This is a genomic window from Ehrlichia ruminantium, assembly GCF_009728835.1.
Classification (GTDB): Bacteria; Pseudomonadota; Alphaproteobacteria; order Rickettsiales; family Anaplasmataceae; genus Ehrlichia; species Ehrlichia ruminantium_B.
Genome location: NZ_CP033455.1, coordinates 696,826 through 742,618, shown reverse-complemented (window position 1 = coordinate 742,618; position 45,793 = coordinate 696,826). Strand labels below are relative to the sequence as shown.

Below are 45,793 nucleotides of genomic sequence, written 5' to 3'. Positions count from 1 at the left end.
AATCATCACTAATGACACACTGAACAACATTTTGTGCATTTATTTTTGAAGAAAATGAGAAAAAAGAGGATTATGTCTTATGCAAAATATATTACATGGTAAATGAAGAAAACCTCCATGTATACCTCTTCACCTAACTCCTTTAATACCAATGATTCGTGAAAACGATGGTCCTTCACACACGAAATTTGACAAGTCATATCGACATTAATAAATAATAAAATTGTAAGTGGTATAGGCAATATATATGCTATAGAAGGTCTCTTTACAGCAAAAATTTTACCAACTAGACTACAACAAATATATCATTTATAGAATGTAAGGCAATTATACAAAGTGTAAAAAATATTCTACTGTTATCAGTAACACATGGTGGATCAAGTATTAAAGATTATAGATCTCCCACAGAAATAAAGGGAAATTTTCAAAATTATTTTTCACTTTATAATAGAGCAGGGCAATTATGTTATATATGTAATAATCAGATTGCAATTATAAAACAGTACGGTAGAAGTACATTTTTATGCTATAAGTGTCAATTTAGTTGCAAAAAAACAACTATTTATTTAGAATAAAACTACTACCGTAATGTGCAATTTTAACATGCTATAATCTATAAGATAAGCAAATTAAACAATGTATTACAGTACTACAAGAAATTATTTATATGGTTACTTCTGTGCCACTAGCTGTTCAAGTATATCAGTACACTATCAACTCTATAGTAATATTAGTAGTATAAAAATATTAATTCACCTATGTTTCATAATGATGCAGTCCCCATGATCTAGCTTTAAATACATATGGTTTTAAGGTTAATACTCCAACTGGACAAAGATCTATTATATTACTTGATAATTCTGAACTAATATGATTAGAAATGTAAGTATCTATTGTTGCTGGAAGTTATGAAAATAAGTATGAGGTTTCATAAAACATTATAATAAAAAAATGAGTTATAGCAGGTTAAATAACAATTAATACAAATATTATCTATATTTTAACTCTATGTTTCTAATATTTATCTACAAACATTTTTATGGTAATGAAGTAGATTTAATAGTGTTACTGTCTTTTGCAGTAGCATTACTTATATTATTTATTATATATAAATTGAATTAGAAGCTTTTATGTCTCGTAGCAATAACCAAAATAATAATAATGCATATATTGGAAGTAGTAGATATTTTGAAGATGCATTGGACTGGTACTGTGGTCGATATTTATTCTGTATTACCGAACGTGCTTGGTTATCAGCCGTAACATTCTTCTTATTTTACTTAATCTTAGTATTATTGTTCAATATATACTCATATTTTCCATTAAAAACAGACTTCTCATTTGTAAAATATACAGATCGCTATACTGATGAGTTTTCTGTAATAAAAAAATTAAGCACTAATAATGAAGATAGTGAAGAGACATTGTTATCAAGATATCTTGTTGCACAATATGTAAAAAGATATGAATCATATATGTATGATGATTTAGAAAGCCAATTCAATTTTATAGAAAATAATTCTTCAAGGAAAATATATTTAACCTTTAAAGAAATGAGAGATCCTAGTAACCCGAGTAATTCAAAGTATAATTCAAAAGCTCTATCAATTAATGCTACAGTTGATAAAGTTGATTTAATGTCACAAAATTTTACTTCGCTTAATAAAGCTGTTGTAACTTTTAAAACAAAAATTGCTGTCAATGGAGTAACGTCTCATACTGAATCTCATAAAGTACTACTAAGCTTTTCTTTATCTAGTATTAAAATGGCTAGCTCAGGAATTATGCCATTAGAGTTTGTAGTACATGATTATAAAAAGTTAGACTAATTATTAAGTTAAATGCCTTGTTTGTTATGACATAAAGTTCTATAATTCATTTGTGCTATTCTATCTCCATAATTAATGGTATATGACTCATTTCCTAAGTTAATCAAAATTACCATTATTTCTCCACGATAATCTACATCTATACTGCCTGGAGTATTAAGTACAGTGATGCCAAACTTTAAAGCTAATCCAGATCTTGGTCTAAATTGAAAATTTTTGATTTTATATTAAAAATGGATTACGTTGCTAAGGAGATAATTTTTTATATTAGTGTCCGTCATATTTTTTATTAACTGTTTCATAATCTACATATATTTCTATTCCATTGTTTGATGGAATATCGAATCCTATTTGTCCATTGAAATAGTTAATGGAAAATCCATCATTTTTAATAGAATCATCATAATAGATTTTTACTGTGTTGAATACTGGTTTTCTTATTGTACGTATATATAAAATTGCCCGACTTAATATGTTTTAACTAGTTGAAAAGTTGTTTAATAATTATTTCCTATTCCTATTTTTTGTTTTGTTGCTTTATAATCTGCCTAGTCTTTTAAACTAGAACCAGTAAACTGTTTATAACATAGGTAACATTTATATTCATTACTATTATTTTGGTTATTGCTACGAGACATAAAAGCTTCTAATTCAATTTATATATAATAAATAATGCAAGTAATGCTACTGCAAAAGACAGTAATACTATTAAATCTACTTCATTGATGTTATAATCAATTTTTAGTAAGAATTGAACACACTACATAATCCACAAGGCGTTATGTTTTTAAATAATTCACTATAACTAATTATATACTTTATGTAGTAAGAGTAACATATTGGATTCCTATATTATTATGGTTAATCCATCTCTTTAAATATACCAGAATATTTTCCTGCAATAAAAGCTCACAGTGTACCAAAAATCATTCAATATTTAACAAAAAAAGTTAGTATTGCAGAAGTCATAGCAATAACACAAAAAAACACAAGACACTGTGCTAAACTCAATATACATGGTGCAAAAATCAATTTCTTTAAGCATTATTTTATGAATCCTACAATCAAGTAGTTCACTGGAAATACTAAATAAAAGACTATACTTTTTTAAGGTATTAAATAGTAATACCTTAAAAAATGCAAATTACATTATCTCACAAGAAAGCTAAACATAGTAAAAATAGTAGAGTTATCACATAAGTTTGAAACATTAGTACATACAGATGTTGTTGTTTTCTGTGGTTGAAGTTTTGGTGTAATTTCTTATTCCAAATGATAATTCTCTGATACGATTTTTTATTATTAAGCTGTAGCATTAATTGAAATAGCTTTTGAATTATACTTTGAATTACTCAGGTTAGTGGGATCTCTCATTTCTTTAAAGGTTAAATATATTTTCCTTGAAGAATTATTTTCTATAAAATTGAACTGGCTTTCTAAATCATCATACATATATGATTCATATCTTTTTACATATTGTGCAACAAGATATATAGTTAAAATTTATGAATGAAAATATATACTTTGATTGTAAGAAAGTTATTTTAGTTCCTTACAAGCATGCTGATTTAAGAACATTACCCTGACATACTTAATTTTACACTCGACAGTTATGCATTTTTGTTTCATGATAAAATATCAACTTACTATAATTTAATTATATACTCTCCCATTTTCTTTTTCCCAAACTACTTGTAAATGTACATAAAAAACTGACAAATTTTTTGTTCAGGCAGAATTATAGTTGATCTGTAATTATTGGAATTTCTTTGTATATTTGTTTTGAATCACAGTTTACAATTACTCCATTATTATCTTGCGCGATTTTTACAGATATCTTAGACTTACCGGATGTTGTAGGTCCGGTAATGATTAATATATTATTCGTTTTGTAGGTTTAATATATCGTAATTCAATCGTTTAAGATTACTATATTAAATTACTAATATATTAGAGAAAGTTGTTAGGTTTATAAAAGCTTAGAAAGCAAATGAATATTTTATATAGTGTATAAAATAATATGATGAAAAAGTTATTGAGCTGATAGAAAGCTACTTTCTTCATGAAGATTGTAGCTTTCTTCAAGCTTAAAAATTGTATTTATTATATTATCTAATTTTTATAGTATACAGAGTTCTTCCTCTGATGAACTCTGTGAAATCTGTTGATCAGATAATATTGTTGTTAGTGCTGCTATCCCTTCTCCTCCTTCTTCCTCATCTTGTTCTTGTTCTTTTATTATCTTTTCTATTTCTGCTCCTCCTTCTCCTTCTCCATCTTCATTTTGTTTTTTTGTTATCTTTTCTATTTCTTCCTTTTCTTCTTGTTCTCTTTCTTTTTTTAATTCTTCTAATTTTAACAGTAGTTGATGTCTTTTTTGAGTAACTTCTTCTTTTGTACTTAGATCATCTTCACTTGAAACTGATGCTGATGATGAAGATTCTCTAAATTGTTTCCTTATTTGCAGTAGTCGTGACTTTATTGGTCTATGTTTTTTTGAAGTACTTGAACATGGACTTGAATCATCATCTTGTGATATTGCTGGGGATGATTCACTTACTGTACTACTATGACTTCCACTATCAGTTGGTGACTGTAGCTCTTCTCCAGTTAAGATATTTCCTACTATTTTCCCAAAATGTTGTAACATACGTGCTTCATCAAATGGAAATTTCGAGCTTCCTTTTGTATGTACTCTAACGCATTTTATGTCACATATATGTATAATATCTACAAGAGGAATATGTTTAGTTTTCTCACAAAGATTTTTGAAAGTTATAATATCTTTTTCATATACTAAACAATATATATCGCATAGTAGATATTTAGATAATGTTTCTTTTTCATCTAAATAATGTACCCTACATAATTCAGGGGTATTTAATACAACATTAGTTAAAAGTCTGCTTCTTATTAAAAATAAAGATGTACCTTGAGGATGTGGTAGAAGATTCTTTGGATAAATACTAGCAGGATAAATTACTAATCCTTTGCTAGGATCTATAGTATTACCTATACAACGTGCTTTTTTAACTACCATATCTTTTTTATATAAAGCGCAAAGTGTAGGTAATATTTTACATAGAGTGTTATTTGCAGTTACTTCAAATTCTTCCAATTTATCAATTAGTCGTCGAGGATCGTTGGTAAAGTATTCAAATTCTGCGTTATATGATCCTATAGAGTTTATTATTTCTTCTTCGGTAATCTGTAAAGTATGCATTTCTTGTGTATGCAATTTTACACATTTTACAGAACAATGTTGTATTATGTCTTCAAAATATGGTTTTTCTTGTGCATCATGACATTCATCGACAAATTTTCCAAGTGCACGTTTTTCTACAATGCAATATATATCACATTTTATATAAGGGGATAGTTTTTCACTCTCTGTTAATCTGGCAGCAGATGCTAATAACTCACTAGCTAGTATAGCGTGACTTGATATCTTCATCCTTATAATGAATAGAGAATTATTTTTTGGAATAGGCAACAAATCTATTGGACATTGAAGCTGAACTCTTAATACTCCATCGTTTCCAGTATTTCCTATGCATCTTATAAAAGATACCTGTCTTCCACTGGATTGAGTACATATTTCATTACATAAACCATTATTTATCGCCATGAGTTGCTGCATTTTTTCTTTGTGCAAATCACTGTTGCGTTTAAAAATTGCATTCAATCCTGCTACATCAACTAAGTAATATTCTATAGGATGGGATGTATCTTTTGTTGTTAAGTGTATGTATTTAATAGTTGAATGTTTAATGACGTCTTGATATGGTATTGCTGGGATGTCAACACCCCACGGCTTGGTAAATCTGAAGAAGTTTTCTTCATTTACCATACAATATATTTTACATATGACATAACCATCTTTTTTTTCACTTTCTTCAAAAATAAATGCATCAGATAATTGTTTAGAATCAGAGTTTACTATAATATCAACTGGTATAGTAGCACTTATTCGAAATAAAGATGTATTTTTAGGAGCAGGCAGTAGATTTTTTGAACATAGGAATATTGTTAGTTGACCTTGATCGGTATATCCTACACAATCAATATCTAGTATTTTTACTTGCTCAGGTACAAGATTGATAGCGCTACATAAAAGATCAGATACTTCTCTTTTATCTGCAAATGGATTTTCAGAATTAAATGGCATAACAGGTAACTATTAAATATATAAACACATACATTATAATATATTCAAAATATATTAATATTGCAAGGATATTATTATATTCTTTATATATAATTTAGTGATGTCATTGTAATAATACTGTCTAACTTTTGATATTTCAGAATAAAATACTTAAGTTGTTTTATGGTTTATTAAGGGTACACATATGTATGTTTTCTTTTTTAGATAACAGCAATGTAGGAAAATGTTATTCCTTTTACATTATTATTTAATATCTGTATTACTAAATTATATGTAATTTTTTTGTAAAAATATACAGTTGAACTAATATAGTACTTAATTTATTTATTATATATTATATTATTATAATGTTTTATCTATATTTATACACTTACTTGTAATGTTTATGTTTTTTTTATATCAATAAATTAATATAACTAATTAAAATATAATAGTTAATAATATTAATTTTAATATATGCCACATAATAAAATCGTAAAGATTGTCAATAAAACACTATGTAGCAAGATAGATTTGCTTACTGACGTTAGAATCAGGAGATGTTATTGTATAGGAAATACAGTAAATAGTGATAAATCATTACGAGTATATATTGATAAAACTCATAAAAACAAACAGCCACCGATTTTACCAGATGGACAGTCTTTATTTTTATTAACATTAGCAGTACCTACTGATATCTTAAAAAATGATTACCATTTGAGAAGAGCGTTCTTATTATCTAATGAAGAATCGCAAAGAAAGTATATAAATGTTAAGGTATGCTTTTTAATAGATGGAAAAAATCTTGAGAGTTTTAGATGCAATGTACTTTCTTTGCAAAAACCAGCATGTAACTATTTAGTAAAATATGGTACTAGTTTATTTGCTAGACCATTAATAAATTGCTTTCATACATATAAGTGTGATGAATATTACTGTTTAGTACGTGTTATAGGATTACAAGCGGATTTTATAATAGACGAAAGCGAAAAAGAAAAGTTGTATTTATATGGTAAGAAGTATTGTTATAAAATTTTCTCACATATGCATAATAAATCGTTTGATGGAAACGTATTGTCTGCTATTCAAGAAGATAGCGGTACAGAAGAAGAGCAACCAGTAAAAGAATTAGTTGAAACTTGCGTTGAATCTTTATCATTAGGTAAGAATGTGTAAAAATGTTTTAAAAGAGATGTTAGTATCAGAAACTCTACCATTATCTTTACCTCTAACAAGAAATAGATAATTTAGTCTACTCTTCTTAGTGGATTCAGCAAAATTTTTATTACTTAGTTTACTTTTTCTTAGTATATCTTTTGATTCTGAAAAAGATGTATCTTTTTCAATTTTACTATTCAATGATTTTTTATAAGAAATTTTTATTAGTTGGTTATTTTGTGTAAGGTTTGAATTAAAAAATATGTGAAATTTTATTGAAATCTATATGATTTGTTCATGTGTTAAAATGGGATATCACATTAAAATATTAGATAAAATGAGTTTAGAAAATTTTATCACTACTACAAAGTCTATAGTTAGACTCTTACTAACTTGTGATCATTTAAATCAGAATAAAACGTACTTTAAATATCTCTGACGTATAAGTATTGAGATACTATAAAATATAAGTTGATACTTTGCTTTTATAGTAAATTTAATTTTATCTATCTATTGCTTACTCATATATCAATATAATATGTGATTATGATAAAACTTAATAGATCTTTAGAAGTATCAATTTAATTTTGTATATATGTTATTTGATGGTATAAATTTTTTATAGACAAATTCCAATAATTGATCGTGAGATTCATAAAATAGTGCATTAGGAAATTGATTTCTGAACCATGTATACTGACGTTTAGCATAATGTCTTATGTTTTTTTGTGTTATTTCTATCACTTCTTCAATACTAATTTTTTTCGTTAAGTATTGAATAATTTCTGGTACACCGTGAGCTTTCATTGCAGGAAAATGTTCTGGTATATTTAAAGACATTAAATTTTCTACTTCTTCTATTACAGATGAATTAATCATATTAGTAAAACGGTCATTAATTTTTTGATATATTTCCTGTTTTGGTGGCATTAGTACGCAAAGTGTAAAATTATCAAGAATTGGCTTACGTTTTAGTTGTTCTTGTAATTTAAATATCGAAATACCCATCTGTTCCATAACTTCATATGCTCTTAGTAATTGATACGAGTTATTATAATGTAAACGCTTTGCCATAGGGTCTTTTTCTATTAATAATGAATAAAATTCTTTATTTCCTATGGTATCTAATAGCTGTTTAGTTTTGTACCTAACGTTGTCATCTATTGCAGGAATCTGAGATAATCCATGTATTATGCTGCTAATATACATTCCACTACCTCCGGTGATAATTACTAGTTTATTATCTTTTGATATTTGCGATATTTCTCTTTTTAAATCCTTTATCCATTCTGCTACAGAATATTGTGTTACAACTGATACATATCCATACAATCTATGTTGTACAAAAGTTTCGTTTAATTTTGGTTGATCTGTAATTATTGGAATTTCTTTGTATATTTGTTTTGAATCACAGTTTACAATTACTCCATTATTATCTTGCGCGATTTTTACAGATATCTTAGACTTACCAGATGCTGTAGGTCCGGTAATGATTAATATATTATTCATGGTGTCTATACATAATTAATTATTATGGTATGTAGAATTATAATAAAAATATAGTATAAATGAACAATTAGTCATTTTGTTGTACAAAATTTTAGTTAAGTTAGGTGAATTATAATGAGTGATGACTCTAAAAAAACAAGTGATTCAAAGTTTGCTAAGCAATTTGCTAATAATAGAAAGAGTATAGGAAGTGGAAGCGGGGGATTTGCCCAGAGATATAACAATCCTAATGCGATTTCTAATAAAGCAGCAAAATTTTCTGATACATTAAGTAGTAAAACTGAAAAAGATGCATCTTTTTCAGAATCAAAAGATGTACTAAGAAAAAGTAAACTAAGTAATAAAAATTTTGCTGAATCCACTAAGAAGAGTAGGCTAGATTGTCTATTTCTTGTTAGAGGTAAAGATAATGGTAGAGCTGCTTGGCATTATGTGTTAGTAGATAAACCTAAAAGAGAAATGTTTCTTGCTAAAAGTAGGTCAGGATCCATAGATGTTGCTTTATATGGGCAAATACTATATTCTGGCTGGGGAGAAAATCCACCGCAAGATATAGTGAAAAAAATTGAAGATGAGTTTGGTGTTTAAAGTATAACATATTAAAATATATTGTTCGTTATTTGATGAATCACTATATAGCTAAAAAAGGAAAGACTTCGTGGAAATACATAAAATAGCACTTATAGATTTTACAAAAAATAATAATATAATAGAATATATAGTAAATAATTTTAATGTTCCAATCATTTTAATAAAGCTATGTAATGTAAAGGATAATAGTCTGCAAGAAAATAGCTCATTAAAAATTGTGAATATAAATGGTGACCTTTCTTGTCTTAAAGAAGTAAATTGGATAATAAATCTCTATGATGAAGAGCAGGATACATTATTTTTACATCATGTATATGATAAAATAACTCATTATCTTAGTGATCATATAATTATTTCATCTAATTCTATTTTCTTGTTGGATCTTATAGAAAGTAAAGTGCTAAATAATATATGCTATAATCTAATGATTATAGATTTTGTTAATTCTGATAACGTAATAAAACTGATACAGTGTGCTCTTTATAAAAAAAGAAGTGAGGGTAGGGCAGTTGACATGTTGTTACATAGCTTCAGCTATGCCAATTTAATTATATGCAATAATACTCCAGGTCTTGTATTAGATAGAATTATGTCATTCTTACTAGTAATTTCGTTGGTGGGAGCTTGTGATTTTCATATCAATGTAGAAGAAGTTGATTTTATTATTGCTAATAATCACATTGGGATACCGTCTGGTATATTTAAAATATTAGACAAAATGGGTTTGGACAATTTTGTTACTACTACAAAGTCTATAGTTAGACTCTTACCAATGCATGATCATTTAAATCAATTATATAATTTGATACCTCAAATAGTATTTCAAATGATTTCTGATGGTTATACTGGTTCTACAAGTGATATTGGTGGTTTTTACAGGTCTTATGAACTTTATAATGGATATAATGATCAGGTTATAGATTTATATACTGGCTTATATAGGTCTGTATCTTATGTCAATCATGAATTTGGAAATATTCAAAGTTTATTTAATGTTGGTAATAAGTATGGAAAATTCATGCGTTATATATGGTCAAACACTTTAGTGTATATTGCTTCTTTAGTGCCAGAATTATCTTCTAATATATCAGTGATAGATAAAGCACTAAAATTAGCATATGAGTGGAAATATGGCCCATTTGAAATTATCGATATGTTAAATAATTGTGATAACAATAATAAATCTTGGTTTTTTGAGTCTGCTATAAAATATGATAATTTGCCAAAAATTTTATCATTAAATAAGAAAATGTATAATAGTAAAGGTCAATATTTAAACGTAGAAGATGGAAATTATAGGTCATAAAAATGAGACCTGTTAGTAATTTTTTATTACATAATGTATATTATGGAAAATGTGCATTCAGAAAACAAAATCTATTATTTTCTGTAATTCAAGTTTATTATGACATATTGCAAGAACCAAAAAAATTGATGTTATAATCAATCTTAGTAAGGAATTGAACACACTACACAATTACACACATAATCTACAGAATAATTCACTGTACTGTAAATTATATACTTAATATAAAAGGAACGTTTATGGATCCTGACCTACTTTTAGCTTTATGTAATAAGAATAATGTTTTGTAGGTTTAGTGTATCGTAATTTAATCGTTTAAGATTACTATATAATAACTTGCTAATATATTATAGAAAGTTGTTAGATTGATAAAAGATTGGAAAGCAATGTATATCTTATATATCGTATACAATCTCTACTGAAACATTTAACTCATTTACAATAAAATACAAAAATCTTACTGAGCCAAGACACATGCCATGCCAATAGCCATATTACTAGGCAGCTGTGAGTATTTATACATAGCTTACCATCACATCAAGCAGATGAATTAGCTACAACAATAACAAACGCGTTGCTACATCTTTAATAATCACCTTTGCATAATCAAATTCGTGTTATTATCAATGTAATTAACTGTACTACTCATAATCAGAAAACTTCGTATTTAAAAACTCATGTACTATTAACTTAGCTTCTTCATAAGTAATATACCTAGCCCCAAAACATAATATATTAGCATTATTATGTTCCCTAGCAAATTTAGCAATTTCTGTACTATAACACAAAGCCGCTCTAATTTTTTTATAACGATTTGCTACTATGCTCATGCCTATGCCAGTACCGCATATTAAAATACCAACACCAGAATCATCACTAATGACACACTGAACAACATCTTGTGCATTTATTTTTGAAGAAAATGAGAAAAAAGAGGGTTATGTCTTATGCAAAATATATTACATGATAAATGCAGAAAACCTCCATGTATACCTCTTCACCTAACTCCTTTAATACCAATGATTCGTGAAAACGATGGTCCTTCACACACGAAATTTGACAAGTCAATATGACTTTACCATACTTCCCTTTTATTAAGTTAAATATTTTGTTTATTATGACATATTGCAAGAACCAAATTTATAAATTGTTTATAATACGGTTAACATTGATGTTATATAATCAATTCTGCAATCCTTGTTTTATCAGTACGCAGCACCACCTAACTCTTTTTGCTTACCTTTTCTCATATGAAGTATTACGTATCATACATTAAATAAAGTATATGGAGACTAATCTTATCATAGCATTAAATAAGTTATATAAAAATGAGTTAATATACTTTATACTTCTCTAGAATACCAAAGAATATCCTATTTTAATTTTAACATAATCAATAATATATAAAGATGATTCTCTGGTACGATTTTATGTATCTCGTGCTTGAGCATGAGTACTTGCTACTGGTGATGCAGAAGTATGACCAATTAATTCTTGCGGAATACTGCGATATATTTTTCTGACTCTGTTATTATCTGAATCATAACATGTGAAAAGTACATATCGTGGTACTGCTTCCATTTTAACCGGTGTAAATGAAAAATGTGATATCACAGCACATACTGTTTGAATAATATTTTTATCACCAGTTTTATCAAAAATGCTATTTTTTAATGGCAATACAGGAAGAACTCCAGGATCATTAGGTGAATGTTTTGCAAATTCTTTTAATATTCCTTGTTCTAACAGCGCAGCTAAAAAAAATTCTTCATCACCAGGACCTTTTCCAATTAAAATTACCAGATCTTCTTTATATATAGCGCTGCGAACATAATAAAAGTCACTAAATGAAGTAAAAAAAATTGTCCGGTCTAACATACAACTTGGGTATGGTCTTAGAATATTCATTATCCGTCCATCTTCTGTAACAAATGCATTATCATCAGGGTCACGTTCAAATAATAAAGCATTGCATAAACAGAGCCGTTCCTCACCATAAGGGTTAGCCCATATAGCTACCATACACTTCCCATAAGGATATTCTGTTTCAGTGCGAATTTTAGTAACATTAACTTTTATAATACCTTTTACTTGATTTTCTACATCTAATGTCTGAAAAGTAACTTTACCTTTCGGTGGTGTTCTACGCCAAGCTCTTGTAAATAATGTATTTTTTATACACTCTGATAATATATTATCAAATTCACGCCCATTAATTTCTCCTCCACAAACGTAATTTTTCAATACTAACATTTTATCTTCTGTAGAGTCCTCAGAGAAGTCGGAAAAATTATTTTCGACAAAGCATACATATACTTCCTTTCCATTATTAGAGAGACCACGTAAGACTACTAATGTTTCCTTAACTAATCTACTTTTAGCAATGGAACATCTGTTAAAAATAGATTTCTCCAAACTTGGATTATCAAAACTATATGAATTACTAAAATCGCATTTAGTAAGGGTACCTGCAATTGGTACAAAATTACCTCCATCGTATCTATATGAAAAAGCATTAGATAGACATGGCTTAACTTCTCCAGTATTTGTGTCAGTTAAAGATAAGAGAACTAATTGCATAATTTAATAAATATACTAATGGATATTTTATTTTAAACAAATAGTTACTTTTTTGCAACTAAAATTGACACTTATAGCATAAAAATGTACTTCTGCCGTGCTGTTTTATAATTGCAATCTGATTATTACATATATAACATAATTGCCCTGCTCTATTATAAACTGAAAAATAATTTTGAAAATTTCCCTTTATTCCTGTGGGAGATCTATAATCTTTAATACTTGATCCACCATGTGTTATTGATAATAGTAGAATATTTTTTACGCTTTGTATAATTGCCTTACATTCTACAAATGATATATTTGTTGTAAGTCTAGTTGGTAAAACTTTTGCTGTAAAAAGACCTTCTATAGCATATATATTGCCTATACCACTTACAATTTTATTATTCATTAATAAGGACTTTATGGTTGTTTTTCTATTGAAATAACTATAAAGGTATTCAGTATTAAAATTGTCAGATAATGGATCAACACCAAAGTCTTTGAAAAATTCTAAATACTGTTTGTGGTTTAATAATGTTATCAATCCAAATCTTCTAGGATCATTAAATATTAAAAGTTTATTGTCACTTAAAAAAAATAATACATGATTGTGTTTTGCAGTAGCATAATTGTGATCACAAAGTAGCGTTCCGCTCATGCCTAGATGTATTATTACATAATACTGATTACTTAAAATAAAAACTATGTATTTACCCTTTCTAATTATTTTAGATATATAATGACCTTGTATAACTTCATCTAAGTTTTTCGTAATTTGTGTCCTTAAATCATATCTATTAATTTGTACTTTTAGTATAGTTTTACCTAAAATTTCATTAGATAACATTCTACATACTATTTCAACTTCAGGTAGTTCTGGCATCTTTTAACTGCTTTTGTTTTTGTTTTCTACGTAATAAATTGGCTTTTAATGCGTTAGATAGAGCTTTTTTTTTATCTAAACTTTTTATTTTTTTTGACTTATCCATAATACAAAAATACAATAATAATGCTGCCGTTATGGTTTAATGGTAGAATATGTCATTGGTATTGACAAGGACTAAGTTCGATTCTTAGTAACGGCACGGATATCATACCTATATGGTAGAACAATTTTAATTGTTACACTTTAGACAAAAGAACATCAGATAAATCTATAGAACTTTTTAGATTATGTATTCATTAATCCTTATATAACTATAAAGGTAAGTCATCATGCTTACGTGAAATTTTTTGCACACTTTTTCCTTGTAAAAATGGTAGAACAATTTTAATTGCTACACTTTAGACAAAAGAACACCAGATAAATCTATAGAACTTTTTTAGATTATGTATTCATTAATCCTTATATCACTATAAAGGTAAGTCATCATGCTTACGTGAAATTTTTTGCACACTTTTTCCTTGTAAAAGTTGCAAAGCTTTAAATAATGGTACAACTATGTAAGTATGTGAAAAGTATATTCTAACAAACTTGATAATTTGACAAAAGTTCTTTATTCTCCTAATACATTAAACATATTTATAGCTGTAATATCCGTGACAAAAAATATTATGACGCATTATTTATTATTAAATTCTATTGTTAAAATAGAAAGCATCTCGTGGTCAAAGTTTTATATAGTAACTCATATAGACTGAAAATTGATGAGTCAGTATCTAATATATAACTAAAATTAATTAATTTCTTTATATTCATAAAGGGAAGGCTATTGGTTTTCGTTTAAAGACTAGGCAGATTATAAAGCAATAAAACAAAAGATAGGAATAGGAAATAATTATTAAACAACTTTTCAACTAGTTAAAACATATTAAGTCGGACAATTTTCATATGTACGTACAATAAGAAAACCAGTATTCAACACAGTAAAAATCTATTATGATGATTCTATTACAAATGATGGATTTTCCATTAACTATTTCAATGGACAAATAGGATTTGATATTCCATCAAACAATGGAATAGAAATATATGTAGATTATGAAACAGTTAATAAAAAATATTAGTAACGTGATATGAGATTATTCTTTATTTATAACTGAAAAGTAATACAGTATTATTAGCATTAAAATATTTTAAGATATAAAGCATTTAAAAAAAAATCTTAATTTTATTTGCAGTATTGTCATTCTTTATATTATAGTTGTTATTAGTTTAAAGTGTGTGGTTTAGTTCATATGTTGTGCGATAATTCTTCATGTATAAGCTTTGAAGAAATTAGAAGTGGAAAAGTAATAAGTATTGAATGTGTAGCTACTGGTAACAAGAAGAACTGGAAAGTAGTATTCAAATATATTGATAATAAAAATAGCACAAGATACGAAAAAATACCTAACTCAGAAATTTGTATAGTAGCATTGACAGTAAAGTTACCTGCTGATCAAGCAGTATATTATGTATATTTAAAATTAAATAGAAATGAAGTAGAAGGTTTTAATAGAGTATTTTTTTTTCCAATATTACAGAGAAATGCTGCTGGATTAGAGTTCAGAAGACCCATTGAAGAAGATTATGAAGTTATATCAATTCTACAAGCATCGAATCTAAAAAATCGACGTATTAATGAGTTATCAATACTAAACAAATTAGATAGAGAAGTATACATTAAAACAAAATCAGAACGTAAACTGTGTTGCATACCATGTAAAAAAGGAAATCTAATTTTATGCTCCGAATTGATTGAAAGATATATGTTGGAAGGAGTCGGTATAACCAATGTTTCTGGTTCTTTAGAATCTAATATTTCAATATTGAATGTTGAGTGTGTAGCTAGTGGTAACATCCGTAATGGAAGGATGATACTTAAGTATATTGATGTTGATGATAAAAAAAGTTGTGAAATACCTAGTGCAGAAGTTTATATATTTGCATTAGTTATAGAATTATGTGATTACACATCAGGCCATGAGAAAGTATTGTCATATTTACGTGTAGATAGAAATGAGATGTATAACTTCTGCAGTAGTATATACTACCCAGTATCGATTAGAGGTCGTCTGGAATTAAGAACTAGTTCACCTCTTAGTGAATATGGTAAAGTCATATCGACTTGTCAAATTTCGTGTGTGAAGGACTATCGTTTTCACGAATTATTGGTATTAAAGGAGTTAGGTGAGGAGGTATATGTTGAAACAACAAAGAATTACAAATTTTGTTGTATGCCATACATAAGAAAGAAACTCATTTCATGCAAGGATATAGTTCATAATTATATATTACAACAAAATGAAAATCCTATATATGAGAATCTAAAATTATCAAGTGAAATGTTATACTCTGAAATACAAGAACGTCAGAACGTAGATAATGTTTCTGTAGTTACTGAAAGTTCTATATTTGACTCAGAACACATATATGAAGAGATAGATAATAACCAAAGCGGTATAGGGGTAATAACACACCCGGTGGTTTGCTGTGTTCAAAATGAATCAGTTGATTGCTTTAGGACCTAATACTAATATACATGTTATAAGAATGCTAGTAATTTTCATGAGATTGTTTATATTGTACTAGACAATAGTATTTTTGAGAAAAAGCAGTTCTGGTATCTTTTTACTACTAATGTAGTAGTAGTACTGCTCAAACAATGCAGGATGTAATGCCACAGCATACATTCATTTATACCAACTAAAATAAAGCTATTACAAGAATAAGAGAAAAATATTAATCAAATAACACAACATGCAGTACTATCACCTACTTTGCACAAAGAAAAAAATAGAGCAACTCATGGCAATAAATAACAATTTATGTCGTGGAATATGTATTCAATCCAGTGGAATTTAGGTATCTTTTATAAAATGCACTTGATAGATGTTCCTGGATTTATGCCTGGAGTTAATCATGAGCATTCTGGAATTATAGCATATGGAACTAAATTGTTATATGCATATGCTGAAGCTACTGTACCTAAAGTTAGTGTATAGGAAATACTAGAAACTATGGAATATTAACAGCTCATCTTCAATGTCCAAGAGATTTGTTACCTACTCTAAAAAATAATTCTCTATTCATTAATCTCAAGAATAAGGTTGAAACATGTTTTAATATATACTTCTTCAATAGTAATAAGTTTAAAACATTAATATATACTCTTATATAAGACGCTCATGATATTATTCAATATAATACTCTACTATTATATCTCCCTCTAAGATCTCTTCTTTAGCTTCTATTCATCATAAATGTACTTTAAGATTACTGAAAACCAAGAAATTACATATCTTACAATAACTCACTAAATATCAATAGTTTATTTAAAATGCAAAAATATCTAATAAGAAAGTCAAACACAGTGTCAGAAATATGCAAAATATTTTATTATTATTAAATACAAGACCTGCATATCTGTTATGTGTTCTAGTACTATTTAGTCCTTTTTTGTGCTTATCTTTTATAAGTAATCTTGCTTAAATTATATTATATACCCAAATGACTACAAATAATATCCTTTTATTTATTATATATTATAATAGGATTATTATCTGTATTAGTAATAATATCAGCATTTACCTTATATTGTAAGTTTGTCGTAGCACCATTTGGAGTCTTAGATTCTTTAGTTTCTATAAAGAAAGAGTTTTTCCCATGGAAAATCAAAATAAGATTTATACTAACTAAAATAAATCCACTACCGTAATGTGCACTTTTATCATGTCAGAAAATAATTAAAGTTAAAACAATACATTACAGTACTGCAAAAACAGTTGCCAACTGTTCAAGTAATACACGATTAGATAAAATGATTAATCAAAGTTATGTATTTTTAAAACTAGATTACTATATTTATGGTATGATTATTTTCATGTTAATTTACCATTGTAGTATATAAATATTAATTAAGTGTCAAGAAAGCTTCAACAAAATATATAATAGTTGCAAATTGCAATTTTGCATTTTCCATAGGTAAATAAGTGATATAATGTGTTATTGGAAGTATATAATTTTATTACATATCGAATCTAAAAATCGACGTAACGCAATAAAAACTTACCATTGTTATGTTTAGCATATAACCAATTAAACAAAGCAGTTCTTGCACCACCTAGGTGTAGATAGCCAGTAGGTGATGGAGCAAATCTAGTAACTACATGATTAGACATAAAAAAAGCAATTATATAAATTAGGATTGTTTAGCATAAAAATAGTTTTGTAAAGCTAAATATCTTTTATATACTACTTCTTAATGAGTTATCAATACTAAATAAATTAGATAGAGAAGTATACATTAAAACAAAATCAGAACGTAAACTGTGTTGTATAACATATAAAAAAGGAAATCTAATTTTATGCTCCGAATGTCTGAAAATATTCCAATTCATAAAATTTTGCTCGTGTTATTAATAATATTACATTAGAAGATTAGATTTCGTATTGAAGAGCTAAATCTTTTTATACTTTTTTCTTATTTAATGATATTCTTTAATTTCTAGAATACCTATTCAATTTAATACTCAAAACTAGATTAATGATAATATAAAAGCAGATACGACTGTTTGTTTCTGTGAGTTTTATCAATACATAATTGTACCACATATATATGATATCCGTGCCGTTACTAGAAATTAAGCTTAGTCCTTATCAATATATACTTATAATGGTTTACTATTATCTACTGTATTTCCTATACAGTAACATCTCCTGATTTTAATATTAGTAAGTAAATCTATACCATCAATAACACTTGAATGTGAAGGCTATGAAGTAATATATACAAGATATTTAGCTTTACAAAACTATTTTTATGCTAAACAATCCTAATTTATATAATTGCTTTTTTTATGTCTAATCATGTAGTTACTAGATTTGCTCCATCACCTACCGGCTATCTACACCTAGGTGGTGCAAGAACTGCTTTGTTTAATTGGTTATATGCTAAACATAACAATGGTAAGTTTTTATTGCGTATTGAAGATACTGATATTAAAAGATCATCAAAAGAACTAATAGATTCTATTATTAGCTCAATTAATTGGTTGAATCTCCAATATGATGGAGAAATCGTATTACAATCAAGTAGAATATCTAGACATATTGAAGTTGCAAATCAACTAATATTGAATAATAAAGCGTATTATTGTTATTGTTCTGCAGAAGAAATTAATGCAGAAAAGGAAGAATATAAAAAAAAAGGTTTATATTATAAACATAATTGTATATGGAAAGATAAAAGCCCACCTACTAATAATTGTAGTAAAGTGGTAAGGTTGTATAGTGATAGGGAAGGTGTAACTGAGTTTAAAGATCAAGTATACGGTACTATTAAGGTAGAAAATATACAACTGGATGATATGGTTTTATTACGTTCTGATAATACTCCAACATATCTTTTATCTGTAGTTGTTGATGATTATGATATGGGTATTACTCATATCATTAGAGGAACAGATCACTTAACTAACACAGCACGTCAGTTATTAATATATAATGCACTCGGATGGAAGCCACCTGAATTTGCCCACATCCCATTAATACATGATGAAAATGGAAATAAATTATCTAAAAGGCATAATGCATTAGGTATACATGAGTATAAAAATGCAGGTATATTGCCGGAAGCTTTGTTTAACTACTTATTGAGGATGGGTTGGAGCCATAACAATGATGAAGTTATTACTATGGATCAAGCAATACTCTGGTTTTCTATAGATAAAGTAGGACAATCTCCAGCAAGATTAGACAATAAGAAACTAGAATTTTTAAATAATTATTATATTAATGCAGCTGATGATACAATGATTCTGAATATGATAATTCCTATGATTGAGAGGAAAATAGGATGTCAAATAACTGCAAAGAAAAAAAATTACTTATTAAGTGGAATTAGAGAATTGAAAAAAAGAACAAAGAATTTAGTTGATTTAACTAACGAGTCTTTATTTTATGTTGAGGATATCCCTATTTCTATTGATCAAGAAGCTATTGCAATTATAAAATCTAATAAGAATATATTGAACATTTTGTATGATAATTTATCAAGAATTTTGGAAAATGAATGGAATCATAATACATTAACTTCAGTAATTAAAAACATTGTAAAAAGTTCCGATATGAAAATTAATAGTATTTATCACTGCTTGCGTGCATCTATAATTGGAAGAATAAATGCTCCAAGTATCGTAGATATTATGGTTCATTTTCAACAAAAAGAATCCTTAAGTAGAATAAAATATGCAAAAGACATGGAATAAATATCCACAAGAGATAAGCCATTTATTGTGTTATTACAAATTATATGTAATATATAATACTTATGGGATCACTGATAATGCATTATGCCTTTTAGATAGTTTATTTCCATTTTCATCATGTATTAATGGGATGTGGGCAAATTCAGGTGGCTTCCATCCCAGTGCATTATATATTAATAACTGACGTGCTGTGTTAGTTAAGTGATCTGTTCCTCTAATGATATAGCGATAATATTTGACTTTGAGTTATCTGTATAGCAATACAGAAAGTTTAATTGAAAGTAGTATCACATACTGGTATGATTCTTAAATCACAAACTTGTATTAAAGTTGTGAAAGAAGATAATTATTTTAACTTCCTTATCTTATAGATCATAGCATGCTAAACGTGCACACCACAGTAGTGGATTTATTTTAGTTGGTATTAATAAGGTATGTGTTATTTCATACTAGAATGGAGGTTTTCTTCACTTATCATACAATATATTTTATACATAAGACATAGCTCTCTTTTCTTTCATTTTCTTCAAAAACAAATGCAAAGGATCTGTTTATACCACATTATTGATGGTAGAATACCTCATGAATATCATACCATATAAGTCTTTTTCATATATTTTTTTCGAAGTGAATTATTTAAAAGCATAATGCTCTGTAGATGATGTAATGTGTTAAATTCCTTATAAAGAATTGATTATATAACATCAATGTTACTCGTGTTATAAACAATTTATAAATTTGGTTCTTGCAATTAATTTAATAAAAGGAAAGTATGGTAAAGTCATATCGACTTGTCAAATTTCGTGTATGAAGGACCATCGTTTTCACGAATTATTGGTATTAAAGGAGTTAAGTGAAGAGATATATGTTGAAAACAACAAAGAATTACAAATTTTTTTATACCATACATAAGAAAGAAACTCATTTCATGCAAGGATATAGTTCATATACAAAATAGAATGCTTGATGTTATTATCAGCGATATTAAAAGCTTTGATTTAAATTTTGTTGTATATCCAATAATCAATGTTAGTAGCCAATATTATATATTACAACAACGTGAAAACGTTATATATGAGAATCTAAAATTATCAAGTGAAATGTTATACTCTGAAATACAAGAACGTCAGAACGTAGAGAATATTTCTGTAATTAAGTATTGCTGAAGTAAAATGTAATGTATCTATTTTAGTATTTGATATTGAAAATATTTCAGTTACGCATGTTATTATTAGAATTATTTACCATATATGGTACTGGCACAGTGGTAGTTATATATTTATTTATAAGCAAAAGCTAATCTGTAAAACAACTCAGGAATTTTACATACTTTCTAGAATGGCTGACCACTACTTACTGTATTCCCATCTAGTTATTATGATAAATTATCTACAAAACTAGGTATTTTATTATTCACATTGTTTTTAGGAAGTGAGTCAGTATATACTAGAATTCCTGAAACCAATATAACCCAAAATAAAGATATAGGTAAGAATACCTTCCACCCCAACCTCATTAATTGATCATATCTGTATCTAGGAATACTAGCACGAATCCATATGAAACAAAATAGCAATATGACTATTTTTAATATAAACCATATAATTCCAGGTATGATGTATAGAAAGCTGATATTTAAAGGAGGATACCAACCACCAAAAAAGAATATTACTGCCATCGCGTTAATAAGAATCATATTAGCGTATTCTCCCAGAAAAAACAGAGCAAATGGCATAGATGAGTACTCAACATTATATCCAGATACTAATTCAGATTCTGCTTCTGGTAAATCAAAAGGATGTCTATTGGTTTCTGCTAAAGCAGATATAAAAAATACACATGCCATTGGTAACAATAATAAATCTATCCAATAAGGCATATTATGTCGTGCTACAACTATCTCACCTAAATTAAGTGACCCAGTAGCTAATAATACTGTGACTACAGTAAGTCCAATAGATACTTCATATGATATCATTTGAGACGCAGACCTAATAGCACCTAAAAAAGCATAATTAGAATTACTTGACCACCCAGCTATTATAATTCCATAAACACCAAGTGAAGAAATTGCGAGAATATACAATACTCCTATATTGATATTTGCAATAACATTGGGTATAACAATTTCTTGAGCATTATCTATTACTGTACTGGATCCCAATGGAATGACTGCCCATCCTAAAAGAGCTAGTGTAAATGTAATAACTGGAGCTATAAAAAAGCATAACTTACTTGCTTTAAATGGTACAATATATTCTTTAATAATAAGTTTTATAGCATCTGCAAAAGGTTGTAATAAACCAAAAGGTCCAACAACGCTAGGTCCCTGCCTTAATTGTATTGCACCTATTACTTTTCTCTCCATATATACTAAATAAGCAACAGATACCATTACTGAAATTATTATTGCAATTATTTTAAAGAATAATAAAACCCCGCTGCTAATGTAATTATAAAAATCTAGAAAAATTTCATAATAGTGCATATTTACCTAATCTTTTCCTAAAAAAGCTTTTACACAATTTGCCATTATAACAGATGCACGACTTATTGGATCTGTCATATAAAAATTAAAATTCTTATTTATAAATGTTGCATTTTCTTCTAAATCAATATTCCCATCAATTGAAACCCATTCATTAGGTATCAAATAACCAATATTCTCTTCTAAAAATTGCTTGCCTAATGTTGACAGTTTATCTCTTACAGAATCTATAGTATTATATTGCATATCAACTTTTAGATATTTTGATAATTCTTGTATAATAGACCAATCTTCTTTTGCCATACCGGGTGGGGGAACAGCCATATTAGTTCTTTGTACTCTACCTTCAGTATTAACATACGTCGCATTTTTTTCTGTATATGCTGCACCAGGTAATATAACATCTGCAACTTGTGCTCCTTTATCTCCATGGTGTCCTTGATAAATAATAAAAGAAGAATCAGAACGACAGAAATTAACTTCATCTGCTCCAAGAAGATATAAAACCTCTATTTCTCCAGACTTAACACCACTAACTATATCTAATAATATATTTTTCTTTGAGCTTGGTACAAAACCAATATCTAAGGCACCTACTCTAGCTGCAGCTTTATGTAAAATATTAAACCCGTTCCAATCATTTCTTAACATGTCAAATTTTTCTGCAATTTTAACAGCTAACATGAATATATTACTACCATAATTATCTATTAAAGCATCCTGTCCTAAGATTAGCATAGGATTTTTTGCTGATTTCAATAATTCAGTAATATCTACCTTTTCATTTAATATATCGTGTAAAATTGAACAACTATTTCCTAAATTTTTTACACGATAGTTGAAATTATCATATGCCCCTACACTGATAATTTTAATATTACCTTGTAAATAACGTTTTCTTAATCTTGCGTTAATAATTGGTGCTTCAAGTCTAATGTTTGTGTTAATAAGTAAACATAAGTCAGCGTTATCAATATTAGATATACCAGTGTTAAATAAATATAATGACCTATTATTATTAGGTAATATTGACCCGTCTTGCCTACACTCTAAATTATCGCTTCCCAGTTTATGCATAAGTTCTTTTAATAGCATTATTGATTCACAATCTGCTAGATCTCCAGCAACTGCAGCAATTTTATTTCCAGAACTCTTGGAAATTTTTTCTGAAATCTTATGGAATGCTTCTTCCCATGTTACTGGTAATAGCTGTCCATTTTTTCTTATATATGGCCTATCTAATCTTTGTAATTTTAAACCGTCATAGGCAAAACGTGTTTTGTCAGATATCCATTCCTCATTTATATTCTCGTTAACTCTAGGTAATATTCTCATTACTTCTAAACCACGAGTATCAACTCTAATATTACTACATACAGCATCTAATACATCTATTGTTTCACAATGACGCAGTTCCCATGATCTAGCTTTAAATGCATATGGTTTTGAGGTTAATGCTCCAACTGGACAAAGATCTATTATATTACCTGATAGCTCTGAACTAATGTGATTAGAAATATAAGTATCTATCTCCATTTTTTCACCACGACCTAGAGCACCTAATTCATAACTCCCAGCAACATCTGACAGAAACCTAATACACCTAGTACAGTGTATACACCGTGTCATTGCGTTTTCTATTAATGGGCCAAAATTCTTTTTCTTTACAGCTCGTTTTTCTTCTTTGTACCTACTTATACCTCTACCATACATCATGGTCTGATCTTGTAGATCACATTCTCCACCCTGATCACAAATTGGACAATCCAAAGGATGATTAATTAGTAAAAACTCTAGAACTCCTTCCCTAGCTTTTTTTATCTTTTCAGTATTGGTTTTTACTACCATACCTTCTGCTACAGGTATTGCACAAGAAGCTGCAGGCTTAGGTGGTCCACCAGAAACCTCTACTAAACACATTCTACAATTACCTGCTATAGCAAGCCTTTCATGATAACAAAATCTGGGTATCTGTATACCAGCAAGCTCACAAGCTTGTAGTACAGTTATACCATCTTCAACTTCTATTTCTAAAGAATCTATAACTAGTTTAACCACACATTACCCTTATATGCTAGCCCATTCTATAGGATTACCTAAATTATCCTTTACTAAATCACCATTATCATACTGTCCAGCAATAAAAATTTTACCTAATTCCCTATTAATATATTTAACCGGCTTTATAGTTTTTCCAGCATACATCTTTTGAGTACTACCCTTTTTACGTTGTAATGGATTATTTTTACTTGCTGTTTTTGCAACTTTTGCTCCTTTTTTAGCCATAATATCCCCCTCCCCATAAGCTATGCAAGCGTAACATATTTTATCATTTTAGTATTTTACGTCAACAAATTACATATTAAATTTTTACTTCCATATTTTATAATTTTTATTTTCTCTTTACTAAAATGCAGAACTTAATTATACCATAAAGAAATAAAATATATGTTACAATTCTTCTTTATTATTAATATTTTTATGCATCAATATTTTGTACATTCAAAGCATTATTATTGATAAAATCACGTCTTGGTTCAACAAAATCACCCATCAATACTGAAAATATCGCATCAGCAGCTTCACAATCAGATATCTTAATTTTTAGTAAAGTTCTAGTATCAGGGTTCAAAGTAGTGTCCCACAACTGATCCGCATTCATTTCACCTAAACCTTTAAATCTTTGCAGTGTCATATCTTTTTTGCCAAATTCAATTATATTGTCTACTAAAGAAGTGGGTGAATCTATCTTGATGTTATTATCTTTTGTAGATAGAACTGGCACACTATTAAACGCTTCTTCGATATCACTGCACATACTTATAACACGTTTAATGTCTTCAGAGTTCATAGTTGAACTATCAAGATAGTATTTATCTACTAGCCCATGAGACAGTCTGAAGATAGTTATATTATCTTTATTAGGTATTTCAACATTCCATTCGTATTCACAGAAAATCTTATTTAAATGGTTAGATATTCTTTCTGCAGAATCACAACCATTTTTTCTAAAGAAAATAATAAGCGACTCTAACACATTTTGAGGAACTACCCTACTATAGCTTTTTGTAATTTTGTTGATTTCTATGCATTGATGTAATATTTTAGACAAACTGTTTCCTGAATAATCCTTATCAGCAATGAAAGTTACATTTTTTATCGCATTATTAATAATATAATTATGCAACATTTCATCATTCTTTATGTACAATTCCTTTTTATTTTGTGTAACTTTATAAAGAGGAGGTTGAGCAATATATAAGTACCCCTTTTCTATAATTTCACGCATATAGCGAAAGAAAAATGTTAATAATAAGGTTCTAATATGTGACCCATCAACATCCGCATCTGTCATAATAATAACTTTATGATAACGTACTTTTTCTATATCAAAACTTTCTACTCCAATATTACTACCTACTGCAGTAATTAATGATGCTATTTCTGAAGATGATAATATACGATCTAAACTTGCACGTTCTACATTTAATATTTTTCCTTTTAAAGATAGCACAGCTTGAGAACGTCTATCACGTCCTTGTTTTGCGGAACCACCTGCTGAATTACCTTCTACAATAAATAATTCAGATAACTCTGGAGATTTTTCCTGACAATCTGCTAATTTCCCAGGTAAGATAGTAAAATCAAAACCATTTTTACTTTTTATAAGATCTCTTGCCTTACGAGCAGCCTCTCTACCCTTAGCTGACCTGATTATACGCTCTATAATACTACTAGCTAATTTAGGATTAGTCTCAAAAATGTTTGTAAGTTGCTCATACACTATGTTTTCTACAGCTGTTCTAGCTTCAGAACTAACCAATTTGTCCTTAGTTTGAGATGAAAACTTAGGGTCTGGTAATTTTATTGATAATACACAAGTTAACCCTTCTCTTACATCTTCTCCCAAAATACTAACTTTAGCCTTTTTCAAAAAACCTTCATTAGTAGCATAATTATTAATACAACGCGTCATAGCAGATCTGAAACCTGCAAGATGAGTACCACCATCTCTTTGTCTTATGTTATTTGTAAAACATAACATATTTTCATAATATGAATCATTCCAATGCATTGATAATTCTACATTAATACCATTTTCAGGTATGCTGCCTTCTATATGAATAACTTTAGTTACAGGGTTCTTATTTCGGTCAAGATATTTAACAAAACCTGAAGTTCCTTTATCTTCTGTAGTTGAAGTTTTAGTGGAATTTCTTATCCCGAAAGATGAATCTGACACTTGATTGTCTCTCAAATCTTTCAAATTCATATTGATGTTAGAATTAAGAAACGATAGTTCTCTGATACGATTTTCTAGTGTTGAATAGTTAAAATTTACAAATGAAAATATATCCTTTGATGGTAAGAAAGTTATTTTAGTTCCTTTTTTTGTAATATTGTCAGCTACTATACTTAGAGGTGTTACCGTGACTCCATCTTCAAAACGCATAAAGTATTCCTTACCATTACGCCATATAGTCAACTCTAACCAACTTGAAAGCGCATTTACAACTGATATGCCAACACCATGGAGCCCACCAGAGACTTTATAGGAATTATGGTCAAACTTACCACCAGCATGTAATTGTGTCATAATTACTTCTGCTGCAGGTATCCCTTCATCTTCATGTATGTCTACAGGTATACCTCTTCCATTATCTATTACAGATACTGACCCATCATTTTGAATGATAATATCTATTTTATTACAAAAACCAGCAAGTGCTTCATCTATGGAGTTATCAATAACTTCGTATACCATGTGATGTAAACCTGATCCGTCGTCAGTATCACCTATATACATTCCTGGTCTTTTTCTTACTGCATCTAGCCCTTTTAAGACAGTAATTGAGCTTGCATTATAATCATTCATAGTAATATTTACTTAATTTAAGTAAACAACATTATACCTATAGAAAAATTTAGATAAAGTAAAAAAAACTCTTCTTGATTATCAATTTATAGTGCATATACCTAATATATGTAGTTTTGTTAAAAAATATTTTGTTAACTAATGGCCTTGGTATATTTCAAAAAATGTCTGTAGTTATTAAGTACAGTTGAATCGTAATGATTAATTGAAGTTATGTATTTTTAAAACTAGATTACTATATTTATGGTAAGATTATTTTCATGTTAATTTACCATTGTAATATATAAATATAATTGAAGTGTTATAGAAAGCTCTAACAAAATATGTGATAGTTATAAATTGTAATTTTGCATTTTCTATAGGTAAATGAGTTATATAATGAATGTGTTATTGGAAGTAAATGATCTAAGTTCTTATGATATAGAATCTATTTTTAAAATTGCAATACAACATTTCAATGATAACAATATTAACAATAATTCATTACATAAAAAAATCATTGTTAATTTATTTTTTGAAAGTTCAACACGTACTTTATCTTCTTTTGAAATTGCAGCAAAATCTTTAGGAGCACATACTATCACTATAAATACAAGCACATCATCTATTAACAAAGGAGAAAGCATTATAGACACTGTGTTAAACATACATGCAATGAATCCAGATTTAATTATTATAAGGTCACAATATAGCCAATTTATAAAAAAAATATCAGAATATTTACCTAGCTGTTGTATCATCAATGCAGGAGACGGACATCATGAACATCCAACACAAGCATTAATAGACTATTGTACTATACGCTATATAAAAGATAACATTCATAATTTAAATATATCTATATGTGGTGATATACTGCATAGCAGAGTTGCAAGATCTAACATAAGATTATTATCGAGATATGGAGCTAATATTTCAATAGTTGCTTCGCCAACATTAGCTTGTAACTTAAGAGGAATATCGCGTATACATCACAATTTTATTGAGGGGATTCGTGACGCTGATGTTATTATGTTATTAAGGCTACAAAAAGAGCGTATGACTAATTTTATCATTTCTTCAAAAGAGGAATATGCTCACACTTATATGCTAAATTCTAATAACCTTTCTTATACACGACCAGATGTAATAATTATGCATCCTGGACCTGCAAATAAAGGTACAGAAATATCTCATCATGTAGCAGAAAAACATTCTATAATTCTACTACAAGTAAAAATGGGTGTTGCAGTACGTAAGGCACTATTACAGTACTTATTATCTAATAAGTAGTAAATTTAATAGTAAGTTATATAATAAAATATTTGACACATTATTTCAACTTTAAGTAGCTTTGATATTTTTTATGTTGTTTTTGTTTTCTTAGATAATAAACTCACTTTTAACATGTTAAATAAGGACTTTTTATTTTTTGACTTATATATAATACAAAATACAATAAAATTAGTAGAAAGCCTTGTTGCCATAGCAGAACATGTTGATAATCTATCTTTATTTATAAAAAATATAAGTAGATTATTAAGTGATAACGGTATAATGTTCTTATCTATGATAACTAAGAATATTTATTGTTACAAACTTTAGGGTATTTTAGAAAAGGTTCATTACATATTTACTAAAACGTCAATAAATAAGAGCATCAAGATATCTTTTTACATGATATGAGAAAAATTGTTATGAATAAAAGTGGATATCATAGTATAAATAAGTAATATTTACAGTATCTAATATGTAATAGTTAATAAAGAACATTAATAATGCGATATAAAATTACTATAGAATATGACGGATCAAACTTTATCGGTTGGCAAAAACAACATCATGCCTCAAATTCTATTCAAGAAATTTTAGAAGAAGCAATATTTAAGTTTTCAAAACAGTATGTTACAGTACATGCAGCAGGTAGAACTGATGCTGGTGTACATGCATTAGGCCAGGTGGCACATTTTGATTTAGCAGCAGATTTTGATACATATATTGTCAGGAATGCAATAAACTATCACTTAATATCTAACCCTATTGTTGTAGTACATGTAGAAAAAACAAACACTGACTTTCATGCAAGATTTTCAGCAAAAATGAGACATTATGTATACAAAATAATAAATCGTTATTCACCTTTAACAATAGATTATAACCGAGCATGGTTAGTACGTACTCCTTTAAATGTTGAAAATATGATAAAGGCAATATGTTACATTAAAGGAAACCATAATTTTTCTAGTTTTAGAGCAAAATGTTGTCAGTCCAAAAGTCCTGTAAAAACTATAGATAATTTAACTATTACATATAGTCATCCATATATTGATATTAATATATCTGCAATATCATTTTTACACCATCAAGTTCGTATTATTGTTGGTACATTAGTTGAATGTGGTAAGGGTAATTTTTCTCCAGAACATATCAAAAACATAATTGACGCAAAAGATAGGTCTTATGCTGGTGTAACAGCTCCACCTTATGGATTATATTTTGTGAAAGTAGACTATTCATGATATCAAGAAATACAGTGTATTATACATATTACTTAAAATATAGGATTAATTATAGCAAATTATCTAAAAACATGATACCTTATATAACATGAATATAAGTATATAGGTTATATACTTTATCTAATTCTTTACTAGGAGTTGATTAGAACACAATTACTACTATTCAATGATTAGGCTATTAATAATTGCAAAATCAATCATATTTCGGTTTTTCATAAATAAATAATACAATTTTAATGAGACTAATTAAATGGATGATAATATGGTAAAATTATCTATACTGACAACATTTTGCTCTAAAACTAGAAAAATTATGGCTCCCTTTAATGCAACATGTGACTGTTACTGTATTTTTAATATTAAAAAAAGCACATACCCTAACTATATCAAAGCTTATTGTAAGATTATTTAATAAAAACTCACAACGCTATACATATTATTTAATCAATAATCCACCACCAAAATTGCGTAATGGACTATCATTAATTCCAGTAATTTGTGTATCTTTCTTAAGTAATTGCATTAGTTGAGTTTTATTTATTTTTATGTTTTTTACTTCTATTACCTTTTTACTTTGATCATCAAATGTCAATTTTAACGTAGAAGACTCATATTCCTTTGTCGAAAAAAAACGCTTTTTATATACACTGTAAGAAATATAATACCATACATTACCCTCAACAATGCATGGAACACCTAGTAATTGTGTTACTTGACTATCAGAATCACCTACTTTGATTTTATTCCATAAACCAATCTCTGAAACAGGATAACCATGATGCATATTTATAAGTGTACAGCCACTACCTAATAAAAGTAAAACCATGCAAAGAATTCTGACTATCATAATATCTCAAAAATAAACATTCCATAAATTATCATAATTTAAATGATAGGTCAATTCTAATCTAGACCTAACTTCAGTGACATTATTATTAATTGAACATTATTTATATCGTAAATATTTTATAAGAAAGTTACGTACTAACCATGCTCGGTTATAATCTATCTGTTAAAGGTTAATAACGATTTATTATTTCATATACATAACATCTCATTTTTGCTGAAAATCTTGCATGAAAGTCAGTGTTTGTTTTTTTACATGTACTACAACAATAGAGTTAGATATTAAGTTATAATTTATTGCATTTCTGACAATATATGTATAAGTAATAACCTATCATAAGATTATGAATTATATATACTTAAATTGCATTGCATAGATTGATGTATCACATATTTATATTATTAGAAATCTACGCTTCTTATGAACTTTATAATGGATATAATGATCAGGTTATAGATTTATATACTGGCTTATATAGGCCTGTATCTTATGTCAATCATGAATTTGGAAACATTCAAAGTTTATTTAATGTTGGTAATAAGTTATGGAAAATTCATGCGTTATATATGATCAAACACTTTAATGTATATTGCTTCTTTAGTGCCAGAATTATCTTCTAATATATCAGTAATAGATAAAGCACTAAAATTAGCGTATGAGTGGAAATATGGTCCATTTATGATTTTTAATACAATATTCACATACTAAGTAACATAGACTCAGATAACTCATCAGTAGAGAATGTTTCTAGATATATTTGAATAATATTTGAGTATTTTACTGGTGTCATGAAATTTACAGGTTTACAGGATTTAAAAGATAGAAAATTAAATCCTTATAATGGTGCAGGTTTATTTAGAATAGAGCAACAACTGCTGTAATCATATTTTTATTATATGTTCCTGAGAAAAATTGTCTTTACCATATTTAACTAATGCATACTACGTAATACTTCAAGAAGGTTATACATGAAAAGGCAAGCAAAACAAGCTAGGTGGTGCTAAGGTGTATACTGCACTTATGTGAGTATTTTGACTTTATATAACAAGATCTAATAATTCACACATCCGTAATAATGGAAAATTGTGTAAGAGCTTTTCTGAAAAAAGATTAAGCTAATATGACAATTGTAATAATAATTTTTATTTGAAGTTTTTCTATTTTACTACTTTGTTAAGCATATACTGTTTATTTCAGAACTTAAAACAGTTATTCTGGTTAAGATTAATACCTATTAGTAACGTCACATTGTATACACAATATAAAATACTTTTTTCATTGTAGACTATTGCATAAGATAAGGAAATACTAGGTGGGACTGTTATATCAGCATAAGACCTATTTTTGCGTCAATTATGCTTTTGATATGTTCTGGGGAAAAATTACCCTTACCACATTCAACTAATGTACCAACAATAATACGAACTTGATGGTGTAAAAATGATATTGCAGATATATTAATATCAATATTTTGCTAGAATATTATAAGGGTAATATAGCAATTGATTATTGCCTTCCTAAGGATTGATTAATTAATTCTACAGTGTTATCTATTCCATATAATTTGATAAAAGAACCAAGTCTAGGACCATGACTCTGCCCTAGTAGAATCTCATAAAGACGTTGAAACCAAGACCGTAAATCATTAAAGTAATATTTCTTGCCTAAAGAAAATATACTATTTTGTATCTCCTCAGCTGTGGTATTGTCTGGAAATTCACTAAGTATACTTTTAAGATCATCTAATATAATTTTTTCATCGTCATCTGGAATCTTATAAATTTTATGTGGTTTAACAAAGTCATGATAGTACTTCACAGAAAAGTCTACTAATTGAGATAGAATTCTATTATTTAATACAGAGTCATCAGGTTTATATTTTTTAATAAATCCCCATAATACTTCACTTTTCTCAGCATTACATACTGATGCTAAATTTAGTAATAAAGAAAAACTTAAACCAGCAATATTAATTACTGGCACATTTCCATTATGAATATGCCACACAGGATTATCACAATTAGGATTATTATGATAGTCATCTACCAAATCAAGATAATCATCCATAGAACGTGGAATTACGTCAAAATACAATTTTTTAGCTTTTCTTGGATTTTGTAATATGTATAATGCTAAACTTTCAGATGGAGCATAAGAAAGCCAATCTTCTATTGAAATTCCATTGCCTTTAGACTTAGATATCTTTTTACCATCCTTATCAAGAAATAATTCATAACAAAATAATACTGGGGGTTCACTACCTAAAATCTCGCAGATTTTACTAGAAAGTTCAGCAGATGGTTGTAGATCTTTGCCATAGGCCTCATATTTTATATTTAATGCAGACCACCTCATTCCCCAATCAGGTTTCCATTGCAATTTACATTTTCCACCTGTTACTGGTATCTCAATAGTTTTACCATCATTATCTCTATAAGAAATTGTACCTGCATTAGTATCAACATTAATTATAGGCACTTGTAGCACTCTTGATGTTTTAGGACATATTGGCAAAAAAGGACTATAAGTTTTTTGTCTTTCACTACCTAAAGTAGGAAGCATAACATTCATAACTTTATCATAATTTTTTAATAAAAGAAGAAGCTTATCATCATAAATACCACTGTTATAACACTGTGTCGCACTCTTGAACTCATACTGAAAACCAAATAAGTCAAGAAACTTACATAATAACATATTCATATGTTCTCCATAACTATTATGAGTAGAGAACGGATCAGGTATCATAGTCAAAGGTTTATCTAAGTGATGGCTTAACATATCTTGATTTGGAATGTTATCTGGAATCTTGCGTAACCCATCCATATCATCTGATATAACAATAATTTTTGTTGTTATATTAGGGCATATTTTTTTAAGAGCGTTCATTATTGCTGTAGTGCGCAATACTTCTCCAAAAGTGCCAATGTGAGGAAGACCTGATGGACCATAGCCTGTCTCAAAAATAATATCTTGATTTTCTCCAAATCTTTTTAATATTTTTTCTGCTTCGTGAAATGGCCAAAATTTATATTGTTCCATCATATATATAATATTTTCATAACTTATAGAGCCCATATCTATAACACAAAATGCTTAAAGTAGCAAAGTATATAAGCAATATTACATGGTAACTTATGATTTATTACTAGAAAAAACAAGTTTATAATGTACTGCTTTTTTAAGATTTTATCGAAACATACTCAACATACAATATGGCATAATTTTATGCATTCTTACCTTAAGTAATATATAATTATTAAAAAAAGAATTATTATCTAGCAAAACTAATATTTTAACAACAGCATAATATAATTTCACCCACAGACACTATATTGAAATTATTACAAATCAAACATATTGTACGACTCGTTACTGACACAAGGCATACATTAGTATAATTTTTTATAATCATGTACTACAAATTCTATAGCATATGATGGTACATATAGGTGGAAGTGCCAAATTGCAACTTTTAGGAATGACAATCCAAAAAAGTATACATAGTATTGATTCTCAATCAAAATGTAAGGCACTTATAATACCACTACATTCTATACCTATAATAAAACAGTAAGTACTCCCTTATTCACAGTTAGCTGATAATACATTAGCTACAGTAAAAACAATACCATCAAACCGTTTTTACACTACAGCCGACTTTTCTTTCTATTATGTACAAGATAAATACAAAATGCTAACTAATTATACTGGTTCATCTTGCATAACAATACGGCGATATTTCACTTTTTTATTAGCAACATCCTTTTTACGATTACCAGCAGATTCAGATAAGCAAAACTTTATATAATTATCAACAATCTCATTAAATTTATCCATGTGATCACGGAAAAAATGGTCTGCCTTTTCTATGACATAATATTGCATATATTCGCTTTTTATAGAATTACTTAATCTGGCAGCAAGTTGAGAAACTGCAGCTTCATCAGAAATACTATCCTGATCACCTTGAATTATTAAACCAGGTACAGGACAAGGCGATAAAAAAGAAAAATCATATTTATTTGCAGGAGGAGCTACTGCTATAAATCCTTCAACTTCGGGACGTCTCATCATTAATTGCATTGCAACCCATGCACCAAAAGAAAAGCCAGCAACCCAAAAAGGAGATGATGCCATATTATTATTTTGTAGCCAGTCTGCTGCTGCTGCACCGTCACTTAACTCACCAATGCCCTTTTCAAAATTACCAGACGACTTACCTACCCCACGAAAATTAATTCTTAAAACAGAAAATCCATTGTTTGCAAATATATTGTATAGGTTATAGACAATCTTATTATCCATATTTCCACCATATTGGGGGTGAGGATGAAAAATCAAAGCAATTGGGGCTCCTATTGTTTTATTATGATGATACTTCCCTTCAATTTTTCCTACTGCACCATTAAAAAATATTTCTCTCATGAATTAACTTCCTTAAAAATTGAGTAAACCTTCACCTAATTAATAATACAAAAAAATTTAACTTAATAAAGCCTTTTTAATAAACGTATCATTAGTAAAAACTTTAAAATCACTATAGTTTTGCTTGTATTTCTGTAAAAAAATAACATTACATAGATTGAAGATATATCAAATAATTAATATTTTAATCTATCCCATTTAAGAAAAAACCTACTTGACACAAGGTATATTAATGATACATTATCAGATTATTGATAATATCAAAATGATCTATTCAATTTAAAATACTAAAAAGACCCATAACTAAGTATGTGGATATTGATATGTTAATTACAACTAGGTTACGTTATGCTATAATGTTCATGGTGAAACTAGCACAGGGTCTTCATACACAACAAAATAAGCTGCAACCAGTAAGAATGTCATATATTGCAAATAACCAATCTCTATCTGAAGGATACCTTGAACGAATAATTGCCCAACTAAAGAAAAAAGGACTTGTTAATGCTACAAAAGGTCCAGGTGGTGGTTATTCATTAAGTGTTGCCCCCAACTTAATTACACTTAGCCTTATTCTTGAGTCAATAGGAGAAGATATCAAGATTACAAGATGCGAAAATAATCACACTAGTTGTCTATTAAATAATACCAGATGTGTAGCACATAATTTGTGGGATGATATAGGAAACCATATAAAAAACTATTTAAACAATACTTCATTAGAAGACATATTAAATAATAACTTTAAATCGAGTATAGCATCGCATAATGATACTAATCCATACATATATGCTGATTACAATTCAACATCTACGGTATTACCTGAAATAAAATATCATTTAAATAATTCATGTTACCTAAATATATATAATCCATCTTCAATACACAAATTAGGGCAAAAAACAAGAAGTATAGTAGAAGAAGCAAGAAACACAGCTATTAATCAGTTAAATGCTCAACATCATGATGCAATTTTTACTTCATCTGGAACAGAAGCAAATAATTTAGTTATTAACAGTACATTAGATTATAAGCATTTAATTTCTTCTATAGAACACCTATCTATTATAAATAGCGCTACTAATGCAGAATTAATACCTGTGGATTCTAACGGAATAATTTGTTTAGATGAATTAAGCAATCTTTTATATAAATTTAAAGATCAAAAGATATTAGTATCAGTAATGACAGCAAATAATGAGACTGGTGTTATCCAGCCAATAAAAAAAATAGTAGAGTTGTCACATAAGTTTGGAGCATTAGTACATACAGATGCTGTACAGGCATGTGGAAAGATTCATATAGATATTGAAGATTTAGGAGTTGATTTACTAACAATTTCATCACATAAACTCGGTAGTATTGCTGGAGCAGGAGTATTATTTTTCAATAGCAATAAAATAAAGATAAAACCTATGATACTAGGTGGTCATCAAGAGAAGGGATTAAGAGCTGGCACTGAAAATATTTTAGCAATATACTTACTATCTATATCACTTAATAACTTACAAACTTCTGTAAAAAAAATGCTTGCTATTGAAAAATTAAGAAATAAATTAGAAAATGAAATATTATGTTTGGTTCCAGATGCCCAAATATTTAGTAAGGATGTAAATAGACTACCAAATACTAGCTGTATTTCAATGCCTAATGTTAATCATGAAATTCAGGTGATAAGTTTTGATATTAACAATATTGCAGTAGGTAATGGATCTGCATGTTCTACAGGAGTAGCAGGACATTCACATGTATTATCTGCTATGGGAATAAGTGAAGATGTGGCAAACAACTCAATAAGGATTAGCTTAAGCCCCGATACTACAGACGACCACATAAGAGAGATAGTGAATTGTTGGTATAAAATATATACGCATAATCAAATGTATAAATAAAGTTAGGTGTAACATGGTGCAAAAGTTAGAATATTACTATATCATTAATGATATCCAAAACAGGTTATAACATGGAACAAATAAAAGAGATACAACAACATATTAAACTACCTATATTTCTTGACTATCAATCTACGACTAAAATAGATGGTAGAGTATTAGAAGCTATGATCCCATATTTTCAAGAATTTTCTAATCCTCATTCACGTAGTCATTGTTTTGGATGGAAAGCTGAAGCAGCTGTTGAATTAGCACGGGAAAAAGTTGCATCTTTAATAAATGCTGAAAGTAAAGAAGTAATATTTACTTCTGGCGCAACAGAATCAAATAATTTAGCAATTAAAGGTGTAGCAAATTTTTATAAGAATAAGGGACATCATATTATTACAGTACGTACAGAACATAAATGTGTCTTAGATTCATGCCGCCATCTAGAAACAGAAGGATTTTGTGTCACCTATTTAGATGTACAACAAAATGGAATTTTAGATCTTAATTTATTAGAATCAGCTATAACAGATAAGACAATATTAGTATCTGTTATGATGGTAAATAATGAAATTGGTGTCATTCAACCAATAGAAGAAATAGGAAAAATTTGTCGTGATCATGGAGTGTTTTTTCACACTGACGCAGCTCAAGCTTTTGGTAAAATACCAATAGATGTAAATAAAATGAATATAGACTTACTGAGTATATCAGGACATAAAATATATGCCCCAATGGGTATAGGAGCATTATATGTACGTAAGCGTCAACCAAGAATAAGACTTACTCCTATAATAAGCGGTGGTGGTCAAGAACGTGGTATGAGATCCGGAACAATACCTACTCCATTAGCAGTAGGATTAGGAGAAGCAGCATCTATAGCGCAAGAAGTAATGGAAGATGAAGCTATTAGAATAAAAGAATTACGAGATATTTTGTATAATGAAATAAAAAAACATCTACCATATGTAGTATTAAATGGCGATTACGAGCAACGTATAGCAGGAAATTTAAATTTAAGTTTTCCATATGTAGAAGGAGAATCCATTATTATGGCAATTAATAATTTAGCAGTAAGTTCAGGGTCTGCTTGCACATCTGCTTCCCTTGAACCATCTTATGTTTTACGTGCATTAAATATAGATAAAGATCTGGAACATTCATCCATTAGGTTCGGATTAGGTAGGTTTACTACAAAAGAAGAAATTTTATATGCATCAAACCTTATTGTAAGTAGCATAAAGAAACTACGCGATATGAGTCCTTTATGGGAAATGGTTCAGGAAGGTATAGATCTTAACGAGATTAAGTGGGATGTGCATTAATTTTTATTTATTTGGTAATTATGAGGTATTTATATGAGTTACAGTGAACTTCTTTTAGAACATTATAAAAATCCTAGAAACGTTGGTACTTTACCTAAAGAAGATTACAGCGTAGGCACAGGTTTAGTAGGAGCTCCAAGCTGTGGTGATGTAATGAAATTACAGATTAAAGTAGACGACAACGGAAGAATTATAGATGCAAAATTTAAAACTTTTGGATGTGGAGCAGCAATTGCAGCTAGTTCATTAGCTACTGAATTAATAAAAGGCAAAACAGTAGCTGAAGCGCATCAATTAAAAAATACAGTATTAGCAAAAGAACTGAGCCTACCTCCTGTAAAAATACATTGTTCATTACTTGCAGAGGATGCTGTAAAGGCAGCAATCAGTGATTATCATATGAAACAAGCACAAAAACAGAAAAAATGATAATATTACTGGAGGATAACACAGTAATTATGTAACATAAGGTTTATTTATGAATAAAGAAATTTCGGTATCACATAATAATCAAGAAAGTACATGTGATTCGCAGATAAAATATTCTATAAATAGTGGTTTTACAGATAAATCTCCTATTACTCTAACAAAAAATGCTATAAAAAAGATCAAAGAACTTATCGATAAGAAAGAAGGTGCTGCTATTGGCATTAGAATAATAGTAGCTCAAAAAGGATGTTTTGGTTTCAAATATAGTATAGAATATGCATACGATATCAAGGTGTTAGACGTACAAATTGAAATAAAATATCAAGATAAAAATTTGATAATCTTAATTGATCCTAAAGCTATGATGTTTATTAAAGGAACAGAAGTAGATCATATTGAAGATAAAATATCTTCGGGTTTTGTATTTAAAAATCCAAATGAAAAAGGAAGGTGTGGTTGTGGAGAAAGTTTCTATGTATAAAGATTACTTTTCATTATTCAACATGAGTCCACAGTTTTTTATTAATATGCAAACATTAGAAAAAAACTATATAACATTACAAAGTAAACATCACCCTGACTTATTTTTTCTGAAATCTGAAAAAAAGTTAGCATTGGATAATATAGCAGAAATAAACAAAGCATATCAAACTTTAAAATCTTCTATAAAAAGAGCAGAATACTTATTAGAAATAAAAGGAATTACTGCAAATAAGGAAGATATAAACGACATAATCGGAGAAGTATTCACACTTAGTGAATCGAATGATATTGATATTCAGCACCATGTTATATTATGTACCAAAGCTATGGAAAATGCTTTTCTTGTAGAGGACTTCAATGAAGCTGCTAAACAGCTCATAAAATTGAAATATGTAAAAAGAATTCAAGAAGATAGGAGGAATTAGTCAATGGAATTAGTTAACATAACAGATCCAGAAGAAGAAAATATATCTATAGCATTCGGGATAGATTTAGGTACTACTAACTCCTTAATATCTATGCTGGATAGTCACAATGGCAAAGTTATCATATTCAAAGACAAAGATGGCAATTCTCTTATTCCTTCAATTGTTAGCTATCTTGATAGTAATCAAGTACAAGTAGGTAAAAACTCTAATGACAATGGTTATACTATTTCTTCAATAAAGCGCTTAATGGGAAAATCAGTTAAAGATATTGATCAATTGTCTTCAGAGCTGTTATTTAATACAGTTGATATAGGAGATAATAATATATATATAAAAAAACAAGATAACACATATGCTACCCCAGTTGAAATATCAGCAGAAATTCTCAAAAAACTATGTCAAATTGTAAAAGATAGCAGTAACTTAGATGTTAAAAAAGTTGTTATAACTGTACCAGCATATTTTGATGAAGTAGCAAGAAAAGCTACAAAAGATGCTGCACAACTTGCTAACCTTGAAGTACTACGTCTATTAAATGAACCAACTGCAGCAGCATTAGCATACGGAATTGAAAAATCAGAACACGACAGTATATGTATGATATATGATTTAGGAGGTGGAACGTTTGACATATCAATACTAAAGTTACATGATGGAGTATTCCAAGTCCTAGCGACTGGCGGTAATACAAATTTAGGTGGAGATGACATAGACTACTTATTTGCAAAATTTATATATGAAAAATATCAGGCAGAGTCACATGTTAGTAATGCAGACTTTAATAAAGAAACACTAAAGGAGTTAATTTCTGATGTAAGATCTGCTAAAGAATATTTAAGTAATCATGATAGTGGAACTTTTATTTTTAGAATCAAAGACGAAAATTTTTCATGCAGCGTTACTAGAGATGAGCTCAATAATATAACACTAGAACTATTAAAAGAAACATTAGAGATTGTACTTTCAACAATCGATAGCATAAAGCTTCCTTACAAAGACATCAAAAAAGTAATATTAGTAGGTGGTGCCACTAAAATGCCTATAATTAAAGACATGTTAAACAATATATTTCATAATAGAGTATTTTGTGATGTAGATCCTGAAAAAATAGTAGCTATAGGGGCGGCTTTACAAGCATATTATTTATCAAATCCACATGTAAAAAATAAAAACTTACTTATAGATACTTTACCACTGTCACTAGGGATTGAAACAATAGGTGGTATTGTAGAGAAAATCATACCAAGAAATACACCGATACCTGCATTTGCTACACAAGAATTTACTACTTATGTTGATGGACAGAATGCAATACAGATTCACGTTTGTCAAGGAGAACGAGAAATGATAGAACACAATAAGTCTTTAGCTAAATTTGATTTAAAAGGAATACCACCATTACCTGCAGGTTATGCAAAAGTTAAAGTAGAATTCCAAATTGATATGGATGGATTATTAACTGTTTCAGCACAAGAAAAATTGACAGGAATAAAACAATCTGTCAGCATTAATAATGCATTAAAGTTAGATCAAAAAGAAATAGAAAATAATATTACAGAATCTGTAAAAAATTTTGATAGTGATATGAATACACGTCTACTAACTGAGCAAAAAATTGAAGCTCAAAGGGTTATATCAATAATTAAGAAAGCACTTACTGATGATAAAGACTTAATATCACAATCAGAGTTAATAATACTTAATCAAGTATTAGATGATGCAGAAAAAATATTATTGACTAATCATATTGATCAGATTAAAGATGCTATTAATTATGTTGAATTACAAGCATCTAGCTTTATAAAAAAACGAATGGATTTTTACTTAAAAAAATCTATTGATAACTGTAATATTAGTAGTTAAATAAATATAACGATATTGGAGATACGCCGTGCCATTAATAACATTTATTTCACCAGATGGAAGTAGAAAGACATATGAAGCTTATGACGGAGAAACTTTACTAAGTTTAGCACATAGAAATAATGTAGATTTGGAAGGTGCATGTGAGGGTTCTTTAGCATGTTCTACATGTCATGTAATAATTGATCCAAGCTGGTATAACATTGTCGAGCAACACAATGAGATTTCTGATGAAGAGAATGATATGTTAGATTTAGCTTTCGGTTTAACAGATACTTCACGTCTTGGGTGTCAAATTATCTTAACAAAAGAACTTGATGGGTTATGTGTAATATTACCTAATGAAACCCGGAATATCTCTTTTACAAAAAATAACAGTGAAGTTGTAAATACATGAAACATTTTAGTAAAAAATTAGTAGTGATATTATTAATCATACTATCACTTTCTTCCATATACACAGGTGCTTGGTTTGTTGTAGCAACCCAAATAAAAGCAACTATATCAAAAGCTTTTCTTCATGTTTCTGCAATATATGGTGATATACAAATTTTAGGATTCCCTTTTACTCCTTATGTTAAGGTTTCAAATTTTAAAGTAAATTTATCTCCAATAACTATACTTACCCCTTCGTTATCAGTTAAATATAGTATATTGGATAACAAATTAGAGTTTTCAGTATCAGAAAGTGAACTTAAAGTAAATAATAAAACAAAAATTACAAATAGTGATCCTACAAATATAGTAAGTTGTAAATTCAACCATGGTTTAAAAGCATTAATTCAACCTTCTGAAAATCTACTGTTTATGTTATTTAAAGATAAAAGTATAAAGAAATTATATTTTAAATCAATAAAGTATCAAGATAGTGGTATTAGTTGTAATAATAAAAATAACATAGGGAAAAACTCTTTCTTTATAGAAACTAAAGAATCTAAGACTCCAAATGGTGCTACGACAAACTTACAATATAAGGTAAATGCTGATATTATTACTAATACAGATAATAATCCTATTAATGCAACCATAAATAATAATTTAATCACACTAATTATGACAGATATTGGTTTCAAGCAAGTTGATGCTGATATAGGAAGTATAGATTTAAAATTTAAGGATTCATCAATTGAAATTAATGGAAAATTATCAATTCCTCTTTCTTTAGATAACCAATTCAATGATGAAGGAAAGTTGATTATAAAAATGAGTAATCATCAAGATGCTATTAGACAATTGGTAGAATTATTTTACACTAAACTGATAAATAAAGATAATTTATCATCGGCTTTAAGTAAATATATATATGATGAAGTTTCAGATATGAAAGATAAGGATAGTGTTACATTATCAGTAAGTGAAAAAAAAGATCCCTTTAATGTATTTGTTGGGAAGGTTCCATATAAGGATTTTATGAAAAAAATTAAAACCATTGTAGATGTAGATCATCGTGAATCTGAGAAATAACATAATACTAATTATATCACTCATTGTAATGTTTGCATTTTCTTCTGCATATTCATTTTCAGTAGATGAAAAACTCAAAAATACTGAAATGGAATTACGTGCTATTAACTTATTTAAAATAACTAGATGTTTAATTTGTTCTGGAGAGTCCATTTATGAATCACAATCACAATTTGCCCATGATATGCGTGTATTAATACGCAACCACATTAAAAATGGATACGATGACAGTCAAATAATTGAAGAATTAAGAAATCATTATGGTAATCAAATAATTATTATACCACCATATAATTCATATGCTTATTTATTATGGTTCTTACCCATATTTATATTTGGATTAGGAATAATTTTAATATTAAAATTTATTTATTATAAAACATAGGAAAGTTATTGTATTATTAGCTGTATTGAATAATAACCATAAAAAAGCTCTAGCTTTTTTAGATGATTCACTTGGTGAAGTTTTTGATAAGGTAGCAAGAATGTTGAATTTAGGATATCTTGGTGGACCAATTATTGAAAAGAAATCTTTAATGGGCAATAGCAAGAGTTTTTTTTTACCTCGTGCATTAACTAATCGTTGTGGATGTGATTTTTCTTTTTCTGGTATTAAAACAGCTATAAGAAATATTATTGCTAATCAAGAGCATATAAACGATGAATTTATATGTAATATTTCAGCTTCTTTTCAAGATTGTGTTGGAGATATATTGGTGAATAGGATTAGTAATGCTATTGATATCTCACGAGCTATAGATCATAGAATTAACAAATTAGTAGTGACTGGTGGTGTTGCAGCTAATCAGTTATTACGTAATCGTATATCATCTCTATTATAGAACTTTGGTAAAGGTGAGCCTATAAAAATAACTTTATTGTATTATTGATTCACTATCAATAGCAATGATATATGCATGCATGCCTGGGTAATTACTCACTATGTGAACATTTTACTAATTCTGTGGATGCATTTTTTTCTATGTTGCAAATAAATAAAACCCTTCATTAGGGTCATGTTCAAATGTTGAGGATCTTTAAAGTATACCTTAAAAATATTGCTCTTAATTTCTTTAGTAGTGCATAACACAAAATATCAGAAATATTTGTGCATCTTTTTTAGTGTGTATACTTAATCATTTTTCATATTATAAATTAGTACAATTATAATTTACATAAATACTAACAGGATTGTGTACGCTTTCAATTTTGATAAGGTTTTACATCTTTTAAAAAACATTTCTAAAAGAAACCCATATCCTCAACATAATATTACCGAACTACTATAATACTTAGTAGTATATCATTTTTTACATTTTGATAAAAATTATTAGTATTCAATATGTGTTATTATTAGAATTGTTTACCGTGCGTAGTACTGGTACAATGGTAGTTATATATTTATTTATAGAAAAGCTAATATGTAAAACAACTCAGAAATTTTACATACTTTCAGAATGATTTACCACTATTCACTGTATTCCCTATCTAGTTATACTGAATATTATTTTCTAGCGTATTACTTTATTATGATAAATTATCTACAAAACTAGGTATTTTATTGTTCACATTGTTTTTAGGAAGTGAGTCAGTATATACTAGAATTCCTGAAACTAATATAACCCAAAATAAAGACATAGGTAAGAATACTTTCCACCCCAACCTCATTAATTGATCATATCTGTATCAGCAATATATCATTAATTTTCTGTTTTAATCATCAAAATTAATTTTAGTATTTAATACTTAACCTACACATTTACGTGCAGCCAAAATATAATTTACTGAAATATCCTTAGACAATTGTAAACAGTTTGTCAGTAAATTAAAACTCATTCCAACGATTTCTTGCAAAAATACACCATTAAGTAAAAGCAGGTTTGCAATTTCAGATGGTTTGACACATCTGTTCCATTGATGTGTACCACAAGGAACTAACTTAAGTATGTATTCAGCACATATTACTGCGTATAGCAAAGATTTTATGTTTCTATTTATTGTAGATAAGAACATTATACCATTATCATTTAATAAGCTACTTATGCTTTTTATAAATAAAGGTAGATTATCAACATGTTCTACTACTTCCATTACAGTTATAATATCATACTTTTCTTTAATGTCGACTATAGATTCTATATCCATACAGTAATAATTTACATTAGATATACCACGTGCTAAAGCATGTATCTTAGCAACATTAATATTTTCTTTGCTAGCATCTATTCCACATACTTTCATATTTAAACGTGCCATAGACTCTGTTAACAATCCTCCACCACATCCTACATCAAGTACCGATAATGATTGAAAATCAACACTTGGCATAACTTTGTTAATATAATCAATAATGTATTGCATTCTCACAGGATGCATCATATGTAAAGGTTTAAATGGACCTTTTTCATCCCACCATTTATCGGAAATTTTTGAGAATTTCAACAATTCATTGTAATTAACTGTACTACTCATAAATAGCTATCTA

At 28.3% G+C, this 45,793-nt stretch carries 38 protein-coding genes, 1 tRNA gene and 12 pseudogenes; 26 read left to right on the top strand and 25 right to left on the bottom strand.

The features are described from left to right. The first annotated feature begins 198 nt into the window (after positions 1-198). Positions 199-315 (top strand): hypothetical protein, encoded by a 117-nt coding sequence (locus EDL80_RS05175; RefSeq protein WP_410521734.1) that lies wholly within the window; start codon positions 199-201, stop codon positions 313-315. A 444-nt stretch (positions 316-759) separates the two neighbouring features. Here the strand turns inward: EDL80_RS05175 and EDL80_RS05170 are convergent. Further along, positions 760-894: pseudogene (locus EDL80_RS05170) on the bottom strand (hypothetical protein); the annotation flags it as partial. A gap of 236 nt (positions 895-1,130) precedes the next feature. Between EDL80_RS05170 and EDL80_RS02505 the strand changes: the two are divergent. Then, positions 1,131-1,829 (top strand): VirB8/TrbF family protein, encoded by a 699-nt coding sequence (locus EDL80_RS02505; protein ID WP_158406615.1) that lies wholly within the window; start codon positions 1,131-1,133, stop codon positions 1,827-1,829. 47 nt (positions 1,830-1,876) lie between these two features. On the opposite strand, the pseudogene EDL80_RS02500 reads toward EDL80_RS02505, so the two are convergent. Both EDL80_RS02500 and EDL80_RS05145 read right to left on the bottom strand, forming a co-directional pair. Beyond that, positions 1,877-2,038 (bottom strand): annotated as a pseudogene (locus EDL80_RS02500) (dUTP diphosphatase); the annotation flags it as partial. A gap of 58 nt (positions 2,039-2,096) precedes the next feature. Beyond that, complete coding sequence (locus tag EDL80_RS05145; protein ID WP_330998038.1) at positions 2,097-2,240, bottom strand: hypothetical protein; 144 nt, start codon at positions 2,238-2,240, stop codon at positions 2,097-2,099. A 457-nt stretch (positions 2,241-2,697) separates the two neighbouring features. On the opposite strand from EDL80_RS05145, the pseudogene EDL80_RS05075 reads away from it, so the two are divergent. Next, a pseudogene (locus tag EDL80_RS05075) lies at positions 2,698-2,870 on the top strand (tRNA (adenosine(37)-N6)-dimethylallyltransferase MiaA); the annotation flags it as partial. A 703-nt stretch (positions 2,871-3,573) separates the two neighbouring features. Here EDL80_RS05075 and EDL80_RS02490 read toward each other — a convergent pair. Both EDL80_RS02490 and EDL80_RS02485 read right to left on the bottom strand, forming a co-directional pair. After that, positions 3,574-3,708: pseudogene (locus EDL80_RS02490) on the bottom strand (isopentenyl transferase family protein); the annotation flags it as partial. Positions 3,709-3,948: 240 nt separating this feature from the next. After that, positions 3,949-5,997, bottom strand: coding sequence for a DUF3023 domain-containing protein (locus EDL80_RS02485; protein WP_158406614.1), 2,049 nt, complete (start codon positions 5,995-5,997; stop codon positions 3,949-3,951). A 456-nt stretch (positions 5,998-6,453) separates the two neighbouring features. Here EDL80_RS02485 and EDL80_RS02480 point away from each other — a divergent pair, with 456 nt between their 5' ends. Further along, entirely contained in the window at positions 6,454-7,155 is a 702-nt protein-coding gene (locus EDL80_RS02480; protein ID WP_158406613.1) for a DUF3023 domain-containing protein, read from the top strand. Here EDL80_RS02480 and EDL80_RS02475 read toward each other — a convergent pair. Together EDL80_RS02475 and miaA are read right to left on the bottom strand one after the other, a co-directional pair. Continuing rightward, positions 7,138-7,338, bottom strand: a complete 201-nt coding sequence (locus EDL80_RS02475; RefSeq protein WP_158406612.1) for a hypothetical protein — start codon at positions 7,336-7,338, stop codon at positions 7,138-7,140. The genes EDL80_RS02480 and EDL80_RS02475 overlap by 18 nt on opposite strands. 375 nt (positions 7,339-7,713) lie before the next feature. After that, complete coding sequence (gene miaA, locus EDL80_RS02470) at positions 7,714-8,646, bottom strand: tRNA (adenosine(37)-N6)-dimethylallyltransferase MiaA (RefSeq protein WP_158406611.1); 933 nt, start codon at positions 8,644-8,646, stop codon at positions 7,714-7,716. Positions 8,647-8,760: 114 nt separating this feature from the next. Between miaA and EDL80_RS02465 the strand changes: the two genes are divergently transcribed. Together EDL80_RS02465 and EDL80_RS02460 are read left to right on the top strand one after the other, a co-directional pair. Continuing rightward, positions 8,761-9,234: a hypothetical protein gene (locus EDL80_RS02465; RefSeq protein WP_158406610.1), complete on the top strand. Its 474-nt coding sequence runs from the start codon at positions 8,761-8,763 to the stop codon at positions 9,232-9,234. 70 nt (positions 9,235-9,304) lie between these two features. Further along, a complete protein-coding gene (locus EDL80_RS02460) occupies positions 9,305-10,543 on the top strand; it encodes a 3-hydroxyacyl-CoA dehydrogenase (protein ID WP_158406609.1) in 1,239 nt (412 codons plus the stop codon). 641 nt (positions 10,544-11,184) lie between these two features. Here EDL80_RS02460 and EDL80_RS02455 read toward each other — a convergent pair. Continuing rightward, positions 11,185-11,445, bottom strand: a pseudogene (locus EDL80_RS02455) (RpiB/LacA/LacB family sugar-phosphate isomerase); the annotation flags it as partial. A 45-nt stretch (positions 11,446-11,490) separates the two neighbouring features. On the opposite strand from EDL80_RS02455, the gene EDL80_RS05115 reads away from it, so the two are divergent. After that, positions 11,491-11,616 carry a hypothetical protein gene (locus tag EDL80_RS05115; RefSeq protein WP_269144128.1) on the top strand — a complete coding sequence of 42 codons (126 nt, stop codon included), beginning with the start codon at positions 11,491-11,493 and terminating at the stop codon, positions 11,614-11,616. Positions 11,617-11,971: 355 nt separating this feature from the next. Here the strand turns inward: EDL80_RS05115 and EDL80_RS02450 are convergent, their stop codons facing one another. Together EDL80_RS02450 and mutM are read right to left on the bottom strand one after the other, a co-directional pair. After that, entirely contained in the window at positions 11,972-13,123 is a 1,152-nt protein-coding gene (locus EDL80_RS02450; RefSeq protein WP_158406607.1) for a hypothetical protein, read from the bottom strand. Positions 13,124-13,181: 58 nt separating this feature from the next. After that, on the bottom strand, positions 13,182-13,991 hold the full coding sequence (gene mutM, locus EDL80_RS02445; protein ID WP_158406606.1) for a bifunctional DNA-formamidopyrimidine glycosylase/DNA-(apurinic or apyrimidinic site) lyase: 810 nt from the start codon (positions 13,989-13,991) through the stop codon (positions 13,182-13,184). Between the two features lie 131 nt (positions 13,992-14,122). Here mutM and EDL80_RS02440 point away from each other — a divergent pair. From EDL80_RS02440 to EDL80_RS02430, 4 genes and pseudogenes are all read left to right on the top strand, one after another. Beyond that, positions 14,123-14,193: transfer RNA gene (locus EDL80_RS02440), tRNA-Thr, on the top strand. Between the two features lie 757 nt (positions 14,194-14,950). Next, positions 14,951-15,115: a hypothetical protein gene (locus tag EDL80_RS05070; protein WP_330998037.1), complete on the top strand. Its 165-nt coding sequence runs from the start codon at positions 14,951-14,953 to the stop codon at positions 15,113-15,115. A gap of 171 nt (positions 15,116-15,286) precedes the next feature. Continuing rightward, the gene (locus EDL80_RS02435) at positions 15,287-16,561 is read left to right on the top strand and encodes a hypothetical protein (protein ID WP_158406605.1); all 1,275 of its coding nucleotides are present in this window, start codon (positions 15,287-15,289) and stop codon (positions 16,559-16,561) included. Positions 16,562-16,915: 354 nt separating this feature from the next. Next, positions 16,916-17,032, top strand: a pseudogene (locus EDL80_RS02430) (carboxyl transferase domain-containing protein); the annotation flags it as partial. A 529-nt stretch (positions 17,033-17,561) separates the two neighbouring features. Here EDL80_RS02430 and EDL80_RS02425 read toward each other — a convergent pair. From EDL80_RS02425 to EDL80_RS05020, 3 genes and pseudogenes are all read right to left on the bottom strand, one after another. Continuing rightward, positions 17,562-17,708: a hypothetical protein gene (locus tag EDL80_RS02425; RefSeq protein WP_158406603.1), complete on the bottom strand. Its 147-nt coding sequence runs from the start codon at positions 17,706-17,708 to the stop codon at positions 17,562-17,564. Between the two features lie 368 nt (positions 17,709-18,076). Then, positions 18,077-18,211, bottom strand: a pseudogene (locus EDL80_RS02420) (glutamate--tRNA ligase family protein); the annotation flags it as partial. Between the two features lie 66 nt (positions 18,212-18,277). Beyond that, on the bottom strand, positions 18,278-18,430 hold the full coding sequence (locus EDL80_RS05020; protein ID WP_158407167.1) for a hypothetical protein: 153 nt from the start codon (positions 18,428-18,430) through the stop codon (positions 18,278-18,280). A gap of 459 nt (positions 18,431-18,889) precedes the next feature. On the opposite strand from EDL80_RS05020, the gene gltX reads away from it, so the two are divergent. Further along, the gene (gene gltX / locus EDL80_RS02415) at positions 18,890-20,299 is read left to right on the top strand and encodes a glutamate--tRNA ligase (protein ID WP_158406602.1); all 1,410 of its coding nucleotides are present in this window, start codon (positions 18,890-18,892) and stop codon (positions 20,297-20,299) included. A gap of 69 nt (positions 20,300-20,368) precedes the next feature. Here the strand turns inward: gltX and EDL80_RS02410 are convergent. Beyond that, positions 20,369-20,524 (bottom strand): annotated as a pseudogene (locus EDL80_RS02410) (glutamate--tRNA ligase family protein); the annotation flags it as partial. 734 nt (positions 20,525-21,258) lie between these two features. Here EDL80_RS02410 and EDL80_RS02405 point away from each other — a divergent pair. After that, a complete protein-coding gene (locus EDL80_RS02405) occupies positions 21,259-21,465 on the top strand; it encodes a hypothetical protein (protein ID WP_158406601.1) in 207 nt (68 codons plus the stop codon). Between the two features lie 209 nt (positions 21,466-21,674). On the opposite strand, the gene nuoH is transcribed toward EDL80_RS02405, so the two are convergent. The 4 genes from nuoH to gyrB form a co-directional block, all read right to left on the bottom strand. Continuing rightward, positions 21,675-22,787, bottom strand: coding sequence for an NADH-quinone oxidoreductase subunit NuoH (gene nuoH / locus EDL80_RS02400; RefSeq protein ID WP_158406600.1), 1,113 nt, complete (start codon positions 22,785-22,787; stop codon positions 21,675-21,677). A gap of 6 nt (positions 22,788-22,793) precedes the next feature. After that, positions 22,794-24,845: an NADH-quinone oxidoreductase subunit NuoG gene (gene nuoG, locus EDL80_RS02395; RefSeq protein ID WP_158406599.1), complete on the bottom strand. Its 2,052-nt coding sequence runs from the start codon at positions 24,843-24,845 to the stop codon at positions 22,794-22,796. A gap of 9 nt (positions 24,846-24,854) precedes the next feature. Continuing rightward, entirely contained in the window at positions 24,855-25,073 is a 219-nt protein-coding gene (locus EDL80_RS02390; RefSeq protein ID WP_158406598.1) for a hypothetical protein, read from the bottom strand. A gap of 193 nt (positions 25,074-25,266) precedes the next feature. After that, on the bottom strand, positions 25,267-27,663 hold the full coding sequence (gyrB, locus tag EDL80_RS02385) for a DNA topoisomerase (ATP-hydrolyzing) subunit B (RefSeq protein ID WP_158406597.1): 2,397 nt from the start codon (positions 27,661-27,663) through the stop codon (positions 25,267-25,269). Between the two features lie 378 nt (positions 27,664-28,041). Here gyrB and EDL80_RS02380 point away from each other — a divergent pair, with 378 nt between their 5' ends. Then, positions 28,042-28,935 carry an aspartate carbamoyltransferase catalytic subunit gene (locus EDL80_RS02380; RefSeq protein ID WP_158406596.1) on the top strand — a complete coding sequence of 298 codons (894 nt, stop codon included), beginning with the start codon at positions 28,042-28,044 and terminating at the stop codon, positions 28,933-28,935. A gap of 485 nt (positions 28,936-29,420) precedes the next feature. Further along, complete coding sequence (gene truA / locus EDL80_RS02375; RefSeq protein WP_158406595.1) at positions 29,421-30,161, top strand: tRNA pseudouridine(38-40) synthase TruA; 741 nt, start codon at positions 29,421-29,423, stop codon at positions 30,159-30,161. A gap of 436 nt (positions 30,162-30,597) precedes the next feature. On the opposite strand, the gene EDL80_RS02370 is transcribed toward truA, so the two are convergent. Next, positions 30,598-30,987 (bottom strand): outer membrane protein assembly factor BamE, encoded by a 390-nt coding sequence (locus EDL80_RS02370; protein ID WP_230957616.1) that lies wholly within the window; start codon positions 30,985-30,987, stop codon positions 30,598-30,600. Between the two features lie 196 nt (positions 30,988-31,183). After that, a pseudogene (locus tag EDL80_RS05065) lies at positions 31,184-31,326 on the bottom strand (tRNA pseudouridine(38-40) synthase TruA); the annotation flags it as partial. 62 nt (positions 31,327-31,388) lie between these two features. On the opposite strand from EDL80_RS05065, the gene EDL80_RS02365 reads away from it, so the two are divergent. After that, positions 31,389-31,628 (top strand): hypothetical protein, encoded by a 240-nt coding sequence (locus EDL80_RS02365; RefSeq protein ID WP_230957178.1) that lies wholly within the window; start codon positions 31,389-31,391, stop codon positions 31,626-31,628. Between the two features lie 693 nt (positions 31,629-32,321). Here the strand turns inward: EDL80_RS02365 and EDL80_RS05060 are convergent. The 3 genes and pseudogenes from EDL80_RS05060 to EDL80_RS02350 form a co-directional block, all read right to left on the bottom strand. After that, positions 32,322-32,479: pseudogene (locus EDL80_RS05060) on the bottom strand (tRNA pseudouridine(38-40) synthase TruA); the annotation flags it as partial. A 35-nt stretch (positions 32,480-32,514) separates the two neighbouring features. After that, on the bottom strand, positions 32,515-34,053 hold the full coding sequence (locus tag EDL80_RS02355; RefSeq protein WP_158407090.1) for a lysine--tRNA ligase: 1,539 nt from the start codon (positions 34,051-34,053) through the stop codon (positions 32,515-32,517). 660 nt (positions 34,054-34,713) lie between these two features. After that, positions 34,714-35,436 (bottom strand): alpha/beta hydrolase, encoded by a 723-nt coding sequence (locus EDL80_RS02350; protein ID WP_158406593.1) that lies wholly within the window; start codon positions 35,434-35,436, stop codon positions 34,714-34,716. Between the two features lie 323 nt (positions 35,437-35,759). Between EDL80_RS02350 and EDL80_RS02345 the strand changes: the two genes are divergently transcribed. The 10 genes and pseudogenes from EDL80_RS02345 to EDL80_RS02300 form a co-directional block, all read left to right on the top strand. Beyond that, on the top strand, positions 35,760-37,328 hold the full coding sequence (locus EDL80_RS02345; protein ID WP_196492747.1) for an aminotransferase class V-fold PLP-dependent enzyme: 1,569 nt from the start codon (positions 35,760-35,762) through the stop codon (positions 37,326-37,328). Positions 37,329-37,399: 71 nt separating this feature from the next. Then, positions 37,400-38,641 (top strand): IscS subfamily cysteine desulfurase, encoded by a 1,242-nt coding sequence (locus EDL80_RS02340; protein ID WP_158406591.1) that lies wholly within the window; start codon positions 37,400-37,402, stop codon positions 38,639-38,641. Positions 38,642-38,674: 33 nt separating this feature from the next. Then, positions 38,675-39,070, top strand: a complete 396-nt coding sequence (gene iscU / locus EDL80_RS02335) for a Fe-S cluster assembly scaffold IscU (protein WP_158406590.1) — start codon at positions 38,675-38,677, stop codon at positions 39,068-39,070. Between the two features lie 49 nt (positions 39,071-39,119). Next, on the top strand, positions 39,120-39,551 hold the full coding sequence (locus EDL80_RS02330; RefSeq protein WP_158406589.1) for a HesB/IscA family protein: 432 nt from the start codon (positions 39,120-39,122) through the stop codon (positions 39,549-39,551). After that, entirely contained in the window at positions 39,529-39,978 is a 450-nt protein-coding gene (gene hscB / locus EDL80_RS02325; protein WP_230957179.1) for a Fe-S protein assembly co-chaperone HscB, read from the top strand. The genes EDL80_RS02330 and hscB overlap by 23 nt, the downstream gene beginning before the upstream one ends. Positions 39,979-39,981: 3 nt before the next feature. Next, the gene (gene hscA, locus EDL80_RS02320; protein WP_158406588.1) at positions 39,982-41,844 is read left to right on the top strand and encodes a Fe-S protein assembly chaperone HscA; all 1,863 of its coding nucleotides are present in this window, start codon (positions 39,982-39,984) and stop codon (positions 41,842-41,844) included. Positions 41,845-41,872: 28 nt separating this feature from the next. Beyond that, entirely contained in the window at positions 41,873-42,241 is a 369-nt protein-coding gene (locus tag EDL80_RS02315) for a ferredoxin family 2Fe-2S iron-sulfur cluster binding protein (RefSeq protein WP_158406587.1), read from the top strand. Beyond that, the gene (locus tag EDL80_RS02310; protein WP_158406586.1) at positions 42,238-43,308 is read left to right on the top strand and encodes a hypothetical protein; all 1,071 of its coding nucleotides are present in this window, start codon (positions 42,238-42,240) and stop codon (positions 43,306-43,308) included. Before EDL80_RS02315 ends, EDL80_RS02310 begins: the two co-directional genes overlap by 4 nt. A 28-nt stretch (positions 43,309-43,336) precedes the next feature. Then, positions 43,337-43,693, top strand: a complete 357-nt coding sequence (locus EDL80_RS02305) for a cytochrome c-type biogenesis protein CcmH (RefSeq protein WP_230957615.1) — start codon at positions 43,337-43,339, stop codon at positions 43,691-43,693. Between the two features lie 7 nt (positions 43,694-43,700). Beyond that, positions 43,701-44,138, top strand: a pseudogene (locus EDL80_RS02300) (hypothetical protein); the annotation flags it as partial. A gap of 697 nt (positions 44,139-44,835) precedes the next feature. Here the strand turns inward: EDL80_RS02300 and EDL80_RS02295 are convergent. Together EDL80_RS02295 and ubiG are read right to left on the bottom strand one after the other, a co-directional pair. Further along, positions 44,836-44,994: pseudogene (locus tag EDL80_RS02295) on the bottom strand (NADH-quinone oxidoreductase subunit H); the annotation flags it as partial. Positions 44,995-45,054: 60 nt separating this feature from the next. Then, positions 45,055-45,780, bottom strand: a complete 726-nt coding sequence (gene ubiG, locus EDL80_RS02290; protein ID WP_158406584.1) for a bifunctional 2-polyprenyl-6-hydroxyphenol methylase/3-demethylubiquinol 3-O-methyltransferase UbiG — start codon at positions 45,778-45,780, stop codon at positions 45,055-45,057. Between the last annotated feature and the right edge of the window lie 13 nt (positions 45,781-45,793).

Bases quoted from the DNA above. Each gene is read 5' to 3' on its own strand.
- mutM (WP_158406606.1), bottom strand. From the start codon at position 13,991: ATGCCAGAACTACCTGAAGTTGAAATAGTATGTAGAATGTTATCTAAT.
- EDL80_RS02340 (WP_158406591.1), top strand. From the start codon at position 37,400: ATGGAACAAATAAAAGAGATACAACAACATATTAAACTACCTATATTT.
- iscU (WP_158406590.1), top strand. From the start codon at position 38,675: ATGAGTTACAGTGAACTTCTTTTAGAACATTATAAAAATCCTAGAAAC.
- nuoH (WP_158406600.1), bottom strand. From the start codon at position 22,787: ATGCACTATTATGAAATTTTTCTAGATTTTTATAATTACATTAGCAGC.
- EDL80_RS02355 (WP_158407090.1), bottom strand. From the start codon at position 34,053: ATGATGGAACAATATAAATTTTGGCCATTTCACGAAGCAGAAAAAATA.
- hscA (WP_158406588.1), top strand. From the start codon at position 39,982: ATGGAATTAGTTAACATAACAGATCCAGAAGAAGAAAATATATCTATA.
- EDL80_RS02505 (WP_158406615.1), top strand. From the start codon at position 1,131: ATGTCTCGTAGCAATAACCAAAATAATAATAATGCATATATTGGAAGT.
- ubiG (WP_158406584.1), bottom strand. From the start codon at position 45,780: ATGAGTAGTACAGTTAATTACAATGAATTGTTGAAATTCTCAAAAATT.
- EDL80_RS02405 (WP_158406601.1), top strand. From the start codon at position 21,259: ATGCTTGATGTTATTATCAGCGATATTAAAAGCTTTGATTTAAATTTT.
- EDL80_RS02435 (WP_158406605.1), top strand. From the start codon at position 15,287: ATGTTGTGCGATAATTCTTCATGTATAAGCTTTGAAGAAATTAGAAGT.
- EDL80_RS02330 (WP_158406589.1), top strand. From the start codon at position 39,120: ATGAATAAAGAAATTTCGGTATCACATAATAATCAAGAAAGTACATGT.
- EDL80_RS05020 (WP_158407167.1), bottom strand. From the start codon at position 18,430: ATGAATTGGAATATTTTCAGACATTCGGAGCATAAAATTAGATTTCCT.
- EDL80_RS02305 (WP_230957615.1), top strand. From the start codon at position 43,337: ATGTTTGCATTTTCTTCTGCATATTCATTTTCAGTAGATGAAAAACTC.
- EDL80_RS02480 (WP_158406613.1), top strand. From the start codon at position 6,454: ATGCCACATAATAAAATCGTAAAGATTGTCAATAAAACACTATGTAGC.
- EDL80_RS02345 (WP_196492747.1), top strand. From the start codon at position 35,760: ATGTTAATTACAACTAGGTTACGTTATGCTATAATGTTCATGGTGAAA.
- EDL80_RS02380 (WP_158406596.1), top strand. From the start codon at position 28,042: ATGAATGTGTTATTGGAAGTAAATGATCTAAGTTCTTATGATATAGAA.
- EDL80_RS02390 (WP_158406598.1), bottom strand. From the start codon at position 25,073: ATGGCTAAAAAAGGAGCAAAAGTTGCAAAAACAGCAAGTAAAAATAAT.
- EDL80_RS02485 (WP_158406614.1), bottom strand. From the start codon at position 5,997: ATGCCATTTAATTCTGAAAATCCATTTGCAGATAAAAGAGAAGTATCT.
- EDL80_RS02365 (WP_230957178.1), top strand. From the start codon at position 31,389: ATGTATCACATATTTATATTATTAGAAATCTACGCTTCTTATGAACTT.
- gyrB (WP_158406597.1), bottom strand. From the start codon at position 27,663: ATGAATGATTATAATGCAAGCTCAATTACTGTCTTAAAAGGGCTAGAT.
- EDL80_RS02350 (WP_158406593.1), bottom strand. From the start codon at position 35,436: ATGAGAGAAATATTTTTTAATGGTGCAGTAGGAAAAATTGAAGGGAAG.
- miaA (WP_158406611.1), bottom strand. From the start codon at position 8,646: ATGAATAATATATTAATCATTACCGGACCTACAGCATCTGGTAAGTCT.
- EDL80_RS05115 (WP_269144128.1), top strand. From the start codon at position 11,491: ATGCAAAATATATTACATGATAAATGCAGAAAACCTCCATGTATACCT.
- EDL80_RS02450 (WP_158406607.1), bottom strand. From the start codon at position 13,123: ATGCAATTAGTTCTCTTATCTTTAACTGACACAAATACTGGAGAAGTT.
- EDL80_RS02310 (WP_158406586.1), top strand. From the start codon at position 42,238: ATGAAACATTTTAGTAAAAAATTAGTAGTGATATTATTAATCATACTA.
- gltX (WP_158406602.1), top strand. From the start codon at position 18,890: ATGTCTAATCATGTAGTTACTAGATTTGCTCCATCACCTACCGGCTAT.
- EDL80_RS02465 (WP_158406610.1), top strand. From the start codon at position 8,761: ATGAGTGATGACTCTAAAAAAACAAGTGATTCAAAGTTTGCTAAGCAA.
- EDL80_RS02370 (WP_230957616.1), bottom strand. From the start codon at position 30,987: ATGGTTTTACTTTTATTAGGTAGTGGCTGTACACTTATAAATATGCAT.
- truA (WP_158406595.1), top strand. From the start codon at position 29,421: ATGCGATATAAAATTACTATAGAATATGACGGATCAAACTTTATCGGT.